Source organism: Aeromonas sp. QDB30 (genome assembly GCF_027707645.1).
GTDB lineage: Bacteria > Pseudomonadota > Gammaproteobacteria > Enterobacterales > Aeromonadaceae > Aeromonas > Aeromonas caviae.
In genome coordinates, this window is record NZ_JAPCIY010000031.1 from 1 (window position 1) to 45,021 (window position 45,021).

Below are 45,021 nucleotides of genomic sequence, written 5' to 3' on the forward strand. Positions count from 1 at the left end.
TTAAAATCGTACTTGGAGCCGTTCAACTGATCGAGACTTGATCAACTTGTGCAGAGAATGATCATGCGTCGGCCCTGATGGCAAGGAGGCCAAACTCAAGAAGTACAGCGAGGAGTTCTACGAGGCCAAGGGCGCCGGCGTCACCCTCTCCATCAGCAACACCGGGGGCCAGTACGATGTCTCCTACACCAGCAAGAAAGGCTCGGGTACCTGCCAGCCAGGCTCCTCTGCGGCCCCTGCTGCAGCCACTGCCTCAGCCCCTGCCCACAAGGGCAGCCTCGCCGAGAAAGCCTGCCTGCAAGCGGTCTCCGCCAAGACCAAGGTGGCCCAGAGCAAGTTGCAGGTGACCGATGTGATGGACTCCGAGGCAGGGGTGGGCGTGACCATCAAGGTGCCGGGTGCCGATGCCCCCTGGTCCTGTCTAAGCGACAAGAAGGGGCATGTTCAGGGCGCGGCCTATACCGGCAATTGACCTGACGACCAGGGTTAACGTCCCCTGAAACAACCCGTGTGAGCGCAAACGAGGAGGCCTGGGCCTCCTTGCTTTTTATACGCTGAATATATGATTAATGTGAATTAGTTGGTGGCGAACAAGTTAAATTTAGAATAATAACTCCATATCAAACACCATAACCCCCTCTATTCCTTCTTTCTCCCATGACACAGCCGCAATATTTCCCCCTGAAACAAATTATTACAAAAATAATGGATATATATGAGCCTGATGAATCCGGTTGTTGGTATCAGATCGTTTATTTTCCTTGTTCAGCACCTATATTTGTGATCGTGTCAATGTGTCGCTCTTTTATCTCCAGTCAAACTTGGCTGCGCATCAATGCCCCTTTCCCTTGCCTCCCCCGTCGGCAATCCCTTCGTCGCGTCCCCCCTGACAGCCCCCTTGCCAAATGGCGGCGAGTCGTTATCATCAGGGCTCACTTTTGACCCGAGGTTTTATTGCCCATCATGGACAATCCCCGAAGTAGCCCTTCGTCTTTTCCCATCAAAGCCTATCTGTACCTGCTCAACCAACGCCTCTGAAGCGATCGTCTCCGTCACCACGGCCACGCCGTGACCACGATTCACTGCATCTGTCTTCATTGAGGTCAATCACATGGAATTCTTGCTGGACCCGTCAATCTGGGTCGGTCTGCTTACCCTGATCATCCTGGAAATCGTTCTCGGGATAGACAACCTGGTCTTCATCGCCATCCTGGTGAAAAAACTGCCCCCCGCCCAGCGGGACAAGGCGCGCATCATCGGTCTCTCCCTGGCCCTGCTGATGCGCCTGGGACTGCTCACCATCATGTCATGGCTGGTCACCCTCACGGCTCCTCTGCTGCACATCTGGGATCACCCCTTCTCCGGTCGGGATCTCATCCTGATGGGAGGCGGCCTCTTCCTGCTGTTCAAGGCCACCTCCGAGCTGCATGAGCGACTCGAGGCCAAGCCCGAGGAGCAAGGCGGCACCGGCGTCTATGCCGGGTTCGGGGTGGTGATCGCCCAGATCCTGGTGCTGGATGCGGTCTTCTCCCTGGACTCCATCATCACCGCCGTCGGCATGGTGGATCACCTCGGCGTCATGATGGCGGCCGTGACCATCGCCATGGTAGTGATGGTGCTCGCCTCCAAGCCCCTGACCCGCTTCGTCAACGCCCACCCCACTGTGGTGGTGCTCTGCCTGAGCTTCCTCTTGATGATCGGCTTCAGCCTGGTGGCGGAGGGCTTCGGCTTCCACATTCCGAAGGGCTACCTCTACGCGGCCATCGGCTTCTCGGTGCTCATCGAGTTCTTCAACCAGCTCGCCCAGCGCAGTGCCCTGCTCCATGAGGCTCGCCAGCCCCTGCGCGAGCGCACCACCGCCGCCATCTTCAAGCTGATGGGGGGGAACAAGCGCTCAGCCCACCCGCAGGAGGACGAAGAAGAGGTGCAGGCTCAGCCCCTGCCCCCCGGTTTCGGTGAAGAGGAGCGTTACATGGTGAGCGGCGTGCTGTCGCTGGCCGAGCGTTCCATTCGCACCATCATGACCCCGCGCTCCGAGATGGAGTGGATCGACGTGAGCGACAGCGAGGACGAGATCCGCGCCCTGCTGCAACGGGCCCCCCACAGCCTGTTCCCGGTCTGTGACGGGAAGCTGGACGAGATCATCGGGGTGGTCAAGGCACGGGATCTGCTGTTTGCCCTCAACGAGGGGCAGTCCCTGGCAGCACTTGCCAGACAGAACGAGCCCGTCATCGTGCCCCAGACCATCAACGTGATCCGGCTGCTGGCGGAGCTGCGCCAGGCCAGGGGCAGCCTCATCCTAGTGGCGGACGAGTTTGGCGTCATCCAGGGACTGGTCACCAACCACGATCTGCTGGAGGCCATCGTCGGCGAACTGCCGGACGAGGACGAGACCCCCGATGTGGTGCGCGAGGGCGAGCACTGGCTCATCCACGGCACCACCAACATCCATCAGGTGGAGCAGGCCCTGAACTGCGACGGTCTGGTGAGCGAGAGCGACGAGTACGTGACCCTGGCGGGCATGTTGCTCTCCCACTTCGGCAGCCTGCCAGACGTCGGTCAGCAGTTGCACCTCGGCCAGTTCCGCTTCGAGGTCATGGCCGTGAGCGAGCGGCGCATCGAGCGAGTACGGGTTACCCCACTCTCCCCTTGATCATCGGCGGCAATCACAGCAAGAGAGGGCCCTTGGCCCTCTTTTTTCTGGCGCGAACCAGGCCCCTCCCGGGCCATTGCTGCGATAACGGCAATTCTCTTCTGCAATACCCCCTCTTTTTCACAATAACAATCCCCTCTAGAGTCACCTCACTCCCAAAGATTGAGGAATCCATCATGCACCACGATCCCCTGTTCTGCCCCCTTCGCCTCGGCCAGCTGCACCTTGCCAACCGCATCGTCATGCCCCCCATGACCCGCTCCCGCGCCAGCCAGCCCGGGGACGTGGCCAACGCCATGATGGCGACCTACTACGCCCAGCGTGCCGGGGCCGGCCTCATCATCAGCGAAGGCACCCAGATAGATCCCCTGGGCAAGGGCTACGCCTGGACGCCGGGCATCCACAGCGCCGAGCAGGTGGCAGGCTGGAAGCAGGTAACCAATGCCGTCCACGCCGAGGGGGGCATCATGTTCGCCCAGCTCTGGCACGTGGGCCGGGTCACCCATCCTGACAACATCGGCGGCGCCCAGCCCCTCTCCTCCTCCGCCATCCAGGCCAAGGGAGTGAAGGTATTCGTCGACAACGGCAGCGATGCCCCGGGGTTTGTGGAGACCGTCACCCCGCGCGCCATGACCCAGGCCGACATCGACGCCGTGGTGGGGCAGTTTCGCCAGGCTGCCCGCAACGCCATGGAGGCGGGCTTTGACGGCATCGAGTTGCACGCCGCCAACGGCTACCTCATCAACCAGTTCCTCGACTCCGAGTCCAATACCCGCACCGACGGCTATGGCGGTTCGCTCGAAAACCGGCTGCGCTTCCTGAAAGAGGTGACCGAGGCGGTCTGTGACGAGATCGGTCCCGACCGGGTCGGGGTACGCCTTGCGCCACTCACCACCCTCAACGGCACCGTGGATGCCAACCCCCAGGAGACCTATCTGGCCGCCGCGCGCTTGCTGGGCCAGCTCGGCGTGGTCTATCTGCACGTCGCCGAAGCGGACTGGGACGACGCCCCCCTGATGGCGGAGAGCTTCAAGCAGGGGCTGCGCGACGCCTTCCCCAACACCCTCATCTACGCCGGCAAATACGATGGGGAGCGCGCCCGCGCCGCCATCGAGGCGGGCTGGGCCGACATGATTGGCTTCGGTCGCCCCTTCGTGGCCAACCCCGACTTGCCGAACCGCCTGCGCCACGGCCATCCGTTCGCCCCCCATGATCCCGCCACCCTGTTTGGCGGCGGCGAGAAAGGGCTGACGGACTACCCCGTCTATGGGGCAGAGCGGGCATAAGGCGGCTGGCGCCGAACCTCTTCCCGGGCGGGCCCTCCAACAGGGGGCTCGCCTTGTTGTCTTGCCAGTGCAACAGCAGTTCAAGGCATTGTTACGCCATGTGAGTCAATCAAGGCACCCACCCCTCTCATCCAAGGAGTCACCATGACCCATACCCAGGCCTGGTGCTGGCACGCCCCCGGCGAACCGGACCAGCTCACCCTCACCCGGCAAGCGCTCCCCACCCCCGGGCCCGACGAGGTCCTCATAGCCAACCGGATCATCGCCTTCAATCCGGTGGACTGGAAACTCATCGAACAGGGTCATCCCCACTGGCAGCCAGGCCATGTGCCTGGCGTCGATGGCATGGGCACCCTGGTGGCACTGGGGGCCAATGTCACCCACCTGCGCCCCGGCACCCGGGTCGCCTATCACACCGACCTGCGCCACGGCGGCAGCTTTGCCCGCCACACCCTGGTGCCGGCTCGCGCCCTGATGCCGGTGCCCGATGCCCTGAGCGACGAGGCGGCCGCCGCGCTCCCCTGCCCCGGCCTCACCGCCTGGCAGGCACTGGCCAAGCTGCCTCACCTGCACGGGGAGGCCCTGCTCATCACTGGGGCTGGCAGCAGTGTCGGCCGCTTCGCGGTGCAACTTGCCCTCCAGAAGGGGGCCCGCGTCTTTGCCAGCGCCAGCCCGCGCCATCACCAGTGGCTCAAACAGCTAGGCGTGCAGGGGGTGGCGGACTATCGGGATCCCGACTGGCTGGCCCAGTTGCAGGCCGCCAACGGCGGTGAACCCTTCGAGGGGATCATCGATCTGGTCTCCAGCCAGCAGGCAGAAGCCTTGCTGCCTGCCCTTGGCTATTACGGCCACATGGTGACTGTGCTCGGGCGCATCGCGCGCAACCCGCTGCCCGCCTTTAGCCATTGCCACTCATTGCACGAGATTGCCCTCGGCGCCCAGCACGCCTTTGGCTCGGACAAACAGTGGAGCCGTCTGGTGGCGGCCGGTGTCGCCATGATGGCGCAGATGGCGAGCGGCGAGCTGACCCTGCCGCCGCTGGTGGTGGGCGACTTCGACGCCCTGCCCTCCCTTCTCACTCGCGTCAAGCAGGAGGGACAAGGGGAAAAGTATCTGGTGAGAGTGGATTGATACCCGCCCAACGATGGCACAAAGAGGCCCGCCATGGCGGGCCTCCTCCATTCAAGGTGTGCAAGGCGGCCTGCTCAGTGCAGGCTCACCCCGTGCAGGGCGGCATGGAGGCGAATGTCCCGGGTCAGACGCACCTTGTCCGCGAGGCTCAGCCAGCTCGCCTCCACGGCATTGAGACTGAGGCGGCACAGCTGCTCCTGGCTGGCGCCAAGCCCGTCGGCCAGGGCCTGGAAGTTGGCCCCCAGGTATCCCCCGAAATAGGCGGGATCGTCGGAGTTCACGGTGACGCAGAGCCCCTGCTCCAGCAGCCTCAGCACATTGTGCTGGGCCATCTGGTCAAACACCCTGAGCCGCACGTTGGAGAGGGGGCAGACGGTGAGGGGCAGCCGGGTGTCGGCAAGATAGCTCAGCAGCGCGGGATCCTCGACGCAGCGCACCCCGTGATCGATGCGTTGCACTCCGAGCTCCCGGATCGCCTGCCAGATGTAGTCAGCCGGCCCCTCCTCCCCCGCGTGGGCCACCACCGGCAGCCCCAGCTCGCGGCAGCGAGCGAAGACCCGGGCGAACTTGCTGGGCGGGTTGCCCTGCTCCCCCGAATCGAGGCCGACCCCGTGCAGGCGCGCCAGGTGCGGCGTGGCCTCTGCCAGGGTGGCGAATGCCGCCTCTTCACTCAGGTGGCGCAGGAAGCTCATGATGAGCCGCCAGCTGATGCCAAAGGCTGCTTCCCCAGCCTGCAACGCCCGCTCGATGCCCCCCAACACGGTGGCAAAGGGCACGCCGCGGGCGGTGTGGGTCTGGGGGTCGAAGAAGATCTCCACGTGCACCACGTGATCGGCAACGCAGCGCTCGAGATAGGCCCAGGTGAGGTCGAAGAAATCCTGTTCGTGGATGAGCACGCTGGCGCCGAGGTAGTAGAGATCGAGGAAGGATTGCAGGCCGTCGAACTCATAGGCGGCGCGCAGGCTGTCGACATCGGGCCAGGGCAGCGCCACCCCGTTGCGCTGACCGAGGGCGAACATCAGCTCGGGTTCGAGGGTCCCCTCGATATGCAGGTGCAGTTCCAGCTTGGGCAAGTCGGCAATAAAGTGCTCCATGATGACGGCTCCATCGTCAGACTCCGTGCGGGCACCACCGGGGCGGCGCCCTCCCTTCGCCTTCATTGTGCACCCATCTGGCCCACCGAGGGAGACTTGTCATCAAAGGGCCTTATAATGGCGGCACAAAAACCATAACCGATTGAAGAGACAAACAGAGGGATGCCCTGTCCCCGCTCTTGCGCCCTACAAGGAGATTTCATGAAGAAAAACGTCATCTGTGACATTGACGGCGTCATCCTGCACAACAACGATCTCATTCCCGGCGCCGACCGCTTCGTCCACCGCCTGCTGGAGCAGGGCAGCAAGCTCCTGTTCCTCACCAACTACCCGGCCCAGACCCAGAAAGATCTGCAAAACCGCTTCCGCTCCGCCGGAATAGAGGTGCCCGAGGAGTGCTTCTACACCTCCGCCATGGGCACCGCCGACTTTCTCAAGCGCCAGGATGGTAAGAAGGCCTATGTGATTGGCGAAGGGGCCCTGACCCACGAGCTCTACAAGGCCGGCTTCACCATCACCGATATCGACCCGGACTTCGTGGTGGTGGGGGAGACCCGCAACTACAACTGGACCATGATGCAGCAGGGCGCCAAGTTCGTGGATCAGGGGGCCCGCTTCATCGCCACCAACCCCGACACCCACGGCCCCCTGATGTACCCGGCCTGCGGCGCCCTGTGCGCCCCCATCGAGCGGATGACCGGCAAGAAGCCCTTCTATGTCGGCAAGCCGAGCGCCTGGATCATTCGCGCGGCCCTCAACCGGATGGAGGCCCACTCCGACGACACCATCATCATCGGCGACAACCTGCGCACCGACATCCTGGCAGGCTTCCAGGCCGGTCTCGAGACGGTGCTGGTGCTCTCCGGGGTGAGCAAGGTGGCGGACATCGACCGCATGCCGTTTCGACCGAACCACATCTTTGACTCCGTGGTGGACATCGACATCGTCTGATCCCGGGTGCCGCCCTTCCGGTAGCCTTCAGCCTGCACGGGCCCCCTTGGCAAAGGGGGCCCGTTTCGTTTAACGTAAGCGCAAAATCGTTAAACAAACTAAACGGGAGCAGGATGCTCCTTCGCCACTCAAGGACGCACCATGAAGAGCCTGAACGACTGGATCCTGCTGGACAAACACACTGTCTCCCCCACCCCGCTGATGCCGGCCCCCGAGCGCATCAGGGCCGGGACGCCGAGCCAGACGGCATGGAACCACTACTCCGACCCGAGCCAGCAGTTTCACGTGGGCTTCTGGGCTTGCGAGCCGGGCTGCTGGGCCGTTCACTATACCGAACACGAATACTGCCAGATGCTGGAAGGGGAGGCGGTGATCCACGACGAGCAGGGCGGCCGGCTGCACCTCAAACCGGGGGTTCAGTTCGTCATTCCCGCCGGTTTTGTCGGGCAGTGGGAGACCCTCACCCCTTGTCGCAAGCTCTATGTGATCTTCGAACCCGACGCGAGTTGACGCGCACGTCAACCCTGACCCTCTCTCTTCAGGCGGCCGGACGGCCGCCATCCCCTGCGCAACTTGACGCTTACGGCATGATTTTCTGCGGTTTTCCCGCTTGCAAAAGGGTTTTCCGCTAGGCATTGTGATTGGCGAGGAATGTAAATGGAATTTCGAGCCCAAACGTGGGGGGCTCATATAAAAATCAAGAGGATTACCGCCAATGTGTTCTATTTTCGGCATTCTGGACATCAAGACCGACGCCACTGCCCTGCGCAAATCGGCCCTGGAGATGTCCAAGCGACTGCGTCACCGCGGGCCTGACTGGTCCGGCGTCTACAGCTCCGACAAGGCCATCCTGGTGCACGAGCGCCTGGCCATCGTCGATCCGGGCAACGGCGCACAGCCTCTCTACAATCCCGAGCGCACGCACGTATTGGCCGTCAACGGCGAGATCTACAACCACAAGGAGCTGGAGAAGAACCTCAAGGTCGACTTCCAGTTCCAGACCCACTCCGACTGTGAAGTGCTGCTGGCCCTCTACAAGGAGAAGGGCCCGGCGTTCCTGGACGATCTGAACGGCATCTTCGCCTTCATCCTCTATGACGCCGAGCAGGATGCCTACCTGATTGGTCGCGACCACATGGGGATCATCCCCCTCTATACCGGCCGCGACGAACACGGCAACTTCTATGTCGCCTCCGAGATGAAGGCCCTGGTGCCGGTCTGCAAGAGCGTCGAGACCTTCCCGCCGGGACACTACCTGTGGAGCAAGGATGGCGAGCTTAAACAGTGGTATAAACGGGACTGGATGGAGTACGCGCCGGTCGAGCACAACGTCAGCGACAAGGCCGAGCTCAAAGCGGCCCTGGAAGCGGCGGTCAAGCGCCAGCTGATGTGCGACGTGCCCTACGGCGTGCTGCTCTCCGGTGGTCTGGATTCGTCCGTCATCTCCGCCATCACCAAGCTCTATGCCGCCCGCCGGGTGGAAGACGATGGCAAGAGCGAAGCCTGGTGGCCCCAGCTGCACTCCTTCGCCGTCGGCCTGGAAGGGTCGCCGGATCTCGCTGCCGCCCGCAAGGTGGCCGATCACCTCGGCACCATCCACCACCAGATCCACTTCACCGTGCAGGAAGGGCTGGATGCCCTGCGGGACGTCATCTATCACCTCGAGACCTATGACGTCACCACCATCCGCGCCTCCACCCCGATGTATCTGATGGCCCGCTACATCAAGGCGATGGGGATCAAGATGGTGCTCTCCGGCGAAGGCTCCGACGAGCTGTTCGGCGGCTACCTCTACTTCCACAAGGCCCCCAACGCCCGTGAGTTCCACGAGGAGAACGTGCGCAAGCTCGCCTCCTTGCACCTCTATGACTGCCTGCGGGCCAACAAGTCCATGGCCGCCTGGGGCGTGGAAGGCCGCGTGCCCTTCCTCGACAAGGAGTTCATGGACGTGGCGATGCGCCTCAATCCCGCCGACAAGATGTGCGGCAAGGGCAAGATCGAGAAGCACATCCTGCGGGAAGCCTTCGAGGATCTGCTGCCCCACGAAGTGGCGTGGCGTCAGAAGGAGCAGTTCTCCGACGGCGTGGGCTATTCGTGGATTGACAGCCTGAAAGCCATGGTCGAGGAAGAGGTGACGGATCAGATGTTCGAGGCCGCGGCCTTCCGCTTCCCCGTCAATACCCCGCTCACCAAGGAGGCGTACTACTACCGCGCCATCTTCGACGAGCACTTCCCGCTGGAGTCCGCCGCCCGCACCGTGCCCTACGGCAAGTCGGTCGCCTGCTCCACCCCGACGGCACTGGAGTGGGATGCCAAGTTCAAGGAGATGGCCGACCCCTCCGGTCGCGCCGTGATGGATGTACATCAGCAGGGTTACTGATCGCCCCTGACCTGAATACAAAGCCCCTCTTGAGGGGCTTTGTTGTTTTCTGCCATTCCATTGCCGCTTTTTTTGCCTTCCCCTTCCCTGTTTGCGGCTTGGCGCAGGAAACGCCTCGTGTCACATTGTCTGCGCCTGGAAGCAAAGATAACGACACAAGGAAGAGACCCATGAAACGACTGTTACTGCCCCTGATGCTGGGCTCCCTCCTTTTCAATGGCGCCGCCTGCGCGGGCGACCACCTCTGGAGTCAGAGCCTGCCCGATTACAGCCAGGGTTATGACGAGACGCGGGAGCCGGCCCGCGATCTCACCGCCGCTACCGCCAAGGCCAGTGCCGAGGGCAAGAAAGTCCTGCTGCTGGTGGGGGGCGAATGGTGCAGCTGGTGCCAGGAGATGAACCGCTTTCTGGACCGGGAACCCGATCTCGCCGGCCAGCTCAACCGCACCTTCGTGGTGGTCAAGGTGAACGTCAGCGAGCAGAACAAGAATGAATCCTTCCTGAAAGCCTATCCCGAGTATCTGGGGGTCCCCCACTTCTACGTGCTGGATGCCAAAGGCAGGCTGCTCGAGTCCTTCAACACCGGGCTGCTGGAGAAGGGGAAGAGTTACGACGGGGAGAAACTCGGCGAATTTATCGCCTATTTCCAGCCCAGGCCCCCCCACGGCTGACTCGCCAGTCAATAAAACAGGGCCCCGCACGGTCAGTGACAGTGCAGGGCACTGATGGCTACCAAACAGGGAAGTGGCATGTCTGCGACAAACAGGCCATCCATCACCCCGGACAAGGACGAAAAAGATGTTGCGAATACTGGGCAAGGCGTCGTCAATCAATGTGCGCAAGGTACTGTGGACCTGCGCCGAACTGGCCCTCCCCTTCGAGCTGGAGGAGTGGGGATCCGGCTTCAAACCCACGGACACCCCGGCGTTTCTGTCGCTCAACCCCAATGCCATGGTGCCCGTCATTCAGGATGAGGATTTTACGCTGTGGGAGTCGAACACCATCATCCGCTACCTGGCGACGCGCCATGGTGCCAATGTCCTCTATCCCGCCGAGGCGAGAGCCAGGGCTCGGGTCGATCAATGGATTGACTGGCAGGCATCGGACTTGAACACCGCCTGGCGCTACGCCTTCCTGTCGCTGGTGAGGCGCTCCCCCCAGCATCAAGACCATCAGGCCCTTCACGCAGCTTGCCTGCAGTGGTCTCACTGCATGGAGATCCTGGAGAGACAGCTTCAAACAACCGGAGGATATGTGGCCGGTCCGCACTTCTCGCTGGCAGACATTCCCATCGGGCTGTCAGTCAACCGCTGGCTGGAGACGCCCTATGATCGCCCGTCGCTACCCGCCGTGGACGACTACTACCAGCGACTGAAAGAGCGGCCGGGGTTTCGACGCTACGGGGCCAATGGCACGCCCTGAGGCGAGCAAGATAACCCGGATAAGGAAAGAGACGGCAGACCGGGCCAACGCGCTGGCCCGGTCTGCACAGCTTCAGGGCTGGGCATCCGGCTGATTGGCGGGGGCGGCCTTGATAAAGGCCTGCAACTGCTCGCAGTTGGCGACGATGCGCGCAATGGTGGGGTAGTCATCCAGGGTCATGTCGAAGCGGCGGGCGTTGTAGACCTGGGGCACCAGCATGCAGTCCGCCAGGGTGACCTCGTTGCCCACGCAATAGATGCCGGCGGTGGTCATGAGAAGCTGCTCCAGCGCGGTGAAGGTCTCGTCTATCCAGTGGCGATACCAGGCATCCCGCGCCATCTTGCTCTGCCCCAGCTCCTGCTCCAGGTAGTGCAGCACGCGCAGGTTGTTGAGGGGGTGGGTGTCACAGGCGATCATGTTGACTATCTGGCGCACCCGGGCGCGCTCGATGGGGACGGAGGGCATCAGGGGGTAGGCGGGATAGGTCTCGTCGAGGTACTCCATGATGGCCACCGACTGACCCAGATGCACGTCATCGTCCACGAGAAACGGCACCAGCCCCTGGGGATTGACCCGGCGGTAGGCCTTCTCCTTCTGCTCACCCTGCCGCAAGTTGACCGGGTGCTGCTCATAATCGAGCCCCTTGAGTTGCAGTACCAAACGCACGCGAAAGCTGGCCGATGAGCGCCAATATCCAAACAACTGCAGCATAGTGTGTCCCTGTGGTGGCAGGTGTCTGCCACCTGCCGTGTCGCCCGCCCCTCCCGGGGTCGGGCTCTCCTAGCTCGCCCGCTCGGCCGTTGCTTGCGTGACCCGCTGCAAAATGGTGCCAAACAGACTCATCCCGTTGCGATCCTGCATCGCGATGGACACTGTATCACCAAAGCGCAGAAAGGGTGTAGTGGCTTGACCTGACTCGATAATTTCCAGCATCCGCCGCTCGGCAAGGCAGGAGGATCCCCGGCTTCTGTCGTAGTTGGAGACGGTGCCCGAGCCGATGATGCAGCCCGCCCCGAGCGGCCTTGTCTTGGCGGCATGGGCAATCAGCTCATCAAAGTTGAAGGTCATGTCCACCCCGGCGTCGGGCTGCCCGAACAGGGCGCCGTTGAGGTGGGTCACCAGGGGCAGGTGGACCTTGCCATCGCGCCAGTCATCCCCCAGCTCGTCCGGGGTGATGGCCACCGGCGAGAAGCTGCTGGAGGGCTTGGACTGGAAGAAGCCAAAGCCCTTGGCAAGCTCCCCAGGAATGAGGTTGCGCAGGCTCACGTCGTTGACCAGCATCAAGAGCTTGATGTGGCTCGCCGCCCCCTGCGAACGGGTACCCATGGGCACGTCGTCGGTGATGACGGCGACTTCCGACTCAAAATCGATACCCCACTCCTCGGAGCCCATCACGATGGGGCCACGGGGCGGCAGGAAGCTGTCAGAGCCGCCCTGATACATCAGGGGATCGTGCCAGAAGCTTTCTGGCATGTCGGCGCCGCGCGCCTTGCGCACCAGCTCCACGTGATTGACGTAGGCACTGCCGTCAATCCACTGGTAGGCGCGAGGCAGCGGGGAGAGGCACGCCTCCTCATCGAAGGGGAAGGCGTCGGGGCAGGCGCCCTCGTTGAGTCGCTGATAAACCTTCGCCAATTGCGGCGCCACTTCGCCCCACTGGTCGAGGGCCGACTGCAGGGTCGGGGCAATGGTCGTCACGTGGACGGCGCGCGCCAGATCGCGGCTCACCACCACCAGGGCGCCGTCGCGCTTGCCATTGTTCAGGGTTGCCAATTTCATATCGAATTCCTTATTTGCCGAGCATCTCTGGACGCTGCCAGCTGGTAACATAACCGGGGTGTTCGACCCCTTCGCAGATCGGGCCGACGACCAGGGCATCCCGGGTGTCGAGCATCACCGCCACCTCGTCGGTGAAGGTCTTGGCATGGGCCAGCCCCGCCGCAAAGGCCTTGGGATGGGGACCATGGGTGAAGCCGGCAGGGTGGAAGGTGACCATGCCCCGCTTGATGTTGTCCCGGCTGAAGAAGTCCCCGGCGTGGTAGAAGAGCACTTCGTCGAAGTCGTCGTTGCTGTGGTAGAAGGGCACCCGCAGGGCACCTGGGTCGCTCTCGATGGGACGCGGCACGAAGGTGCAGATGACAAAACGGCTCGCCACGAAGGTGGTGTGGGCCGAGGGAGGCAGGTGGTAGCGGTGGCTCATCAGCGGGCGGATATCCCGCCAGTTGAGGCGCACCACGCACAAGTCCCCGTGCCACCCTTGTGCATCCAGCGGGTTGAACGGCCAGGTGACGACCGAGACCTGATCGTGGCGCTTGATCTGCAGCGACCAGGGGTTTTCATCCTGCTGAGCCAGGAAGCGCTCGTTGATGGCGGGCACGTCCAGGGCCGCCGGATCGAAGATGGCGTGATTGCCCACCAGTCCCTTGTCCGGCAGCTGATAACTGTCTTCCGTCGCCTCTATCATCAGGATGAAGAGGGGCGCGGTGGGCTCGATGCGCCACATGGTGCCACGGGGGATCACCACATAGTCGCCATCTCTCAAGATGAGGTGTCCGTAGTCGCAGTAGAACTCGCCGCTCCCCTCGTGAATGAACAGGAGCTCGTCGCCATCGGCGTTTCGCACCAGAAACGGCATGGGCTCATGCAGGCGCCAGATGCGGTAGCGGCAGTGGGGGTTGCTGAGAATATCCGGCATCACCCAGGGGGAGAGGGAGCTCACCTCCTCCTGCAGATCGTTCAAGTCAAACGCCCGTGGCCGAAGCGGCCCTTCCCAGTTGACCCAGTCGGTGGGAGCATGCTTGTGGTGCATGTGGGTGGCCGGACCGAAGAAGCCCGAGCGCCCCAGCTCGCGCTCATAGATGGCCTGCTCCGGCAGATCGGCATGGGCCTGGCGGGAGTGGGTTCCCTCCCGATGGGGGAAGCTTATCCAGTTACGCATCACTCGGTTCTCCGTTTTTCTGGCCCTGCGCGGCACCGTTCACCTCCCCTTGCGTGGATCCGTCCAGCACGCCACGGCGGATCTGATCCAGCTCGATGGATTCGAACAGTGCCTGGAAGTTGCCCTCACCAAAGCCCTCGTTGCCCTTGCGCTGGATGATCTCGAAGAACACGGGACCGATCACGGTATCGGTGAAGATCTGCAGCAGAATGCCGTCCTTCGTCGGCGAGCCGTCGATGAGGATGCGCAGCGTCTTCAGCGCCGCCAGATCCTCCTGATGACCCGCCACCCGGCTGTCCACCTTCTCGTAGTAGGTGTCCGGCGTCGGCATGAAGCCGGTTCCCCGCCCTCTGAGCGTGCGGATGGTGTGATAGATGTCGGCAGAGGCGAGCGCGATGTGCTGGATCCCCTCCCCCTTGTACTGACGCAGGTACTCCTCTATCTGGGACTTGTCGTCTGCCGACTCGTTGATGGGAATGCGAATTTTGCCGCAGGGGGCCGTCATGGCGCGCGAGTGCAATCCGGTCAGCTTGCCCTCGATGTCGAAGTAGCGGATTTCCCGGAAGTTGCCGATCCGCTCGTAGAAATTCGACCAGAGGTTCATGTTGCCGCGATGGACGTTGTGGGTCAGGTGGTCGATCTCATAGAGCCCCGCGTCCACCTCGGCCATGCGGGCCTGCCAGTCGGGGTAGAAGATAAAGTCCACGTCATAGATGGAGCCCCGCTCGCCATAGCGATCGACAAAGGAGAGGGTGCTCTCGCCGATGCCGTAGATGGCGGGGATGTTGAGCTCCATGGGGCCGATTTTGCCCACAAACGGCTTGGCCCCCTGGCCGATGGCGTACTGCTGGGCGCGGCCGGCATCGCTCACCCGAAACGCCATGCCGCACACGCTCGGACCATGGGCCCGGGCAAACTCCTCCGCCTGGGAGTGGGGCTCGGCATTGACCACGAAGTTGATGTCCCCCTGGCGATAGAGCCAGCACTGCTTGTGCCTGTGCTTGGCCACTTCGGCAAAGCCCAGTGAGACGAACAGCGCCTTGAGGGCCGCAATGCCCTTGAGATCCGGTGCCGTGTACTCGACGAACTCAAACCCGTCGGTGCCAAGGGGGTTGATGGTGTGAGTACGGGAAGAAGGGGTGGTCATGATGCGCTCCTTGCGATGAACTGATAACGAAACGGGTCACGCCGCAAGGGCTCGACAGGCAGCCCGCACGGCATTGTTAACAACTTGTTTCATTAGAGTGGCGGGCGCAGGGAATGAGAAGGGGCGGCGTTCAGATAGTTTGGCGGGGATCCGCGCCAAAGAATGTAAATGAAATGTGACATCGCAGCCCCGACCTTGCACTGCGCTCGTTAGCGTCCCGCAAGGCTGTCAGCTTTGCCTTACAGCGACCAATGACGGGGTTCGATATGGGGCAGCACCGCCCTCGCCTTTAGCAATCGAGTCCTTTGCGGGTTGATGAGCCAGGCCTGCTCCCCCAACGCCAGCAGGGGCAGATCGTGCAAGCTGTCACTCAGGGTGAGTGCGGCCTCCAGGGTCAGGAGCTCGGGCAGCAGCTTGTGCCTGCCATGGCAATAGAAGCGCGGCACCAGGCCGCCGAAACGGTAACCCATCCGCGAGCCGATGATGCGGTGAGGGAGCCTTGGCAGTTGACGATGGATCTGGGCACGGACCAGGGCGCGGGGACTGGCGGAGATGACCCAGCAGCGGTACCCCTCCCCCGTCAAGAGGGCTCGCGCCTCCCGATACAGACCGGGCCGGGTCAGGCTGTACTGCCGTACCAGGGCGCGCCAGGCCAGGGGGGATAGCCCGAGGGTGATGGCCCACCAGATGAGTGCAATGCCGCGACTGCGCTGACCTGGCAGCAGATAGATCACGGCACCGAACGCCATCAGTGGCCACAGCAGCAGCGGCCAGATACGGCGGCGCAAGATGAAACGCAGCAACCCCGCATGGCTGTCATCCGGCGCCAGGGAGTCATCGAAGTCGGCCAGGACCCAGCCACGGGCTGGGACTCTGGCGGTTGCAGCGCTCATTCGGTGATCTCTGCGATGGCGGCATGCAACTCGGGCAGGAGGAACAGCGCCCCCTCATCGGGTGGACAGACGAGATCGAAGCTCTCACCTGCCAGGGTGAAGGCGAGGCGCCAGGCGTGCAGATAACCGCGATCCGCCGCCGTGCCGCCGTAGCGCTCATCCCCGAGGATGGGGGCACCCACGCTCTTCAAGGCCACCCGGATCTGATGGGTCTTGCCGGTCCGGGGCTTGATGCGATAAAGGCGCAGCCCCTCGCGCACCGAAACGGAGTCGAACCAGCTAATGGCCGGGTTATCCTGGGTGCGGCTCAGCATCCAGCTGCCGCCTCGCCCTTTCTCCATGTCCCCCTTCACCCAGCCCTGCTTCTTCTTCGGCTTGCGATCGGAGAGTGCCAGATACTGCTTGCTCACTTCCCGCGCCGCGAAAGCCATGCTGAGGGCGCGATTCGCTTCAGCGGTGCGGGCCAGCAGCACCAGCCCAGAGGTCATCTTGTCCAGTCGATGGACCGGATAGAGGTCAAGACCGGTATCCATTCTGACCCGATTGACGAGACCCGGCTCGCCGGCATCATCGTGCATGCCAATGCCCGGACGCTTGTTGATCACCATGAAATCTTTGTGCTGCAATTGTATCCGGTACATGTATAACCCTTTAGAATGTTATTTGTTAACAACTTGAATGCAGGCCTGCAGGCCATCTTCATGGATCCTCAGCACAAGAATCGCACGAATGAAAAAATGCCTGTTTTGGCTGTTGTTGCTTGGCATCACTTGCTTCTCGCCCCTCCAGGCCAGTGAACGGACACGTGATCTGCCGGAGAAGGTGGTATTGCAGTTGCGCTGGCTGCATCAGCCCCAGTTTGTGGGCTATCACATGGCCAAGGCCAAGGGGTATTACGCCGACGCCGGTCTGGATGTCGAGATAAGGCCAGGTGGCAAGGGAATAAGTCCGGTTCAGGAGGTGCTGGCCGGACGCGCCGACTTTGGCGTCGGCAACACCGAGGTGCTGACCCACTACGCCCAGGGCAAGCCACTGCTGGCGCTGGCCAGCGTCTACCAGCACTCTCCCTCCATCTTCCTGGCACGCCGCGACAGCGGCATTCTCACCGTTGCGGACATGCGTGGCAAACGGATCATGATGTTTCCGGGTCATCAGGATGCCGAACTGCTGGCCACCCTCTACTATCAGGGGCTTCACGAGCGCCAGCTCATCCCGGTACCCACTTCGGTCAACATCGACGATCTGATCGCCGGCCGGATAGACATCTTCAACGCCTATCTGAGCAATGAGCCCTTCTATCTGGAAGAGCGCGGCATCTCGGTGTCCGTCATCAACCCTCGCAACTACGGCATCGATTTCTACAGCGACATTCTCTTCACCACCCAGGCACAGGAGCGGCTCAATCCGGAGCGGGTGGCACGTTTTCGTGCAGCCAGCCTCCAGGGATGGCGCTATGCCCTCACCCACCCCGAGGAAGCCATCGCCCTGCTGCGCACGGAGTATGGCGTCAACCGCAGCCAGGCCCACATGGAATACGAGTTGCAGATGAGCAAGGAGATGATCCAGCCGCTCTATGTGGAGATCGGGTATATGAATCCGGATCGCTTCGCTCACATCATGCAGCAGCTGGTCGAGATAGGCCTCCTTGCCAAACCGGTCTCCCTGACCCGTTTCCTCTATCAGGTCCCCTCAGAACAGTGGAGCTTCTGGCGTCCATGGTTCCTGCTGAGCCTGGGGGTTGGTGGTCTCATCCTGCTGCTCTCCCTCTATCTTCTGATGAGCAACAAGCGGCTCAACCAGGAAGTGGCCCTGCGCAAGCAGCGAGAGCAGGAGATACTGCAACTGGCCCGCCTCGATCCCCTTACCGGGCTGCCCAATCGCCTGAGCCTGATGGAACAATTGAAACACCAGGTGCAAAGCGACAATCCGGGCTGCCTGCTGTTTTGCGATCTCAATGACTTCAAGCGCATCAACGACAACTTCGGCCACAGCCAGGGGGATGCCATCCTCTGCCAGCTGGCCCGACGGATCCACGACGCCATCGGCCACCAGTGCTATTTTGCCCGCTTGGCGGGAGACGAGTTCATCCTGCTGCTGCCGGGCTACGATATCCGTCAGGCAGAGGAGGTCACCGCCGTGATCCGCCAGGCCATGCAGGCCCCCTTCGTGGTCAATGACCAGCCGATGCAGGTGGGCATCAGCATCGGCGTCAGCCACTACCAGCATGACTGGAGCCCGGAGCAGTGGCTCATCCAGGCCGACAGGGCCATGTATTGTGACAAGGGTGGCCGCGTCATCACGCTGGCGGAGCAGTCCGGCTGACTGGCTCATCTCCCGGTACACAGAGCCGATACCCCCGTGAAACCGATAAACAGGAAGGCCACCCCAAGGGTGGCCTTCCTGTATTGCATGAGTCTGACCGCTCTTACCCGAAGGTCTGCCCCAGGGATTTGAGCTGGCGAGCCTTGGTGAGCAGGATGTCGCTCGAGGCGTCCATGTCCTGCATCTTGTTGCTGTTGGTGTGGGAGTGCTGGGAGATGGCGTTGACGTTGCGGCTGATGTCCTCCACCACCGCCTGCTGCTCCTCTGCCGCCGTCGAGATCTGGGCCGAGAGGTCCACCACCCGTTCTATTTCCGCCAGCACCTGATGCAGGCTCTCTGATCCCTGGCGGGTCAGGGTCACGCAGGATTGGGTCTGTTGCAGGTTCTGCTGCATCATTCCCTTCCAGCCGTTCAGGGTACGCTGGATCTGGCCTATGCTGCTCTGGATCTGCTCGGTCGCCTTGTGGGTGCGCGTGGAGAGGGTTCGCACCTCGTCCGCCACCACCGCAAAGCCTCGCCCCTGCTCCCCTGCCCGCGCCGCCTCGATGGCGGCGTTGAGCGCCAGCAGATTGGTCTGATCCGCAATGCCCTGGATCTCGCTCATCAGCACACCGATGCGGTCCGACTCCTCCGCCAGTGCCACGGCGGCCGTGAAGGCATGCTCTGCCTGAGTGGCCAGCTCCGTCACCCTGTGCTGGGTATCTTCCAACTGCTGATCGGTGTGTTGGCAGTGCGCCTTGGCCTGGGCTATTTGGTTGTCCGTCTCCAGGATATTGCGGGCAATCTCGTGGGCTGTCGCCGCCATCTCGGTGATGGCCGTCGCCACCTGCTGGGTCTGGACATCCTGTTCGGCGATGTCGGCGCTCGCCTCGCTGGAGGCTGTTTTCAGATGCACCGCGAGATCCTGCAGGGAGAGGGTCGCATCGTCCACTCGTCCAAGGACTGTGCGGATCCTGGCCTGCAACAACTTGATGTGGAAGTCGGCAATGGCACTGGCATCCTCCCCCGAATAGATGAGCCGGGTCAGGCTGTCATATTCGTCCGCGAGCTGTCGCAGATAACGGGGGGTAGTGATGAGGGTGTCACGATAGATCAGGGCCAGCCACAAGAGAGGCAACAGGGTGAACAACGGCCCCCAGGGCCCCATCAGATAGGCTCCCCCCGCCAGCATCAGCAAGATACCGACGATGGCCAGCCCGTGGCGCATCGGGCGCAGGCTCAATCCGCCCTTTCGCTCCCCCCGCTCCACGCTCTTCAATCTGGCATAGGTGCGCCCGGCCACGGCTTTCATCTCCGGCGCGGCGCGACTGCGGACCGACTGGTAGCCATTGATCCGCCCCTGCTCGAAGATGGGGGTGACATAGGCATCCACCCAATAGTAACGCCCATCCTTGCAGCGGTTTTTCACCATGCCGCGCCAGGGTTTGCCCTGCTTGAGCTTGCCCCAGAGGTCAGCAAAGGCGGCCTTGGGCATGTCCGGGTGGCGAACCATGTTGTGGTGTTGGCCGATGAGCTCGGCCCGGCTGTACCCCGCTACCCGGCAGAAGTGATCATTGGCGTAGGTGATCACACCCTGCAGGTCCGTGGTGGAGACCAGCTGTTCATTGGCAGGAAAATCCACCTCTTCGTCGATGAGATGAACCTGGCTTTTCTTCATGGCGCACCCCCCTTGTTTGATCACCCACTGAGCGTAGCCAAACGCCTACGGGCAAGCAACGCAGAGACCCAGTCGGGGAGGATGGCTGAGACACAATTTGCATCCTGTTTGACGCCGCGCAAGATTTTGGCCCCCAAAGCCCCGGTTTGGCCAAAAAACACCCGGCATTTTCCCAGGTTCACCGCTCTCCCACACGATGCATCACACCCAAAAATGGTTCCAACGAGTCTGTGATACTGGCGTTGCAGGGAACCCCGTCAGGGGAGAGCGCACTTGATGCGACCTTGGACCTAAGCATAGTTGACGTTAACGTAAACGTAGTGTGAGATGGTACCGTTCACCCTACACATCCAGCAGACACGCACCCCATGAAAGGAGTCACCATGTCCAACCTCTCCCCCTCGGCCGGCAAGCGTTTTCGCACGGCCCTGGCCAACGAAAAGCCCCTGCAGATTGTCGGCACCATCAATGCTTACATGGCGCTGATGGCCGAGCGCAGCGGCTTCCAGGCCCTCTATCTCTCCGGCGCCGGGGTGGCGAATGCCTCCTATGGCCTGCCGGATCTCGGCATGACCTCCATGAATGACGTGCTCATCGATGCCGAACGCATCACGGCCGCCACCCAGGTGCCACTCCTGGTGGACATCGACACCGGCTGGGGGGGCGCCTTCAACATCGCCCGCACCATCCGCGCCTTCGAACGTGGCGGTGTGGCCGCCGTCCACATGGAAGATCAGGTGGCCCAGAAGCGCTGCGGTCACAGGCCGAACAAGGCGGTGGTCACGGTCTCGGAGATGGTGGACAGGATCAAGGCCGCGGTGGATGCCCGCCAGGACGAGCACTTCGTCATCATGGCCCGCACCGACGCCCTGGCGGTGGAAGGACTGGGCTCGGCCCTGGAGCGGGCCGCCGCCTATGTGGAGGCCGGAGCCGACATGATCTTCGCCGAGGCGGTCACCGAGCTGGATCAGTACGACCGCTTCAAGCAGGCGGCCGGGGTGCCCATCCTCGCCAACATGACCGAGTTCGGCAAGACCGAGCTGTTTGACAAGGAGGCGCTCGCCTTGCATGGCGTCGACATGGTGCTCTACCCCCTGAGCGCCACCCGCGCCGCCAACCAGGCCGCCCTCAACGTCTATCAGACGCTTCGCCGCGACGGCCACCAGCGCGCCGTGGTCGACACCATGCAGACCCGGGAGTCCCTCTACGATTTTCTCGGTTACCACCACTACGAGCAGACCCTGGACAGGCTGTTCACCCAGGATCTTTCGACCAAGGAATAAGACGGCGACCGGCCGCCTTATGCTGGCGGCTGGCGCTTCAACGGACTGAATGAGGAAACATGTGATGAGCGCCATTCCCGAAACGACCTCCGGCTTCAAGCCCAAGAAATCCGTCGCCCTTTCCGGCAGCGCCGCCGGCAACACCGCCCTGTGCACCGTGGGCCTCTCCGGCAACGACCTGCACTACCGTGGCTACGACATCCTGGACGTGGCCACCAGCTGCGAGTTTGAAGAGATAGCCCACCTGCTGGTGCACGGCCATCTGCCCAATGTGGCGGAGCTCGCCGCCTACAAGGCCAAGCTCAAGGCCCTGCGCGGCCTGCCCACCGGAGTGAGGACCGCCTTGGAGCAGTTGCCTCCCTCTGCCCACCCCATGGACGTGATGCGCACCGCCGTCTCCGTGCTGGGGTGCCTGTCGCCGGAGAAGGACGATCACAACCACCCGGGCGCCCGGGACATCGCCGACAAGCTGATGGCCTGTCTCGGCTCCGTGTTGCTCTACTGGTACCACTTCAGTCACAACGGCAAGCGCATCCATGTGGAGACCGACGACGACTCCATCGGCGGCCACTTCCTCCACCTGCTGCACGGGCACAAGCCACGCGACTCCTGGGTGCGCGCCATGCACACCTCCCTCATCCTCTACGCCGAGCACGAGTTCAACGCCTCCACCTTCACCGGCCGCGTCATCGCCGGCACCGGCTCGGACATGTACTCCTGCATCACGGGAGCCATCGGTGCCCTGCGCGGGCCCAAGCACGGGGGCGCCAACGAGGTGGCCTTCGAGATCCAGAAGCGCTACGAGAATCCGGACGAGGCGGAGGCTGACATTCGCGCCCGGGTCGAGAAAAAAGAGGTGGTCATCGGCTTCGGCCACCCGGTCTACACCGTCTCCGATCCCCGCAACAAGGTGATCAAGGAGGTGGCGCGCGCCCTCAGCCAGGAGCAGCACAACACCAAGATGTTCGATATCGCCGAGCGGCTGGAATCCACCATGTGGGAAGTCAAGAAGATGTTCCCGAACCTCGACTGGTTCAGCGCCGTCAGCTACCACATGATGGGGGTGCCCACCGCCATGTTCACCCCGCTGTTCGTCATCGCCCGCACCTCAGGCTGGTCGGCCCATGTCATCGAGCAGCGCATCGACGGCAAGATCATCCGCCCGAGCGCCAACTACGTCGGCCCGGAGGATCTCCAGTTCGTGCCGCTCAAGGAGCGCAAGTGATGATCAACACGCAATATCGCAAGCCCCTGCCCGGCACACAGCTCGACTACTTCGACGCCCGGGAGGCGGTCAACGCCATCGCCCCCGGCGCCTGGGACAGGCTCTCCTACACCGCCCGCGTCCATGCCGAGAACCTGGTTCGCAAATGCGATCCGGCCATCCTCGGCGAGTGCCTCGGCCAGATAGTGCACAACAAGCGCGATCGCGACTTTCCCTGGTTCCCGGCGCGGGTGGTGTGCCACGACATCCTGGGGCAGACCGCCCTGGTGGATCTGGCGGGCCTTCGCGACGCCATCGCCGAGCAGGGTGGCGATCCCGCCCTGGTGAACCCTGTGGTGCCGGTGCAGCTCATCGTCGACCATTCCCTCGCCGTTGAGTGCGGCGGCTTTGACCCGCAAGCGTTCGAGAAGAACCGCGCCATCGAGGATCGCCGCAACGAGGATCGCTTCCACTTCATCGACTGGACCAAGCAGGCGTTCAAGAACATCGAGGTGATCCCGCCCGGCAACGGCATCATGCACCAGATCAACCTGGAGAAGATGTCCCCTGTCATCCACGCGGACCGCGGTATTGCCTACCCGGACACCTGCGTCGGTACCGACAGCCACACCCCCCACGTGGATGCCCTCGGCGTCATCGCGGTGGGGGTGGGCGGGCTGGAAGCCGAGAACGTGATGCTGGGGCGCGCCTCCTGGATGCGGCTGCCTTCGATCGTCGGCGTGGAGCTCTCCGGTAAGCCGCAGCCCGGCATCACCGCCACGGACCTGGTGCTGTCGCTCACCGAATTCCTGCGCCAGCAGAAGGTAGTCGGCGCCTACCTGGAGTTTCGTGGCGAGGGCGCCGCCGCCCTCACCCTCGGCGATCGGGCCACCATCTCCAACATGGCGCCGGAGTATGGCGCTACCGCGGCCATGTTCTTCATCGACCAGCAGACCCTCGACTACCTCAAGCTCACCGGCCGTGACGACGAGCAGGTCAGGCTGGTGGAAACCTATGCCAGGGAGGCCGGTCTCTGGGCCGATGCCCTGGCGGGCGCCCAGTACGAGCGGGTGCTGCACTTTGACTTGTCGAGCGTGGTGCGCACCCTGGCGGGCCCCTCCAATCCCCATCGCCGCCTGCCGGTATCGGCATTGGCCGAGCGCGGAATCGCGGTGGACCTGGACAAGGCTCGTGCCCAGGAGGCTGACGGCCTCTTGCCCGATGGCGCCGTCATCATCGCCGCCATCACCAGTTGCACCAACACCAGCAACCCGCGCAACGTGATTGCCGCAGGCCTGTTGGCCCGCAACGCCAACCGGCTCGGCCTGATGCGCAAGCCCTGGGTCAAATCCTCCCTCGCCCCCGGCTCCAAGACGGTCGCGCTTTACCTGAAAGAGGCGGGGCTGATGGATGAGCTGGCACAGCTCGGCTTCGGCGTCGTGGCGTTTGCCTGCACCACCTGCAACGGCATGTCCGGTGCCCTGGATCCCGCCATCCAGCAGGAGATCATCGAGCGGGATCTCTACGCCACGGCGGTGCTCTCGGGCAATCGCAACTTCGACGGTCGCATCCATCCCTATGCCAAGCAGGCGTTTCTCGCCTCGCCCCCCCTGGTGGTGGCCTACGCCATCGCAGGCACCATCCGCTTCGACATCGAGAAAGATGTGCTGGGGGTGGTTAACGGCAAGGAAGTGCGCCTCAAAGACATCTGGCCGTCTGATGAAGAGATCGACGCCGTGGTTCGCACGGCGGTCAAACCGTCCCAGTTCCGCCAGGTCTATATCCCGATGTTCACCATAGAGGAAGACCATGGCCCCAAGGTGGCGCCCCTGTACGACTGGCGTGCGCAAAGCACCTATATCCGTCGCCCGCCCTACTGGGAGGGGGCACTGGCGGGCGAGCGCACCCTGCGCGGCATGCGGCCCCTGGCGCTGTTGCCGGACAACATCACCACCGACCACCTCTCCCCTTCCAACGCCATCCTGCCCGGCAGCGCGGCGGGGGAATACCTGGCGAAGATGGGCCTGCCGGAGGAGGACTTCAACTCCTATGCGACCCACCGCGGCGATCACCTGACCGCCCAGCGCGCCACCTTCGCCAACCCCCAACTGGTCAACGAGATGGCGGTGGTCAACGGGGCGGTGAAGAAGGGATCCTTGGCCCGGGTCGAGCCGGAAGGCCGGGTCATGCGGATGTGGGAAGCCATCGAGACCTACATGGCGCGCAAGCAGCCCCTCATCATCGTGGCCGGTGCCGACTACGGTCAGGGCTCGTCCCGGGACTGGGCGGCCAAGGGGGTGCGCCTTGCCGGGGTGGAGGTGATCGCGGCGGAAGGCTTCGAGCGCATTCACCGCACCAACCTCATCGGTATGGGGGTGCTGCCGCTCGAGTTCAAACCGGGCACCACCCGCCTCACGCTGGGCCTCGATGGCACCGAGACCTATGACGTGGTGGGAGCACGCCAGCCGCGCACCGATCTCACTCTGGTGATCCGCCGTCGCAGCGGCGAAGTGATCCAGGTGCCCATGACCTGCCGCCTCGACACCGCCGAGGAGGTCTCGGTCTATGAGGCGGGCGGCGTGCTGCAACGCTTCGCCCAGGATTTCCTGGCGTCGACTGCGCAAAAGGCCGCAAGCTAAATCGCAACCCGCTCCGCCCCTTTGAAAAAGGGGAAGGCATAAGGCACCCTCTCTCTTTGGGAGAGGGTTGGGGTGAGGGGAAATCCCCCTCATCCGCCCTTCGGGCACCTTCTCCCAGAGGGAGCAGGATCCATGACTCTTTTCAGGACACTCTCTATGGCCCACATACCACAAGTCAGAATTCCGGCCACCTACCTTCGCGGCGGCACCAGCAAGGGGGTCTTCTTTCGCTTATCTGACCTGCCCGAGCGCTGCCAGCACCCGGGCCCGGCACGGGATGCCTTCTTCCTGCGGGTCATCGGCAGCCCCGACCCCTACGGCGCCCACATGGACGGCATGGGGGGGGCCACCTCCTCCACAGCCAAGTGCGTGATCCTCTCCAAAAGCCAGCAACCCGATCACGATGTGGACTACCTCTACGGCCAGGTCGCCATCGACAAGGCATTCGTGGACTGGAGCGGCAACTGCGGCAACCTCTCCACCGGCGCCGGGGCCTTCGCCATCCATGCCGGCCTGGTGGACCCGTCCCGCATCCCGGAGAGCGGCACCTGTGAGGTGCGGATCTGGCAGGCCAATATCAGCAAGACCATCCTCGCCCACGTGCCGGTGACGAACGGCCAGGTGCAGGAGACAGGCGATTTCGAGCTGGACGGGGTGACCTTCCCCGCCGCCGAGATCGTGCTGGAGTTTCTCGACCCGTCCGATGACGGGGAAGACGGCGGCGCCCTCTTCCCCACCGGCAATCTGGTGGACGATCTTGAGGTGCCCGCGTCTGTTGTAAAGAGCGGCGTACTGAAAGCCACCCTGCTCAGCGCCGGCATCCCCACGGTGTTCGTCAACGCCGAGGACATCGGTTATGAGGGCACCGAGCTGCGCGAGCAGATAAACACGGACCCCGAGGCCTTGGCACGCTTCGAGGCGATCCGGGTTGCCGGAGCCCTGCGCATGGGGCTCATCAAACGCCCCGAAGAGGCGGCCACTCGCCAGCACACCCCGAAAATTGCCTTCATCGCACCCGCCAAGGATTACCGCACCGCAAGCGGCAAGGAGATTATTGCTGGCGAGATCGATCTGTTGGTGCGGGCCCTCTCCATGGGCAAGCTGCACCACGCCATGATGGGCACCTGCGCCGTGGCCATCGGCACGGCGGCGGCCATTCCCGGCACCCTCGTCAATCTGGCCGCCGGGGGCGGCGAGCGCGAAGCGGTGCGCGTTGGTCACCCCTCCGGCACCCTGAGAGTCGGAGCCCAGGCAGAGCAGGTAGCGGGACAGTGGACGGTCACCAAGGCGGTGATGTCCCGCTCCGCCCGCATCCTGATGGAAGGCTGGGTGCGGGTCCCTGGAGATGCCTTCTAGCCCGCTGCGGCATCACACCGACCAGGCCAGCCAGACGAAAAGAGCCCCAAGGCGACTGCCTCAGGGCTCTTTTTTGGATGTTTCATGCTGTGAGAATCACATCATCATTGCGGTCTTGCCACACACTCCACCTTTCTTGGCACATTGTGCTTCGTGTCCCCGCCGATGAGCCGCTTGACCTGCCCGGGTGGGCAGCGACCGTCATCCACATAGGCGGTCTCCCCAAGGGGCAGCCTGCCTGGGGGCGGATCCTGACTCAGATAGGTAACGGGAATGGGCGCAGGCGCAAACCCACTGCACCCCGACATCAGGAGTGCGCCGCACCACAGAGCCAGCATGCCTCCCCTCTTTCCTGCAACCGCCATCGCTCACTCCCTGCCTCTGTCGGGGCACCGACCCGGCGCCCCTCGTTTCGGCAGTCTACCCAGGGATGGCGCCGAACCGACACCCGTCTCCGGCGCCGTTGTGACGATTCCAGACACAGGCAAAAAATCGGCTTTTCACGGCTTCGACCCGTAGTAGTGGGCCAGCAGGGCATCGGCCTCATCCACGGGGATCGCCATCTGCGGCCAGCGCACGGCCTTCTCCCTGATGTCCCGCAGGCTCCCCAGCTCCGGGCGCAGTGCGCTGCCGAGGTGGCGGTTCAGGGCATCAAAGCGGGCGATCACCCCCTGTCGACTGAAGTGCCCGGGCGCCAGATCCAGCCGGTAGCCCTGAAACAGCCACTGGAGTCCCTGATAGACGGCGGGGTGGTAGACGCTGTGGTGATCCTCCTCCTCGAAGTAGCGGCTGGTGACGTGCAGGTTTGCGCCGGGCGCTGCCACCACCTGCCGCGCAAACTGCTGCAGGCGATCCCGGTGAAACGCCGAGCGCCCGAATCCCGGGGTGAAGGGGTTGTTGGCCACCGCCATGAACAGCGAGGAGGCGTGCTTGAGCGGCCCGGTCAACTCCGACGCGATGCGCTCGTAATTGCGGGGATAGTCGAACCAGAGGCTGGCGTCGATGGCGATCACTCCCTGGAACTGGCCGCTATCTTGCGCCTGTGCATCGAGCGCCAGCAGGCCGCCGAGGGAGTGGCCCACCAGCAGGGCCGGCGCCCGGGTCCGAAACCTCTCCTCGATGAGGGGGCGCAGCTCCTCACTCAGATAGCGCAGGAACCGGGGCCCGCCCCCCGTCACGGCATAGCCGGGCCCCGCCGGTGCCCCATTTGGCAAGGTCATGGTGTGGCTCGGGGTGTAATCCCGCATCCGGTCGGTGTTGTGGACCGCGACGATGATGAGGGGGGGGATAGCCGGATTGAGCCCGGCCCGCAGGGCCCGGGTGATGCCGACAACCTCCAGCAGGCTCTTCTCCCCGTCGAGCAGATAGAGCACGGGGAACCGAGCCCCGGGCTCGCGTTCATATTCCTGGGGCAGGGAGACGCTGTATTGCCGCGTCTCCCCCAGCAGGGCCGAATGGTGGGTGAAGCGCTGGGCGTAGTGGAGCATGTCTGCCTGGGCAGAAGAGAGTGTGATCATGGTGAGCAGCAGGGTGATGAGTCTTGTCATTGGATGAACCAGGATTGTGTCGCCAGCCTTGGGGATCCCCCGTAGGGCGGCGCACAGAGACGACAACAGGGCCCGCAGGCCCTGCTGTCGTCGGTCGTTACAGCTTGTAGGTGAAGCCTGCCATCAGGTTCGCCGGCTCGCCGTACATGTTGAAGGTGCTGGTGGAGCCGACCCGGTAGAAGTACTCCCGGTCGAGCAGGTTGTAGAGATTCAGGGTCGCCTGCATTCTGTCGTTGATCTCGTAACGCACCGCCGCATCGAACAGGGCATAGCCCCCCTGGTGGGTCTCGACCCCCTTCTGGTTGAAGCCGTAGTCGCTCACCGCCGTCATCCCGGCCCCGAGGTGCAGCCCCTGCACCCAGTCGGCCAGGTGGTAGTCGGTCCAGAGGGAGAGGGCGTGACGGGGAATGGTGTCGAATTTCGGGTTGTGATCCCCGGCCTTCTCCTCGATGTCGGTGAAGGTATAGCCGGCCATCACCATCCAGTTCTGGCTGAGATAGCCGCTCGCCTCCAGCTCCACCCCTTGCGTCTCCACCTTGCCGGTGGCCCAGTAGGTGTTGGTGATGGCAATGCCCTGATCGTCGTAGGCCTGGGCCGCGATGTTGTCGTCCTTCATCAGGAAGAGGGTCGCCCGGGTGTTGAGCAGGCCGTCACGCAGCGAGGACTTGATGCCGGTCTCCCACTGGCTGCCCTCCCGGGGCTTGAGCAGGTTGCCGCTCTCGTCCTGGCTGGTCTGGGGCTTGAACACCTTGGAGTAGCTGGCATACCAGGCGTGTTCGTCGCTCAGGTCATAGACGGCCCCCGCGTAGGGAGTGAGCTTGCCGTTGAACGCACTGGACTCGCCGCTCTGGGCTCCGGAACTCAGGGTCGTGCTGACGGCATCCAGATCGTACCAGGAGACGCGGGCCCCGGTGATCACCGCGAGCGGCTCCAGCAGACGCCAGGTCACCTTGCCATACAGACCGAGCTCCGACTGCTCCTCATGGTCATTCTTGGTGTAGCTGTAGTCCGGCTTGGCGACCCGGGTCGGGTCGAAATCGAACACATTGATCTTGCCGAGGTTGCGGTTGGTGTAGGTCTGGATGTCCGACTCGTAGCGCTTGTAGTCGGAGCCCAGCACAAACTCGCTCTTGTGCCCCAACAGATCGAACATCTGACTGTAGTTGGCATCGAAGGCCATGTTCTTCTGCTGGTTCCCCTGGCCGTTGAACATCAGCCCGGTGTTGCCCGCCGCGTCCACGGGGCCGTTGGTGAAGGTCTGCTCCAGCCGCATGTCGTGATCCATGTAGCGGGCCGAGACCTGACCCACCCCGCCGTTGGCAAAGGCGTGTTGCAGCGAGGCCCCCACATCCGTGGTGTCGGCGTCGAAGAAGTCTTCAGCCGACCCCAGGTAGGTGCTGCGGCCGATGTCGAGCAGGGAGCCGTCCTTGTACGCCGGCAGGCCGTTGGTGGGCAGGATGTCCTTGGTCTGGTGCAGGGCGTAGACGGAGAGGCGGGTGCGATCCGAGAGATCGAACTCCAGGGTGCCGTAGTAGGTACCGTTGTCGTTGTTGTTGTAGTCCACCTGGTTCTTGATGTCGGCGTTGGCCACCACGACGCGACCGCGCAGGGAACCCTCGTCGTTGAGTGCGCCCCCCATGTCCGCCTCCAGGTAATGCCTGTCCCAGCTGCCATAGCGCGCCGTGACCGAGCCCTTGAAGGCGTCGGTCGGACGCTTGAGCACCATGTTGATCACGCCCCCCAGCTCGCTGGTGCTGTTGAAGAGGCCGGAGGGGCCCCGCATGATCTCCACCCGATCCACCGCCGCCAGCGACGGCAGGGTGCCGTACTTGCTCTGCATGGGCGATGGCAGGCCGTTGAGGTTCACCTCGTCGTACTCATAGCCGCGGGAGAAGATGGAGGAGCGACCGCTGTCATTGACCAGGGTGCGCAGACCCGGCGTGAACTTGGCCAGATCGTCAACCGCCACGAAGTTGCGCTCCTCGATGTAGTCGTTGGTCAACACGGTGATCGACTGGGGGATGTCTTTGAGGGCCGCCGGCGTCTTGGTGCCGACGGTGGCCGAGTCGACCCCATAGCCTCCCGTCTCCTCCGACGGCGACATCCCGTAGAGTGGATTGCCATAGACGACCAGGGTTTCGTCCGGCTTGATGTCCGGTGTGTGTGCCCCTGCCGGGGCGGCAAAGGTGACGGCCAGAGCGGCAGAGATGGCCAGAGCCAGCGGGCTTCGCGCTTTATCCTTCAAGACAACCATAGTAAGAGTGACCTCAAGATAGAGATGATAATCATTTTCATTTGATTTTCCGGGGGCTAATATATCACTCCATCTTCCGCCGCAGTTTTGCGGTGTGGTCATTTCACTCTTCGACATGGTCAAATTGCACATGACTGACACAGTGGCAAGGGATACCAGCGCACGCCAGCGGGGGCGCTTCACCGGCAGGGTGGAGAACCTGGTGATCCAGGAGGGTCTTCGCTTTCACAACAAGGACATCGTTCACAAGGCAGACTTCGCCACCGAGCGGGAGTTGCCGCCGCAGTTGATCATCGCCATTCCCCTCGAGAGCCGGGCCCTGATGACCTATGGCGCCACTCACAGGCTCAAGGGGTGTCGCTTCCACGAGTCCGACCCCATAGTGGCAACCGCCATCCTCTATACCGAGCCCGACATCGTGCAGGGGGCGGCCAAAGCCCAGGTGCGCAGCCGCAGCATCGTCCTCTCCCTGGACCACACCTGGCTCGCCCACAACCTGGCACAGGCGCATCGCAAGGCTTTCGCACAGACCTTCAGCCGCCATCTGAGCCGCGTCGACTGGACCCTGCCCGCTGCCCTTGGACAGATTGCGGAAGCGCTCAATCTCACCAGCAGCCAGAACGCCTCCGAGATGCTGATGCGCAAGGCCTTTGCCCTCAGTGTCTGGGAGAGCCTGATGACCCACCTCCAGCAGGCCGCCTCCCCCTGCTGCCAGCGCCAGAACGAGCAACCGACGCGCCTCAAGATGCTGCTCAGAGATGAAAAAGTGGACGAGATGACCCTGACCGAGATCGCGGCCACCCTCGGCATGAGCGTCTCCACCTTGCAGCGAGCCGCAAAAAAAGAGCTGGGCATGAGCCTGCAGCGCTACCTTCGCCAGCGAAAGCTGCAAGAAGCGCGGGCCAGGCTGGAGGCGCGCAGCCTCTCTCTGCAAGGCGCCGCCGCCCACGCCGGCTATGACCATGTGGCCAATTTCATCACGGCGTTTAGAAAGCAGTTCGGCTTCTCGCCGACGCGGATCGCCAGACAGGGTAAAGAGCAGGAGCAGGCGCCCTCTGCAACGCCTTGAGCCTCCTTGTTCATGCGCAATACATCTTTGCTCTGGGATAGTAGGCACCACGCAGGTGGGGTGGCGCTTGAAATCAGCGCTCGTCATCCACACATTCAGTGCATACAATGCGTTAACGAAGCACAACTGGTCGCTTCACCCCGGAAATCAAGAGGACATCAAGATGGATACCCGTTCTATCTACACTGGCACCCAGGGTGCCGTGCGCGACACCAACAAGGTGCTGCGCAACACCTACATGCTGCTCTCCCTCACTCTTGGCTTCTCAGCCGTGGTAGCCGGGGTAGCAACCGTCATGAACATGCCGCCCCTGCACTGGGCCGTGTTCCTCATCGGTGTCTACGGCCTGATGTTCCTGACCGAGAAGAACCGTGACAACGGCATGGGGCTGGTGTTCACCTTCGCCCTGACCGGCCTGCTGGGCTATAGCCTCGGCCCCATCATCAACATGTACATGAACAACGGCGGCGGCGAGATCGTGATGACGGCGCTGGGCGGCACTGCGCTCACCTTCTTCGGCCTGTCTGCCTATGCCCTGACCACCAAGCGGGATCTTTCCTTCCTCGGCGGCATGCTGTTCGTCGGGTTCTGGGTACTGCTGGTAGCCATGGTCGCCAACATCTTCCTGCAGATGAGCGCCCTGAGCCTGGCCCTGTCCGCCATGTTCATGCTCTTTTCCTCCGGCGCCATCCTGCTGACCACCCAGCAGATCGTGCGCGGCGGCGAGACCAACTACATCTCTGCCACCGTCACCCTGTATGTCTCCATCTACAACATCTTCCTGAGCCTGCTGAGCCTGCTTGGCGGCAACCGCAACTGATGGATGCTTAAGATGCACAAGACCCCGCTTCGGCGGGGTTTTTATTGGCGCCCATTTCTGTCAGGATAAGTTGCAAATCAAGGATATGAAGCGAAGTGGCCCTGATCCAAATCAGGGCCGTTTCGTTGCCGACGGGTTATGCTGTCGTTTTCGTTTCGCTCAAGGGTTGCCTTCATCCCATGCCCATGGACTTCTCAGGTTTATTGCGCCGGCTGCTGACCGACAGCCACATCGATTTCACCTCGTTCAAGGGTGGTTCCTAGCATGCCGATGGATTTCTCCGGCCTGCTGCGCCGGCTGCTGACAGACAGCCACATCTATTTCGCCCTCAAGGTCCTGCTCGCCATCGCGGGGCTGCTCGCCTTCGCGCTGGCAACCGGTGACATCCAGCTCACCGTGCTGCTCTCCCTCGGGGTGGTGGCCGGCGCCATCGCCGAGACCGACGACAGCCTCTGGGGCCGGGTCAAGAACCTCGCCATGACCCTGCTCTGCTTCCTGTTCGCCTCATTGTGCGTGCAGTATCTCTTCCCCACCCCCTGGCTCTTTGCCATCGGGCTCGCGGGCTCCACCTTTATCTTCGTCATGGTGGGTGCCCTCGGCCAACGCTACGCCACCATCAGCTTTGGTTCCCTGCTGATTGCCATCTACACCATGCTGGGGGCCGCCAAGGCACCGGATCTGCTCTATCAGCCGCTGGCCCTGTGCGCCGGGGCCCTCTGGTACGGCCTGGTGTCCCTGGTCTGGCTCTGGCTGCTGCCCTACAAGACCCTGCACGAGCAACTGGCCCAGAGCTACTTCGCCCTCGCCCGCTATTTGCAGGAGAAATCCCGCTTCTTCCCGGCGGATGAGCACGGCGCCCAGGCCATCCGCCACAATCTGGCCCAGCTCAACATCAACCTGGTCAATGCCCTGAACCAGGCCAAGACGGCGCTCAATGCCCGTCTTCATGCCCCCGGCCGCCACGGGGTTGCCCCCGAGCTCGCGGGCCTGCTGCGCCTCTACCTGCTTGCCCTGGAGATCCAGGAGCGGGCCACCTCCAGCCACTACCCCTACAGCAAGCTGGAAGCGGAGCTCAAGCAGGGCATCGTCCTCGACGGCTTCCAGGAGGTGCTGTCACAGCTTGCCCACGCCTGTCAGCAGCTTGGCTACGCCATCCTGGTGCACAAGCCCTACACCCACCACAAACGCATTCACTGGACCCTGGAGGCCCTCGGCGATCAGCTGGAGTTCACCCACCTCAAGCAGCACTACCCCAAGACCCTGCTGACACCGATGAAGTTCCTGCGTCGCAACCTGGCCAGCATCAACCAGTTGCTGCAAAGCGCCGAAGAGCTGCAAAACCCCGCCGCGCCCCCCACCAGCCTGCCTCCCCTGGCACGGCCGGTCGCCCTGCCCCTGCTGGCATTGCTCAGGCAGCACCTGACCCCGAACTCCATGGTGTTTCGCCATGCCCTGCGGCTCTCCCTCGGGCTGGTCGTGGGCTATGGCATTCTGCAGGCGTTTCACCTGGACAAGGGGTACTGGATCCTGCTCACCGTATTGTTCGTCTGCCAGCCGAGCTACAGCGCAACCCGCCGTCGCCTGGTGCAGCGGATGCTCGGCACCTTCGCCGGTATCCTCATCGGCGTGCCCGTGCTCTGGTTCTTCCCCGAGCTGCACCTGCAACTGGGGATCATGGGGCTTGCCGCCTTCCTGTTTTTCACCCAGGTGCGCAGCAACTACAGCGCCGCCGTCTGCTTCATCACCCTCTACGTGCTGATGGCGTTCAACCTGCTGGATGGCATCGGCTTCGCCATCCTAGGACCCCGCCTGCTCGATACCCTGCTCGGCTGCCTGCTCTCCTACGCCCTGGTGGCCTGGCTCTGGCCCGACTGGCAATACAAGCGGTTGCCGACCCTTATCGCCAACTCCCTGTCCGCCAATGCGAAGTACCTCTCGGCGGTACTCGCCAGCCTGCATCGCCAACGGGATGAATCCCTGGACTACCGGGTGGCCCGCAAGTGTGCCCACCTCGCCGACAGCGAGCTGGCCATGGCCTGGCAGAGCATGCTGGTGGAGCCGAGCAAGCGCCGCCGCTTCCTGGATCTCTGCTTCACTCTCACCTGGCGCAACCATGCCCTGCTCTCCTATATCTCGGCGCTTGGGGCCCATCGCGACAAACTCGAGCCCATCGAGGGGCTGGAGGAGATAAGCCGCCACATCAGCCAGACCCTGGAGCAGGCCGCCGGTCACCTGGCGGGGGAGATGCCGACGCCGCTCGCGGGAGCCTGTCCGGCCATCGCTCCGGAGAGCAGCGAGGAGCAGCTGATGCTGAGCCAGCAGCTCACCCTCATCAGCCAGTTGGCAGACGAGCTGCTGATGCTGGCCAACGACGGCCAGCTGCTGACAGGTCAGGGCGAACCTAGCCGGACATAGCCGCCGGACCGATCCCGCCCGAGGCAGGTGCCAAGCGCCGCCCCGGTTGCCGGACGGGACGCAAGGCGCTACCATGCCCGCCCCATTGAGATAGCCTTTTCGAGGAAGCGTCATGTCCGAGCCACACCATTTGCAGTTCAACGGCCAACTCATCGAGACCGATGCCCAGGGCTATCTGCGCCACAGCGAGCAATGGAGCGAGGCGCTGGCCCTGGCGCTGGCCGAGAAAGAGGGGATAGTGCTGGAGGATCCCCACTGGGAAGTGGTGCGTTTCGTGCGGGCCTTCTATCTGGAGTTCAACACCTCCCCCGCCATCCGCGCCCTGGTCAAGGCAATGGAAAAGCAGTATGGCCCGGAGAAGGGCAACAGCCGCTACCTCTACAAGTTGTTCCCGGAAGGCCCCGCCAAGCAGGCCACCAAGATCGCAGGCCTCCCCAAGCCGGTGAAGTGCATCTAGGCCTCCTCGGCAGCCCGATAGCCCGATATCCACACTGCCTCCCCCGTGTTGGACACAAAAAAAGACCGCGCCCATGTTGCCATGAGGCGCGGTCTTTTCATTTCATCATGCTGTCAGGGGTTGTAGGCCACCACGGAGCCGCTCAAGCCCGTCATCTGGCTGATCCGGCTCTGCATGCCCTGCAACTTAGCCTTGGAGACATCCGGCCCGATGAAGACCCGGTTGATCTGCCCCTGCACCGGGGTTCTCGGCGACGTCTGGGCCGAGTAGCCCGCCGCCCTCAGCTTGCTCACCAGGGCATTGACGCTGTCTGCATTCTTGAAGGCGCCGAGCTGCAGGATCCAGCTCCCCTGAGCCGGGGCTGCTGCTGCCGGTGCCGTAGTCGGCTGGGCCATCTTGCTCGCGATGAGATCATCCATGGTCTTGATCTGGCCCGCCTGTGGCTTGGCCTCCACCGGTTTTTGCACCTCTACCGGCTTGGTTGGCACCGGCTTGGGTTTGGGCTGCTCCACCGGTTTCTTGGCGATCACTTCCGGCTTGGGCTCGGGTTTGGGCTGGGGCTTGGGTTGCGCCACGGCCTGTACCGGCTGCTGCTGGGTGATGGGAGCCTGACTGGCTCCCGCTGGATTGGCTCCCCCCTGATTGGCCAGGGTCACGGTATCGCCAATCTCCTCTACCTGCCACTGGGTCGCGGCAGAGGCCTGCTGCTGACTCGCCAGATGCTCGGCCGGCAGGGTGCTCGCCGCCGAGACCTGAAGCGCAGGCTTGGCGGGCTCCAGCTCCGGACGCAGGGGGATCTTGGCAAAGGCCTCGTCCTTCTGCTCCAGCTTGTTGCCGTCCATCAGGTCCGGCAGAAAGATGACCACCAGGGCGACCAGGATGACGGTCCCCACCAATCTGTTTTGAAACTTCGAAGCCAAGTTAATTTCCACCCATGTTACTTAGGATCCATTGCAATCTTGCACACTTCGCAAAGAACGCCTCCCCTCACGCCGGCTGGCGAAGCCGGGTCCCTCGCCACCCACTTGGCCTGAAAGGGGATTATCCAGTGCAAAACCCGGCCCGTCGTCACGTTGACGGAGCCAGGGGAGCGAACGGCTCAGACCGAGCCCAGAGCCAGCACGTCGGCGACAGTGTAAAACGAGCCGAACACAATGACCATATCGTCAGGACTCGATGCGGCCAAGGCGGCGCCGAAGGCATCCCCCACGCTGGCAAAGGTGAGCGCCGCGCCCCGGCCGCTGCCAAGGGCCGTCGCCAACTGGTCGGCCGTGGCCGCGCGCGGGCCGTGGAGGCTTGCCAGGAACCACTCGTCAATCAGACCGTCAAGCTCGGCCAGCGACCCCGCCATGTCCTTGTCCTTGAGCATGCCAACCACGGCGCAGCGCTTGCCCTTGCCGGGGAGCTGACGCAGCTGGCTGGCGAGATAGGCGGCAGAGTGGGGATTGTGGGCCACGTCGACGATGACCAGCGGCGAGGTTTGCAACTGCTGCATCCGGCCAGCCAGGCGGGCATTGGCCAGGCCGTCGCGGATGGCGGACTCCGCCAATGGCAGACCGAGGGACTCCAGGGCCGCCAGCACGGTGACCGCATTCATCAGCGGCAGGGTCGGTTTGGGCAATCCCGACCAGTGGTGCAGGCCGTGATAATCCCAGTCACCTTCATGCTCGTCACCACGAAAATCGATGCCGACCTGACGCAGGCAGGCGCCGAGGCGCGCCGCTTCGCTGGCGATGGTCGACGGCGGATTGGGCTCCCCGCTGATGGCGGGTTTACCTTTGCGATAGACGCCAGCCTTCTCCACCGCCACCGCCTCCCGGGTATCCCCGAGCCAGTCGCAGTGATCCAGGGCAATGGAGGTGATCATGGCGACGTCTGATTCCACCACATTGGTGGCGTCGAGCCGCCCCCCCAGCCCCACTTCCAGCAAGAGCACATCGGGCGCGGCGCGTCGAAACAGCCACAGACCCGCCAGGGTGGCGAACTCGAAGAAGGTGAGGGCGATGTCGCCCCGGGCGGCTTCCACCTCGGCAAAGGCCGCGCAGTGATCGCCATCGGCCAGCTCCTGGCCATTGACGCGCACCCGCTCGGTAAAGCGCAGCAGATGGGGGGAGGAGTAGACACCGACCCGGTAGCCGGCGGCCATCAGGATGCTGGCCGCCATGGCGCAGGAGGAGCCCTTGCCGTTGGTGCCCGCCACCGTGATCACCTTGAACGGCAGTTCGGTGAGGCCCATGCAGCGGGCAACCGTGCCGACCCGCTCCAGCCCCATGTCGATGTTGGCCGGGTGGATCTGCTCCAAATAAGAAAGCCAGTCGACCAGCGACCGGCTTTGGGATTGTTGCATGTGTGAACTCATCTTCAGTCTTCGATGACCTGTGTGTTCATCAGCTTGGCCAGCAGACCGGCCAGACGGTTGCGCATTTCGCGCCTGTCGATGATGAGATCGATGGCGCCCTTCTCCAGCAGGAACTCGGAGCGCTGGAAGCCTTCCGGCAGTTTCTCGCGCACGGTCTGCTCGATGACGCGGGGGCCGGCAAAGCCGATCAGCGCCTTGGGTTCGCCTACGTTGATGTCACCCAGCATGGCCAGACTCGCGGAGACGCCACCCATGGTGGGGTCGGTCAGCACGGAGATGAAGGGCAGGCCCGCCTTGGTGAGGCGATCTAGGGCCGCACTGGTCTTCGCCATCTGCATCAGGGAGAACAGGGCTTCCTGCATCCGCGCACCACCGGAGGTGGAGAAGCAGACCAGGCCGCGGCCCTCCTTGATGCTCTCCTCGACGGCGCGCACGAAGCGGGCACCGACCACGGAGGACATGGAGCCCCCGATGAAGGAGAACTCGAATGAACAGGCGACGACCGGTACCCCCTTAAGGGTCCCCTTCATCACCACCAGCGCATCCTTCTCGCCCGTCTCTTTCTGGGCGGCAGACAAACGATCCTTGTAGCGCTTGGAATCCTTGAATTTCAGGATGTCTTGCGGCTCCAGCTCGGCCGCGACTTCGCTGCGTCCCTCGGTGTCGAGGAAGCTCTCGAGACGGGCACGGGCGCTGATGCGCATATGATGGTCACACTTGGGGCACACTTCGAGATTGCGCTCCAGCTCTGCCCGGTAGAGCACCTGTTCGCAAGCAGTACACTTGGTCCACACCCCTTCCGGAATGTTGTGACGACGCGGTGTGGTGATCTTGCTCTTGGGAAGGATCTTCTCAAGCCAGCTCATGGAATTCCTTAATGCATTTGTGCCTGACAAAACACATCGAGCCTTGATTGTTCAATGACTTAACGGCTCGATGGCAATAAACGACGGATCATTAAACCACAAATTTTCGGGCCCAGTTACTAAAAACTGGTCGTACCCGGTGCCGAGTCCGGCAGCCACAGCGGGCCGAGGGGCGGCCGGGGCAACCCGAATTCGGCCGGGTAATCCACATCCACCAGATAGAGGCCGCCCGCCTTGGCGGTCGGGCCCGCCAGGTTGCGATCCTTCGCCGCCAGCACCTCGGCAATCCACTCCACCGGTTGAAGCCCCTGCCCCACCAGCAGCAGGGAGCCGGTGATGTTGCGCACCATGTGATGCAGGAAGGCGTTGGCCTTGATGTCGAGCACGATGTAGGGGCCGGAACGGCTGACACACAGGTGGGTCACATTGCGCCAGGGGGTGTTGGACTGACAGGCGACAGCCCGGAAGGTGCTGAAGTCGTGCTCCCCCAGCAGGCTCTGGCCGGCCTGGTGCATCAGCGTCGCATCGATGGCTTCGTGGTAGTGGCTGACGCCTTGGCCCAGGATCGCCGGGCGGTAGTTGTGGTTGTAGATGACGTAACGGTAGCGACGGGCGGTGGCGCTGAAGCGGGCATGGAAATGCTCGTCCACTTCCCTGACCCAGCGCACGGCGATGTCAGGGGGCAGGTTGGAGTTGAGCCCCAGGGTCCAGGCGCCTTCTGCGCGGTTCGACTCGGTATCGAAGTGGATCACCTGGCCGGTGGCATGCACCCCCGCATCGGTGCGACCGGCACACTGGATGGAGACGGGGTGGTTGGCGATGCGGCTGAGGGCTTTTTCCAGCTCCTCCTGAACGCTGATCACTTCGCGCTGGCGCTGCCAGCCGAAGTACCGGCTGCCGTCATATTCAATACCAAGGGCAATTCGCATGGGTAACGGTATCTTCTGATGAAAGGATGCAGTGAAAGAAACGGGGCGGATTATACGCGCTTGGGCTCAAAAGTCCCAGACCGGGCGAGGCCGCGGTGCGGGGCCCCCAAAGAGAGAGGGCAGCCTGCGGGCTGCCCTCTCTGGTGCATGGATGACAAGGGCCTGCCTAGCCCAGGCGCTTGAGCAGCTTCTGCGCCTCGCTGCGCTGGTGCTCGCTGCCCTGGGCCACCGCCTCTTCCAGCAGCTCGCGGGCGCTCTCCTTGTCGTCGATCTCGAGGTAGGCCCGGGCCAGATCCAGCTTGGCCCCCACCCCGCCGTCATCGGCATCCACATCAAAGCCGTTGGACTCCGGCAGCACCTCGGGGAAACCGTCCAGCCCCACATCCAGGGAGAAGCCCTGATAGGGTTCCTGCTCCGTGCTGCTGGCATCGGCATCGGCCAGCAGCTTGTCGATTTCAACAAAGTCGCTGTCTTGCACCTGTTCGCGGGGCTTCACCTCCCCCTGATGAGACTCCACCTCGGCGAAGGCATCCTCGAAGTCCGCCAGGGCCAGCTCGCTGGGATCCCACTCGGACGCTGCCGGCTTGGTGGGCTCCAGCCCGAGCTCGGCCAGCATATCGTCCACATCGTCCTTGCCAAACCCCGTCTCGTCGATGTGCGGCGCCTTGGCGGCAAGCTCATCGTCGGTCGGCTCGCCAAACCCGGTCTCTAGATCGCTCAGATCGAAGTTGGCCAGTGTCTCGTCACGCTGGCTGCGGCTCTCCTCCTGGGCCTGGGCCAGATCCGCTTCCAGATCCGCGTCCAGCTCGGCAAACAGGGCGGCCTGCAGCTCCTCCTCGGTCATGATCTCGTCATGACCACGAGCAGAGGAGGTGGGCTCGTCGGAGAGATCGAGTTCCGGCACCACGGGCAGATCGAAGTCCCCCTCGTGGGCCAGATCCAGCTCGGGCACCAGATCCGGATCCCGGTTCGCCGTCGTCACCGCAGGCTCCACATCAAAAGCGGAGAGCGCCGTCTCGTCATCCCGGAAGATGACATCGGCGGCAGCACTGGCGCCATCTTGCTTCCTGCTCACTTCCGGCTCGTTGAGATCCGGCATGCCATGGAGGGGCTCGTCATCCGCGATGCCCACCGTCATCAGCTGATCAAACTCGCTGTTCTCGTCTCCCATGACCATGGAGGTCGACTCGGAGAGGCTCTTCTCCTGCTCTTCCAGCTCGCGGCGGGCACGAGCACGCAGCCAGAGCGTGACCAGGGCAAGCACCAGGAGTACCGGCAGCAGGATGATCATGGCGAGATTGAGCGGCGAAGAGAGCAGCTCCATCAGCCAGCTCTGTTTGGGCACCGGCGCCACCACGGGAGGCGTCGGATTGGCCTTGAGTTCAGCCACCTCTTTTTGCAGGGCGGTCTGATCCTGCAACTGGGCCTTGAGGGTCTCCACCTCTTCGGTCAGGGCTTGCAGGCGCAGCTTGAGCCTGTGGTTCATCTCGGTGACCTGGCCGAGCTGGGCGTTGGCATCTTCCAGAGCCAGCGCCATCTCGGTGGAAGGTTTGCCCACCGCAGTGGCGGGCAGGGGCGCCGGCGCCGTGCTGTCGGCGCTGCTCGCAGCAGCGCTCACCACCACGGGAGTGGAGACAGCCGCCTTGGCGGTCTCCTTCACCTCGGGGGCAGGAGCCGTCGCCTTGGGTGCCGCCGGGATCGGCGCCGCCTTGGGCGGTGTATTCTTGGCCACCACAGCCGGCTTGGCCGGAGCAGGCTTGCTCGCCACCGGCTGGGCGACGTGGGATTGCTTGTTGGCCAGGTATTTGGGGCTCAGCCCCTTCCAGCTCGCGTTGTCGCTGTTGAAGCGACGGCGTGCTTCGGCATCCGTGATGCGCCCCGCCTCTGCGGCGGTGGGCAGCAGGATGTGGGACCCAACCAGAATATGGTTGATGTTGCCGTCTGCGAAGCTTCGGGGGTTCTTGTCATAGATGGCCACCATGGTCTGGTAGACGCTTACCCGGTTGGAAGGGCGATGCTTGCTCGCCAGACTCCAGAGGGTATCGGTGGGACGCACGGGACCATAACTGCCAGCCGACGCAGCAGGCACCTGACGCACGATGGGCTCGGCTCTGGGCAGGGTGACGGGCGCCACGGGCTGGGCCCGGGGCTCTGGTTGCACCGCGGGGGGCGGTGAGCCATCCGGTCCCTTGAGTTCGACAAAGAAGGGTTCTCGCGCCCCCTCTTCGGCCTGAACCGTGCCCAGAAGCCCCAATGCGAGTAGCGTTGCCAGCGTTATGCGGGAATGTCCCATATTCGTTCCTTCGTATGACGGCCCTATCACATTGAAAAATCTGGATAGTTACCCCAAAACAATCGGCTCAATATAAATCAGGCGCCGGTCTCAAGCCAGCGATCCGACATATTTCGCGCCCGGCGGCGACCAGAAAGCAGCCCCAGACGCGAACCAGAGTGTAGAAAAAAACCTAGTCCACTGATATCACACGGTATTCCAAAAACCGGAGAGTGGGTTCCCGGTCACATACCGGGGCCAGGGCGCCCACATCAAGGCGGGGTTCCCTCCCCGCCCGGGGCCGACATCCGGCCTCAGAGGTAGTCGCGTACCAGCAGTTCGGCAATCTGCACGCTGTTGGTTGCCGCGCCCTTACGAACGTTATCGGCCACGATCCACATATTGATACCACTCGGATGAGAAATATCCTGGCGTACCCGCCCGACCATCACATCATCCTGACCGGTGGCATCGCGCACCGGGGTCGGGTAGTCCCCTTCATCATCAAACAGGGTGACGCCCGGGGCATTGCGCAACAGATCCTTGACCTGCTCGGCGTCCAGCGGCTGGTGCAGCTCCACATGGACCGCCTCGGCGTGACCATAGAAGACCGGTACCCGCACGCAGGTAGGGTTCACGGCGATGCTGGCATCCCCCAGGATCTTCTGGGTCTCCCACACCATCTTCATCTCTTCCCGGGTGTAGCCGTTATCGGTGAAAGCATCGATCTGCGGGATCAGGTTGAAGGCGATCTGCTGCGGATAGAGGGTCGGCTCCACCGGACGGCCGTTGAGCAGGTGGGCGGTCTGGCCCGCCAGCTCGCTCACCCCTTCCTTGCCGGAGCCGGAAACGGATTGGTAGGTCGCCACGTTGATGCGACTGATGCCTACCTCGTCATGCAGGGGCTTGAGGGCCACCAGCATCTGGATGGTGGAGCAGTTGGGGTTGGCGATGATGTTGCGGTTGCGAAAATCGGCCAGCGCGTCCGGGTTCACTTCCGGAATGACCAGGGGAATGTCCTCGTCGTAGCGGAAGCAGGAGGTGTTGTCGATGACGATGCAGCCGTGCTCGGCGGCGATGGGCGCCCATTTGGCCGAGACCTCGGCACCGGCGGAGAAGAGTGCAATCTCCACCTGGCTCCAGTCAAAGGCCTCCACGTCAAGGATGTCGACGTTCTTGCCGCCAAAACGCACCGTGTCCCCAGCGCTGCGACTGGAGGCGAGCGGATAGAGGGTCGCTACCGGGAAGGCGCGCTCCTCCAGGATCTCGATCATGGCCTGACCCACGGCGCCGCTGGCACCCAATACCGCTACGTTGAATTGCTGACTCACTGATCTGTTCTCCTGTGATGCGGCCCGTCGGGGCCGGGCATGAGGGCCCCGGCTGGCACGCGTATCGGTTTGATGACAGGCCCGCCATGATGCCGGGCCGGGGGGAAGCGCCGCCTGGGCAAGCCCCTCCCCTTGTTGAAATCGGGTTTATTGCTTCGAGACGGCAAAGCCCAGTCGGGCCAGTCTGTCGTCGGCGAAGGGCCCTTTCAGTTGCAAGGCGCCCAATTCGCGCCGCTCGGGGTAGCGCTTGCGCTGCTCATCGAAGCTGCCGGGCAGCCCGATCCGGTTGCGAAAACGGGCGTCGTCACGGCGCACGTCATAAACAAGGTGGACAAGCTGCTTGATGAGCGCCTGATCCGCCGGCTGCCCCGGCGTCAGCTCGCGCACCTCGGGGGCAGGCAGCAGGGATTGCAGATCCTGGCGCGGGGTGCGCCCCAGTTGCCGGCACAGCGCCTCATAGAGCATCCAGGTGCCACGGGCCTTGCCTTCCAGGCTGTAACCGGCGATGTGCGGGGTGGCCAGCTCGGTATGGGGCACCAGTTCATTGAGGGGCTCCGGCTCTCCTTCCCACACGTCCATCACCAGTCGCAGGGGATGGGGTCCCTGCTGGCGGACAAGCAGGGCACGGTTGTCCCACACCTCGCCGCGGGAGGCGTTGATGAGGATCTGCCCGGCCGGACGCTCGGCGATCTCCTCGGCTCCCAGCAGGTGGAAGGTGGCCTCATCCCCTTCACGAAGATAGGGGACATGGAAGCTGACGATGTCGGCATCCAGGGCAGTGCGGTAATCCACGAAGTCGCCAGCGGCGCCGCTACGGGCCAGGGGCGGGTCGCAGCGCAGCACCTTCATCCCGAGCGCCTCGGCCTTGCCGGCCACGCTCTCGCCGGTGTTGCCGGCGCCGATGACGGCGAGGCTCATCTCGCTCAAGGTCAGCTCATGGCGTTCCGCCAGAACCAGCAGGGCGGAGAGCACGTAGTCCCCCACCGACACCTTGTTGCAGCCGGGGGCGCTGAAGAAGAGGATGCCCCGCGCCGCCAGCAGCCCCTGATCGATGTGATCCGTGCCGATGGTGGCCGTACCGACAAACCCCAGCCTGGGGCAACTCGCCAGGAGCGCTTCGTTGACCCGGGTCACGGAGCGCACCAGCAGCACATCCGCCTCTTGCAGATCCGCGGCCCTTATTTCTCGTCCCGGCAGGGGAACCACTTCACCAAATTCCGCAAACAGCTCCACCGCATGGGGCATATTTTCATCAACGACGATCTTCATCGGCACGCATCTCGTCCACAAGGGCCACAGGCGCGCCATTCTAGCCCAAACGCGACGGATTTTCAGAGGCTTGTTGGCAGACCGCTCTGCGGCCATCTTTCCGTCTTCCGGCCTCAGGTGCGGGCACGATGTCCGGCAGCATCATATGTAACAGCCTGTTGCCCTCGCCCCCTTCGCCTTGACCAGAGCAACCTGACTGGCACAATGACGCCTCTTTCTAGCCGCTCGCGCCACCGAACCGGACCCCTTGATGCCGACTCACTCCTCTTCGTTGCCACGCCGCAAGGTGCTTCATTTCAATGCCCTCCTGCTCCTTCCCCTGCTGCTGCTCGTCTGCCTGCCCTGGCAGCCGTTCATGACCCAGGCCCTGCAATCGGGCTGGCTATGGTGGCCCTACGCCCTCACCCGCATGGTGGACTTGCCGGGGCTGGTCTTCACCATCGCCGCCCTGCTGCTGCTCACAAGACACAAGCTGACGCTGGACGGTCGCGCCTTGTTGGCGCTGGCTGGCGCCCTCTTTGCCGTGCTGGCGAGCGACTGGGTCATCAAGAGCCTCATCAAGCTGCTGACCGAGGAGCCCAGGCCCTACCTCATCTGGCTGGAGAGCCAGGAGCTGATCCCCGCCATCCGCCAGTTCTATGGGGGAAGCCAGGCCCTTCGCAGCGAACAGGTCCACGCCGCGACCCAGTTGCTGGCGCTGCCCGCCTGGCTCGGCCAGCACTGGCAGGCAGAGGTCAACTACGCCTTTCCCTCCGGTCACAGCATCGCCGCCATGAGCCTCGCCCAGTTCTTCGGCCTGATCTGGCTGGCCCGGGCACCCGCCGGGGCCTGGCTGCTGCCACTCTGGGCCATCGGGATCGGCCTCTCGCGCACCCTTATCGGCATGCACTGGCCCCTGGATGTGCTGGCAAGCGCCCTGCTTGGCAGCCTTACCGCCCTCCTGGCCGCCCGCTGGTGGTTGCGCCACTACTGACCTCCAATAAAAAACGGGCACCTGGGTGTAATGCCGATCAGTTAAGGATCCATTGACCGATCCTCAGGCTGTGTAAGAATCCGAAACTCCTTGTTGGGTTTCGG

The 45,021-nt window shown here is 63.3% G+C and carries 37 protein-coding genes; 19 read left to right on the plus strand and 18 right to left on the minus strand.

Translation table 11 applies throughout. The features are described from left to right. Positions 1-322: 322 nt before the first annotated feature. From PG896_RS11245 to PG896_RS11260, 4 genes are all read left to right on the plus strand, one after another. Complete coding sequence (locus PG896_RS11245; RefSeq protein WP_270835720.1) at positions 323-472, plus strand: hypothetical protein; 150 nt, start codon at positions 323-325, stop codon at positions 470-472. A 639-nt stretch (positions 473-1,111) separates the two neighbouring features. Next, entirely contained in the window at positions 1,112-2,653 is a 1,542-nt protein-coding gene (locus PG896_RS11250; RefSeq protein ID WP_010675110.1) for a TerC family protein, read from the plus strand. 176 nt (positions 2,654-2,829) lie between these two features. Next, positions 2,830-3,939 (plus strand): alkene reductase, encoded by a 1,110-nt coding sequence (locus PG896_RS11255; RefSeq protein ID WP_010675112.1) that lies wholly within the window; start codon positions 2,830-2,832, stop codon positions 3,937-3,939. A gap of 144 nt (positions 3,940-4,083) precedes the next feature. Further along, complete coding sequence (locus PG896_RS11260) at positions 4,084-5,070, plus strand: zinc-binding dehydrogenase (protein ID WP_010675113.1); 987 nt, start codon at positions 4,084-4,086, stop codon at positions 5,068-5,070. 74 nt (positions 5,071-5,144) lie between these two features. Here PG896_RS11260 and PG896_RS11265 read toward each other — a convergent pair whose 3' ends face one another. Continuing rightward, on the minus strand, positions 5,145-6,164 hold the full coding sequence (locus PG896_RS11265) for an adenosine deaminase (protein WP_010675114.1): 1,020 nt from the start codon (positions 6,162-6,164) through the stop codon (positions 5,145-5,147). Positions 6,165-6,365: 201 nt separating this feature from the next. Between PG896_RS11265 and PG896_RS11270 the strand changes: the two genes are divergently transcribed. The 5 genes from PG896_RS11270 to PG896_RS11290 all read left to right on the plus strand — a co-directional run bounded on the left by PG896_RS11270 (position 6,366) and on the right by PG896_RS11290 (position 10,917). Next, positions 6,366-7,115, plus strand: a complete 750-nt coding sequence (locus tag PG896_RS11270; RefSeq protein ID WP_010675115.1) for an HAD-IIA family hydrolase — start codon at positions 6,366-6,368, stop codon at positions 7,113-7,115. 141 nt (positions 7,116-7,256) lie between these two features. After that, positions 7,257-7,625: a cupin domain-containing protein gene (locus tag PG896_RS11275; protein WP_010675116.1), complete on the plus strand. Its 369-nt coding sequence runs from the start codon at positions 7,257-7,259 to the stop codon at positions 7,623-7,625. 205 nt (positions 7,626-7,830) lie between these two features. After that, entirely contained in the window at positions 7,831-9,495 is a 1,665-nt protein-coding gene (gene asnB / locus PG896_RS11280) for an asparagine synthase B (protein ID WP_010675117.1), read from the plus strand. Positions 9,496-9,665: 170 nt separating this feature from the next. Further along, positions 9,666-10,166 carry a thioredoxin family protein gene (locus tag PG896_RS11285; RefSeq protein WP_201957385.1) on the plus strand — a complete coding sequence of 167 codons (501 nt, stop codon included), beginning with the start codon at positions 9,666-9,668 and terminating at the stop codon, positions 10,164-10,166. 127 nt (positions 10,167-10,293) lie between these two features. Then, complete coding sequence (locus PG896_RS11290; RefSeq protein ID WP_257710055.1) at positions 10,294-10,917, plus strand: glutathione S-transferase family protein; 624 nt, start codon at positions 10,294-10,296, stop codon at positions 10,915-10,917. 72 nt (positions 10,918-10,989) lie between these two features. Here PG896_RS11290 and maiA read toward each other — a convergent pair whose 3' ends face one another. The 6 genes from maiA to PG896_RS11320 all read right to left on the minus strand — a co-directional run bounded on the left by maiA (position 10,990) and on the right by PG896_RS11320 (position 16,536). After that, the gene (gene maiA, locus PG896_RS11295; protein WP_181824809.1) at positions 10,990-11,628 is read right to left on the minus strand and encodes a maleylacetoacetate isomerase; all 639 of its coding nucleotides are present in this window, start codon (positions 11,626-11,628) and stop codon (positions 10,990-10,992) included. A gap of 69 nt (positions 11,629-11,697) precedes the next feature. Next, positions 11,698-12,696: a fumarylacetoacetate hydrolase family protein gene (locus PG896_RS11300; protein WP_010675121.1), complete on the minus strand. Its 999-nt coding sequence runs from the start codon at positions 12,694-12,696 to the stop codon at positions 11,698-11,700. 10 nt (positions 12,697-12,706) lie between these two features. Further along, positions 12,707-13,855 (minus strand): homogentisate 1,2-dioxygenase, encoded by a 1,149-nt coding sequence (locus tag PG896_RS11305; protein ID WP_201872203.1) that lies wholly within the window; start codon positions 13,853-13,855, stop codon positions 12,707-12,709. Beyond that, on the minus strand, positions 13,848-15,002 hold the full coding sequence (gene hppD / locus PG896_RS11310) for a 4-hydroxyphenylpyruvate dioxygenase (RefSeq protein ID WP_201872201.1): 1,155 nt from the start codon (positions 15,000-15,002) through the stop codon (positions 13,848-13,850). The genes PG896_RS11305 and hppD overlap by 8 nt, the downstream gene beginning before the upstream one ends. Positions 15,003-15,241: 239 nt before the next feature. Beyond that, the gene (locus PG896_RS11315; protein WP_270835722.1) at positions 15,242-15,895 is read right to left on the minus strand and encodes a haloacid dehalogenase-like hydrolase; all 654 of its coding nucleotides are present in this window, start codon (positions 15,893-15,895) and stop codon (positions 15,242-15,244) included. Beyond that, complete coding sequence (locus PG896_RS11320; protein ID WP_029314720.1) at positions 15,892-16,536, minus strand: TIGR01621 family pseudouridine synthase; 645 nt, start codon at positions 16,534-16,536, stop codon at positions 15,892-15,894. Before PG896_RS11320 ends, PG896_RS11315 begins: the two co-directional genes overlap by 4 nt. A gap of 88 nt (positions 16,537-16,624) precedes the next feature. Between PG896_RS11320 and PG896_RS11325 the strand changes: the two genes are divergently transcribed. After that, the gene (locus PG896_RS11325; RefSeq protein ID WP_045524356.1) at positions 16,625-18,217 is read left to right on the plus strand and encodes a GGDEF domain-containing protein; all 1,593 of its coding nucleotides are present in this window, start codon (positions 16,625-16,627) and stop codon (positions 18,215-18,217) included. 103 nt (positions 18,218-18,320) lie between these two features. Here PG896_RS11325 and PG896_RS11330 read toward each other — a convergent pair whose 3' ends face one another. Next, positions 18,321-19,874, minus strand: a complete 1,554-nt coding sequence (locus tag PG896_RS11330) for a methyl-accepting chemotaxis protein (RefSeq protein WP_270835723.1) — start codon at positions 19,872-19,874, stop codon at positions 18,321-18,323. A gap of 383 nt (positions 19,875-20,257) precedes the next feature. On the opposite strand from PG896_RS11330, the gene prpB reads away from it, so the two are divergent. The 4 genes from prpB (at position 20,258) to prpF (ending at position 26,356) form a co-directional block, all read left to right on the plus strand. Next, a complete protein-coding gene (gene prpB, locus PG896_RS11335; protein WP_049635976.1) occupies positions 20,258-21,157 on the plus strand; it encodes a methylisocitrate lyase in 900 nt (299 codons plus the stop codon). Between the two features lie 64 nt (positions 21,158-21,221). After that, positions 21,222-22,382, plus strand: a complete 1,161-nt coding sequence (gene prpC, locus PG896_RS11340; protein WP_270835724.1) for a bifunctional 2-methylcitrate synthase/citrate synthase — start codon at positions 21,222-21,224, stop codon at positions 22,380-22,382. Then, positions 22,382-25,000 carry a Fe/S-dependent 2-methylisocitrate dehydratase AcnD gene (gene acnD, locus PG896_RS11345; protein ID WP_270835725.1) on the plus strand — a complete coding sequence of 873 codons (2,619 nt, stop codon included), beginning with the start codon at positions 22,382-22,384 and terminating at the stop codon, positions 24,998-25,000. The genes prpC and acnD overlap by 1 nt, the downstream gene beginning before the upstream one ends. Before the next feature lie 156 nt (positions 25,001-25,156). After that, on the plus strand, positions 25,157-26,356 hold the full coding sequence (gene prpF / locus PG896_RS11350) for a 2-methylaconitate cis-trans isomerase PrpF (protein ID WP_200163608.1): 1,200 nt from the start codon (positions 25,157-25,159) through the stop codon (positions 26,354-26,356). 104 nt (positions 26,357-26,460) lie between these two features. Here the strand turns inward: prpF and PG896_RS21195 are convergent, their stop codons facing one another. From PG896_RS21195 to PG896_RS11360, 3 genes are all read right to left on the minus strand, one after another. Beyond that, positions 26,461-26,721, minus strand: coding sequence for a DUF6719 family protein (locus tag PG896_RS21195; protein WP_373870474.1), 261 nt, complete (start codon positions 26,719-26,721; stop codon positions 26,461-26,463). Positions 26,722-26,856: 135 nt separating this feature from the next. Further along, positions 26,857-27,903 carry an alpha/beta hydrolase gene (locus PG896_RS11355; RefSeq protein ID WP_201890115.1) on the minus strand — a complete coding sequence of 349 codons (1,047 nt, stop codon included), beginning with the start codon at positions 27,901-27,903 and terminating at the stop codon, positions 26,857-26,859. 97 nt (positions 27,904-28,000) lie between these two features. Continuing rightward, on the minus strand, positions 28,001-30,157 hold the full coding sequence (locus PG896_RS11360; RefSeq protein ID WP_042864029.1) for a TonB-dependent siderophore receptor: 2,157 nt from the start codon (positions 30,155-30,157) through the stop codon (positions 28,001-28,003). A 130-nt stretch (positions 30,158-30,287) separates the two neighbouring features. Between PG896_RS11360 and PG896_RS11365 the strand changes: the two genes are divergently transcribed. The 4 genes from PG896_RS11365 (at position 30,288) to PG896_RS11380 (ending at position 34,918) form a co-directional block, all read left to right on the plus strand. Continuing rightward, positions 30,288-31,226: a helix-turn-helix transcriptional regulator gene (locus PG896_RS11365; protein WP_042880087.1), complete on the plus strand. Its 939-nt coding sequence runs from the start codon at positions 30,288-30,290 to the stop codon at positions 31,224-31,226. A 163-nt stretch (positions 31,227-31,389) separates the two neighbouring features. Continuing rightward, positions 31,390-32,046: a Bax inhibitor-1/YccA family protein gene (locus PG896_RS11370; protein WP_010675134.1), complete on the plus strand. Its 657-nt coding sequence runs from the start codon at positions 31,390-31,392 to the stop codon at positions 32,044-32,046. 264 nt (positions 32,047-32,310) lie between these two features. Next, entirely contained in the window at positions 32,311-34,461 is a 2,151-nt protein-coding gene (gene yccS / locus PG896_RS11375; protein ID WP_270835726.1) for a YccS family putative transporter, read from the plus strand. A 112-nt stretch (positions 34,462-34,573) separates the two neighbouring features. Beyond that, positions 34,574-34,918 carry a TusE/DsrC/DsvC family sulfur relay protein gene (locus PG896_RS11380; RefSeq protein WP_102948544.1) on the plus strand — a complete coding sequence of 115 codons (345 nt, stop codon included), beginning with the start codon at positions 34,574-34,576 and terminating at the stop codon, positions 34,916-34,918. Positions 34,919-35,031: 113 nt separating this feature from the next. Here PG896_RS11380 and dedD read toward each other — a convergent pair whose 3' ends face one another. The 7 genes from dedD to PG896_RS11415 all read right to left on the minus strand — a co-directional run bounded on the left by dedD (position 35,032) and on the right by PG896_RS11415 (position 43,944). Then, the gene (dedD, locus tag PG896_RS11385; protein ID WP_069785214.1) at positions 35,032-35,838 is read right to left on the minus strand and encodes a cell division protein DedD; all 807 of its coding nucleotides are present in this window, start codon (positions 35,836-35,838) and stop codon (positions 35,032-35,034) included. Positions 35,839-36,017: 179 nt separating this feature from the next. Then, entirely contained in the window at positions 36,018-37,277 is a 1,260-nt protein-coding gene (gene folC, locus PG896_RS11390; protein ID WP_201872187.1) for a bifunctional tetrahydrofolate synthase/dihydrofolate synthase, read from the minus strand. A gap of 2 nt (positions 37,278-37,279) precedes the next feature. Then, positions 37,280-38,143: an acetyl-CoA carboxylase, carboxyltransferase subunit beta gene (accD, locus tag PG896_RS11395; protein WP_041214977.1), complete on the minus strand. Its 864-nt coding sequence runs from the start codon at positions 38,141-38,143 to the stop codon at positions 37,280-37,282. Between the two features lie 119 nt (positions 38,144-38,262). After that, positions 38,263-39,072: a tRNA pseudouridine(38-40) synthase TruA gene (truA, locus tag PG896_RS11400; RefSeq protein ID WP_041214976.1), complete on the minus strand. Its 810-nt coding sequence runs from the start codon at positions 39,070-39,072 to the stop codon at positions 38,263-38,265. A 166-nt stretch (positions 39,073-39,238) separates the two neighbouring features. Further along, complete coding sequence (locus tag PG896_RS11405; protein ID WP_270835728.1) at positions 39,239-41,365, minus strand: FimV/HubP family polar landmark protein; 2,127 nt, start codon at positions 41,363-41,365, stop codon at positions 39,239-39,241. Positions 41,366-41,658: 293 nt separating this feature from the next. Beyond that, positions 41,659-42,675 carry an aspartate-semialdehyde dehydrogenase gene (locus PG896_RS11410; RefSeq protein WP_010675142.1) on the minus strand — a complete coding sequence of 339 codons (1,017 nt, stop codon included), beginning with the start codon at positions 42,673-42,675 and terminating at the stop codon, positions 41,659-41,661. Positions 42,676-42,822: 147 nt separating this feature from the next. Next, entirely contained in the window at positions 42,823-43,944 is a 1,122-nt protein-coding gene (locus PG896_RS11415; RefSeq protein ID WP_201920761.1) for a 4-phosphoerythronate dehydrogenase, read from the minus strand. Positions 43,945-44,194: 250 nt separating this feature from the next. Here PG896_RS11415 and PG896_RS11420 point away from each other — a divergent pair, with 250 nt between their 5' ends. Next, complete coding sequence (locus PG896_RS11420; protein ID WP_029314731.1) at positions 44,195-44,917, plus strand: phosphatase PAP2 family protein; 723 nt, start codon at positions 44,195-44,197, stop codon at positions 44,915-44,917. Positions 44,918-45,021 lie beyond the last annotated feature (104 nt).

Excerpts from the sequence above, each read along its gene's own strand:
- PG896_RS11250 (WP_010675110.1), top strand. The coding sequence starts at position 1,112 with ATGGAATTCTTGCTGGACCCGTCAATCTGGGTCGGTCTGCTTACCCTG.
- PG896_RS11255 (WP_010675112.1), top strand. The coding sequence starts at position 2,830 with ATGCACCACGATCCCCTGTTCTGCCCCCTTCGCCTCGGCCAGCTGCAC.
- PG896_RS11260 (WP_010675113.1), top strand. The coding sequence starts at position 4,084 with ATGACCCATACCCAGGCCTGGTGCTGGCACGCCCCCGGCGAACCGGAC.
- PG896_RS11265 (WP_010675114.1), bottom strand. The coding sequence starts at position 6,164 with ATGGAGCACTTTATTGCCGACTTGCCCAAGCTGGAACTGCACCTGCAT.
- PG896_RS11270 (WP_010675115.1), top strand. The coding sequence starts at position 6,366 with ATGAAGAAAAACGTCATCTGTGACATTGACGGCGTCATCCTGCACAAC.
- PG896_RS11275 (WP_010675116.1), top strand. The coding sequence starts at position 7,257 with ATGAAGAGCCTGAACGACTGGATCCTGCTGGACAAACACACTGTCTCC.
- asnB (WP_010675117.1), top strand. The coding sequence starts at position 7,831 with ATGTGTTCTATTTTCGGCATTCTGGACATCAAGACCGACGCCACTGCC.
- PG896_RS11285 (WP_201957385.1), top strand. The coding sequence starts at position 9,666 with ATGAAACGACTGTTACTGCCCCTGATGCTGGGCTCCCTCCTTTTCAAT.
- PG896_RS11290 (WP_257710055.1), top strand. The coding sequence starts at position 10,294 with ATGTTGCGAATACTGGGCAAGGCGTCGTCAATCAATGTGCGCAAGGTA.
- maiA (WP_181824809.1), bottom strand. The coding sequence starts at position 11,628 with ATGCTGCAGTTGTTTGGATATTGGCGCTCATCGGCCAGCTTTCGCGTG.
- PG896_RS11300 (WP_010675121.1), bottom strand. The coding sequence starts at position 12,696 with ATGAAATTGGCAACCCTGAACAATGGCAAGCGCGACGGCGCCCTGGTG.
- PG896_RS11305 (WP_201872203.1), bottom strand. The coding sequence starts at position 13,855 with ATGCGTAACTGGATAAGCTTCCCCCATCGGGAGGGAACCCACTCCCGC.
- hppD (WP_201872201.1), bottom strand. The coding sequence starts at position 15,002 with ATGACCACCCCTTCTTCCCGTACTCACACCATCAACCCCCTTGGCACC.
- PG896_RS11315 (WP_270835722.1), bottom strand. The coding sequence starts at position 15,895 with ATGAGCGCTGCAACCGCCAGAGTCCCAGCCCGTGGCTGGGTCCTGGCC.
- PG896_RS11320 (WP_029314720.1), bottom strand. The coding sequence starts at position 16,536 with ATGTACCGGATACAATTGCAGCACAAAGATTTCATGGTGATCAACAAG.
- PG896_RS11325 (WP_045524356.1), top strand. The coding sequence starts at position 16,625 with ATGAAAAAATGCCTGTTTTGGCTGTTGTTGCTTGGCATCACTTGCTTC.
- PG896_RS11330 (WP_270835723.1), bottom strand. The coding sequence starts at position 19,874 with ATGAAGAAAAGCCAGGTTCATCTCATCGACGAAGAGGTGGATTTTCCT.
- prpB (WP_049635976.1), top strand. The coding sequence starts at position 20,258 with ATGTCCAACCTCTCCCCCTCGGCCGGCAAGCGTTTTCGCACGGCCCTG.
- prpC (WP_270835724.1), top strand. The coding sequence starts at position 21,222 with ATGAGCGCCATTCCCGAAACGACCTCCGGCTTCAAGCCCAAGAAATCC.
- acnD (WP_270835725.1), top strand. The coding sequence starts at position 22,382 with ATGATCAACACGCAATATCGCAAGCCCCTGCCCGGCACACAGCTCGAC.
- prpF (WP_200163608.1), top strand. The coding sequence starts at position 25,157 with ATGGCCCACATACCACAAGTCAGAATTCCGGCCACCTACCTTCGCGGC.
- PG896_RS21195 (WP_373870474.1), bottom strand. The coding sequence starts at position 26,721 with ATGGCGGTTGCAGGAAAGAGGGGAGGCATGCTGGCTCTGTGGTGCGGC.
- PG896_RS11355 (WP_201890115.1), bottom strand. The coding sequence starts at position 27,903 with ATGACAAGACTCATCACCCTGCTGCTCACCATGATCACACTCTCTTCT.
- PG896_RS11360 (WP_042864029.1), bottom strand. The coding sequence starts at position 30,157 with ATGGTTGTCTTGAAGGATAAAGCGCGAAGCCCGCTGGCTCTGGCCATC.
- PG896_RS11365 (WP_042880087.1), top strand. The coding sequence starts at position 30,288 with ATGACTGACACAGTGGCAAGGGATACCAGCGCACGCCAGCGGGGGCGC.
- PG896_RS11370 (WP_010675134.1), top strand. The coding sequence starts at position 31,390 with ATGGATACCCGTTCTATCTACACTGGCACCCAGGGTGCCGTGCGCGAC.
- yccS (WP_270835726.1), top strand. The coding sequence starts at position 32,311 with ATGCCGATGGATTTCTCCGGCCTGCTGCGCCGGCTGCTGACAGACAGC.
- PG896_RS11380 (WP_102948544.1), top strand. The coding sequence starts at position 34,574 with ATGTCCGAGCCACACCATTTGCAGTTCAACGGCCAACTCATCGAGACC.
- folC (WP_201872187.1), bottom strand. The coding sequence starts at position 37,277 with ATGAGTTCACACATGCAACAATCCCAAAGCCGGTCGCTGGTCGACTGG.
- accD (WP_041214977.1), bottom strand. The coding sequence starts at position 38,143 with ATGAGCTGGCTTGAGAAGATCCTTCCCAAGAGCAAGATCACCACACCG.
- truA (WP_041214976.1), bottom strand. The coding sequence starts at position 39,072 with ATGCGAATTGCCCTTGGTATTGAATATGACGGCAGCCGGTACTTCGGC.
- PG896_RS11405 (WP_270835728.1), bottom strand. The coding sequence starts at position 41,365 with ATGGGACATTCCCGCATAACGCTGGCAACGCTACTCGCATTGGGGCTT.
- PG896_RS11415 (WP_201920761.1), bottom strand. The coding sequence starts at position 43,944 with ATGAAGATCGTCGTTGATGAAAATATGCCCCATGCGGTGGAGCTGTTT.
- PG896_RS11420 (WP_029314731.1), top strand. The coding sequence starts at position 44,195 with ATGCCGACTCACTCCTCTTCGTTGCCACGCCGCAAGGTGCTTCATTTC.